The sequence below is a fragment of the Hominimerdicola alba 8 genome, from assembly GCF_000178155.2.
Classification (GTDB): Bacteria; Bacillota; Clostridia; order Oscillospirales; family Ruminococcaceae; genus Hominimerdicola; species Hominimerdicola alba_C.
Genome location: NZ_ADKM02000085.1, coordinates 57672 through 115342, shown reverse-complemented (window position 1 = coordinate 115342; position 57671 = coordinate 57672). Strand labels below are relative to the sequence as shown.

The following is a 57671-nucleotide window of genomic DNA, read 5'->3' as shown; positions in this document are numbered from 1 at the left end:
CCTTTTTCAACGCCGATACGCTTGAACTGTGACAAAGTTCTACAGGGAAATTCAGCTTTTCAGCCCTTGCGTTCAAGCTGTTCAGCATTTTGTGCGATACTGTGTCAGTGAACACCACTGCAAAATCCGGAGATCCTATTTTTTTGTCAAGATCGGTGGCATACTTTATAAACACCTTAGCCTTAACATCGAAAGACTTGCATATTTCCTTATATCTGGTACTCATTCGGTCGTTGCCGCCTATGATGACCACACTCATATTATACCTCATTTCTTTTAAACGATACGGTCTGGTTAGAACTAACTAACCATATGCTAATATATAAAGCGGCACAAAGTCCGCGCAAATCAGTTAGTATTTACTAACTATATATATTTTAACATAAGTTTTCCCCGATGTCAAGCCATATGTCGGCTGAAATAGTGAATTTTTTATAAACAAAACCGATATTTTGCCATGTGATATGTAAAATATAAGCTGATCTTATACCAAATATTATTTTGTTGTCACAAAAAACTCCCGTTCAAAAGAACGGGAGTAATGTGCTGTAGATCTATACGTTGGAATGCTTGTTATAGTATTCGCTCTGCTTATCGTAAACAGCCTGAGCGGTGTATCTCTTGATAGCATCGGAGTTTTCAGATATGCCTATCTCCTCTACCCAGCTGTCTATCTTAGTCTGGAATTCTTCACCCTTCATTGTCTGGAGAAGCGAGTCGTGGTTTGTTTCAGCATAATCTGCGCTGTTTTCGGTGATATCACCCTTGATAACGATATAATAGAAGCTGTCGTCATCATAAGCAGTTACCTTGTTGATATCCAGACCATTTATAAATTCGACCAGCTTGCCGTTCTCGGAAGCCTTTGACTCCTCGTCCATCTCGCCGTAATTGAACATTACCTCATTGCTGTTAGCAGCCTCGTCTTCGTCAGCTGTAGCCAGTTCGGAAACGTCAACGCTCTCCTCTTCTTCGTCCAGCACAGCCTCTTCTTCAAGACCGCTTTCGCTCTCAGCAGCAGACTCATTGCCCTCTTCTGCGGGGACTTCCTCTTCGGGAGCTTCTACCTCAGTATCAGTTTCTTCACCCATCACAGGACCTACGGTACCATCATCAGCAGCGTCTTCTTCAGCCGAAGTTTCTTCCTCCTGCTTAGCCTGTGCATAAGCGTTATATTCATCGATTATAGCATCGAACTCATCAAAGGTCATGCCCTCAGCCTTAGCAAGGAACTCATCTCTGACCGACTCGTTCTCTTTGTTTTCGTTATCCTTTTCAGTTGCGTCCTCAGCCGCAGACTTTGGTATCTTTACAGCCTTGTATCTGACATAGTTGTCTTCAACATACTGCTTCATCACATCATCACTGACACCCTCTACGCCGTCAGCAGCATAGTAGTAATCGAACAATCTTGTGCGCATTGTCTGCGCCTTGTACACCTGACGAACCGACTCCTTTGAAACACCTTCCTCTTCCAGCAGTTCGCCGCTCTGTTCCCATACACTCTTCACACTGTCATTGACGGTGCTGAGTTCCTCATCGGTCAGTTCAAGACCCAGCTTATTGAACTCGTAAGTTATAGCCGCATACTCCTTAGTAGCCTTTCTTGCTTCTTCCACCAGATATTCACGCAGCTTCTTGCCGTCCTTATCACTGTCGAGGTCTATGGTAGCGGCACCTGTGGTATAGTATGCCATAGTAAGTTCATAAGACATCTCGGTGTACAGATTGTAGATGTACACGCCCGCATTCACCTTTTCACCGCCGTTATATGTCATAGCGTATCTTGTATCAGAGCAGCCTGCCATTGAAAACATCATAGCAGAAGCCGCAAGCGCAGCCAGCGCCTTTTTCAGATTTTTCATTATAATTCAGATCCTTTCCTGCTTTTATATCAAAACAGTCTTTAACCAAATCATTATACAACATTTTCCGCAATAAGTCAAGTGTTTGAAACACATTTTTCGCAAAGTTCGACGAAAACAGAATGACAGCTGTTTGAAATTACCTTGTATTATCAGATATCTTTGCAGGAATGTTCTTTTTTGCCGTCATCGGCTCTTGACTTATCATGAAAATAATGTTATTATATAATGGTAATTTGAATTTTACAGCAAAGGACGATGAAATATGAAGAAACCGTTTATCACCAAAGAAAAGGCACAGGAGATAATCAAGACATATCCCACGCCTTTCCATATCTATGACGAAAAGGGTATACGCGAAAATGCAAGGAACCTTTACAAAGCATTCAGCTGGAACAAGGGTTACAAGGAATATTTCGCGGTCAAGGCTACCCCTAACCCCTATATACTGAAAATTTTGCAGGAAGAGGGCTGCGGAGTTGACTGCTCTTCACTGACCGAACTCATGATGAGTGAGTGCTGCGGCTTCAAGGGCGATGACATCATGTTCTCCTCGAATGTCACTCCCGCAGAGGACTATCTGAAAGCCCGTGAACTAGGCGCATATATCAACCTTGATGACTTCACGCATATCGAGTATCTCGATCAGCTGTGCGGTATCCCCGAAACCATCTGCTGCCGCTACAATCCCGGCGGAAAGTTCTCCATCGCAACAAAGATAATGGATAATCCGGGTGATGCAAAGTATGGTTTCACCCACGAACAGATAATCGAAGGCTTCAAAGTGCTGAAAGAAAAGGGCGCTAAATACTTCGGTCTGCACGCTTTCCTCGCATCCAACACTGTTACCAACGAGTATTACCCTAAGCTGGCGCGCATACTCTTTGAACTGGCAGTAGAGATAAAGGAAAAGACAGGCGTTGAGTTCAAATTCATCAATCTGTCGGGCGGTGTCGGTATCGCATATGAGCCTGACAAGCCGCAGAATGATATCTTCGCCATCGGCGAGGGCGTTCACAAAGCATTCGATGAGATACTCGTTCCCGCAGGCATGGGCGATGTTGCTATATTCACCGAACTTGGCAGATACATGCTTGCTCCCTACGGTCATCTTATCACCACCGTTAAGCACTTCAAGCACACCCACAAGGAATATGCAGGTGTTGACGCATGCGCATGCAACCTGATGCGTCCTGCTATGTATGGTGCTTATCACCACATAACAGTTCTCGGCAAAGAAAATGCTCCCTGCGACCACAAATATGATGTCACAGGCGGTCTTTGTGAGAATAATGACAAGTTCGCCATCGACCGTATGCTGCCCGAACTTGAAAAGGGTGATATCCTTTGCATACACGATACAGGCGCACACGGTTTCTCGATGGGCTACAACTACAACGGCAAGCTGCGTTCGGCAGAACTTCTGCTGAAAGAGGACGGCGATGTACAGCTTATAAGACGCGCCGAAACTCCCGCAGACTATTTTGCGACATTCGATTTTACAGGTATAATGGACAAGTATCTGGAGAAATAAGCATACAAAAATCCCCTGCCGCGCGGCAGGGGATCTTTTTGCACAACAAAGAACTCCCGCACAAGCAAACTGCTTGTCGGGAGTTCTTTTTCATTTGTGGTTATCCCGCTGACACACCACAAAAACAGCGGCTATACAACACTCAATTATCCTTTTGTTTACCGCATTTTCAGTTGGTGTGATAAAGGGATAGTCATATTTTCACTTGTCGCTCACAGACCAGTCTATAGGCTGCTGACCTGTGTATTTCAGAAAATCATTGGCAGTAGAAAAGTGCCTGCATCCGAAAAATCCATTATAAGCCGAAAGCGGTGATGGGTGCGCCGCAGTCAGTACCAGATGGTGGCTGTTTGTTATAAGTGCCTGCTTTTCTTTGGCGTTCCTGCCCCAAAGCATGAAAACTATGGGCTTTTCGCGCTCGTTCAGTTTACGTATCACTGCATCAGTCAGTTTTTCCCAGCCTTTACCCCTGTGAGAATTCGCCTGCCCCGCACGAACTGTCAGCACCGCGTTCAGCAGAAGCACACCTTGCTTCGTCCAGTCAGTCAGTTCGCCGTTGTTCGGTATGCGGAATCCCACATCGTTCTGTAATTCCTTGAAGATATTCTGTAAACTTGGCGGAGGTGCTATGCCCCTCTTTACAGAAAAGCACAACCCGTGTGCCTGCCCCTCTCCATGATATGGGTCCTGCCCTATAATGACGGCTTTCACATCTTCGTAGGCGGTGTATTTCAGTGCATTGAATATATCATACATGTCGGGGTAGATCGTCTGTGTCGCATACTCACGCTTGAGAAATTCCCGAAGCTGTAAATAATAGGGACTTTTGAATTCATCTGCAAGTATGCTGTCCCAGCTGTTTCCTATATTGACCATCAGACACTGACCACCGCCCCGATGACTACGCCGAGTATCATAACAGCAACGATAGCCAGCACAATGATGCGCATAAACATCGGCTTGCTGTCAGTTGGTGTCCTCTGCTCGACAAGCGCCTTATCGACCTGTCTGGCTAACTTTGCAGCCTCAGCTTCTTTCAGGGCATCGATATTCTTCTGGGGATTGCCGTACTTGTTTTTCTTCTTATTTGCCATAGTGTTCAGTTCCTTTCATATTATTGTATGGTCAGATATCTCAATACAGACAGTATAAAAACTTCGCTGATAACATAGTCAGCGCATCAGCGCGCTTCGCCACGACTTCTTCTGATATGCACCTGAGTATCTCAGCAGCCTTTTCAGCATCTTCCTCGCTTATTCGTTCGGGCGACATATGTGCCTGCACCGCGATAGCTGTCAGTTCTGCCAGCTTGCTGTCCAGTTCATGAATGCGCTGCTCATGGCACTTGACCAGCAATTCATTACAAAGCTGCATATCCGAGATATTCTTCTTCACTTCAATGTTCAGCACCGAAAGATATTTCAGCGAATAGCTGTATATCGCCATCACACGCTTGTTCAGGTCTTTCTGGCTGCACCGGTCGTGCATCTTGTCAAGGTTTCTTCTGCGGTTTATCAGCACCGCCGCGATGCCTATTACAATAGCGCCCAGAGTCATCAGTACAGTCCTTGCCGCAGGCGATATTCCCGTGCTGACACCGCCGCCTTTTCCTCCGCTGTTAGTGCCGCCCTTGCCCGCCGGCTTGCCTGCCTGAGAACTATTGCTACCGCCTGACTTTCCGCCTGTCTTCTGTCCGCCGCCGCCCTGTGACTTGCGGCTGTCAGAGGAAGGCTTGCTGTTATTTCCGCCGCTCTTGCTGACATTAGACTTGCTGCTGTCGGACTTTGGCTTCTCGGGTGAAGAGCTTGACGATGTATCAGGCTTGCTGCTCTGTGAACTGCTGTCGTTTTTCTTGTCAGTTCCCTTTTCCTTAGGGGTAAGATTCGGGTTGTCGTTGTCATATCCGGGTGTGAACTCCGCAGGCACCCAGCCAACGCCGTCTATAAAGACCTCAGCCCACGCATGGGCGCATTTGTCTTTTACCTCCACATCGTAGATGCCATCGCTCTCTGTGCTGATATTCAGCTGTGAGGGAAGAATCATGTATCCCTCAACATATCTTGAGGGGTATCCGAACTTTCTCATAAGCTGAGCGCCCACCGAAGCAAAATAAGCACAGTAGCCTTTTTTCTGTTTGGTGAGGAAGTATTCGATGAAATCTTCGCCATCAGGTGTTTTTCCCGGATTTGTGTCGTATGTAAATCCCATATCGTGGAAATACAGCTTTATTGCCTGACACACCTGCTGATAGCCTGCATATTCAGGCGAACCGTCAAGATAGTTGGTGCAGATATAGTCATACATTTCATCCAGCGACTTCAGCTTTTCCGACTTAGTGTAATGTTTGGAGATATAGTCCTCGTACATCGCCATAGTGGGCGCGATGGACTTTTCGTAATCCAGCATGCAAGAGCCGAGCATTGCCGAACGTGAATACCAGTCGGGCGCACTGAAATTCTTGTAGATCATATTGTAGTCCGTATTTGACTGGCTTATACGCACATAAGCATCATTGTATGGTGTCATCTCATTTTCCGACATCACCGATGATGTGCTGTAATCAGTGCCGTAGGGTGCATATACGAATTTCGAGCATGCGCCCTTGACTTTTATCTCCATCTGAGCGGTGTGTGAACCTGTTGATTCATCATAGCCGTCCAGCAGCATGTAGTCCAGATCCTGAACGTAGTAGCCTTTTTGTGCCAGTTCATCACCAACTTCACGTATAGTGCTGTCACCATCGTGCGGCTGCCACTTGTTGTCTTTGTACTCCCCTGCCACATATCCGCGCAGGTACATGGTATAATTGAAAGCCTCAGTCTTTATTTGGAGTGCCTTTGAACCGTTGAAAGTTATGCCGTTGGTGGTACCAAGCACACCACCGTTGGTGCCGCCCACAGTAGTTACCCCGTAAAGGTTAGAGCCGCCGTTGACATCTATCAGAAAATCGTCTGCGTGGGTAAGGTCAAACCGCTCGACAGCATGGTGCAGATTATACCTCAGTTCATCAAAAGATGCAGGACGATAAAACCCGCTTATCTTAGAGAACAGCACCACCAGTATGAACACGCCTGCCGTAAGCAGTGCCACAAACCTTATATAAACAGTGTAGAATTCAGCCTTCGCCTGTGACGATGTGAAATAGAAAGTCTTCGTCCTTTCGTGGACGGCAAAAGTATTCTTCCTGCCTGCTTTGTTGGTGGTGTGGTTTATTATGTTCATCGAAAGCACTGTCACCCATGAAACTATCATAAGCAGCGCCGCAAATACAGGCACTTCAAATCCGAGATAAAGCCCCAGTTCTACCACAGGGAAAGTAACTATGAACAGCACAGGGAAATCTATCCTCATCACACAGGCGATGACCGCTCCCAGTGCTACAATGAATATCAGCCCTGTAAAGAAGTAATACAAACTTTGTGATACTTCGCTCTGTGTCGTGAGCAGATGTTTGAACTGTCCTGTCCCCTGTTCGGGCAGTTCACCTTTGGTCAGGTAGCCGTTGGCAGCTATCATGAAACCGTAAGCAGTCATTTTTATATGGAATATTATCGGAGCCGCATATATCCCCGCGACCAGTGCCGAGCATATCCTGACCACGCTGTGCTTTGAAAACATAAGGCTCAGCGAGAGCACAGCCACAGCACAATCATAGAATATCAACACAGGTCTTATTTTTGCATCAGTAAAGCTGACAGCCAGCAAAGCTGTCGAGAATGTGGCAAGAAACGCCAGCATTATCCTGAATGCAAAAAACATACTCGCTGAGTGGTAACTGCCGAACCGCATGGCGATATCGCCATCTATGCAGACCCCGCCGCTGCCGACGATACCTGTTTCTTTTATTTTATCGTTTCTCATTTTGTCACCTTGTTCTTTTTTACAGACAGAGTTCCTGTACCGACTCTGCCAGTCTGCTGCTGCATACAGGTATCAGTTCAGCGAATTCATCATACATTTCAACCGGCTCTTCCCTGTCATCTGTCATCAGCAGATATGTGTATTTGTTAGCGAGTTCAGCATCGCTCAAAAGTTCTGTAGCGAGGGGGCTGTAGACATCCGATAAATAAAGTATGTGCCCGCACCTTGCCCGATCATCAGCAGCGATAAAATACTTCACTGCCATATCCTGTTCATCATACAGCCTTGCCGACAGCAGCATGCTTATCATCTCAGCGTGGCTCTCATCATCGTTTATCTCAAGTTCATTCAGCCTGCCGCTGACAACATCATAGAATGCAACTCTATGCGGTACCGCATTCTCCAGCAGATAATTTGACACCGAAGCCGCAGTTTCGATAAGTGCATCGAACCGCGCCAGTTCATCACCATCACTTTTTGGTCTTACAAGTTCCAGCAGAAGTGTGATGGAATTAGATATGGGCAGTGAATAGTCCTTGACCATAGTCTTATCCTGCTTAGCCGAGAGTTTCCAGTGTATGCGGTTTAGCTTGTCACCGTCCACATAATCACGTATATCAAATATCTCAGACGGGTCATCGCCCTTTTGTGTCTTTGAGTACTCGTCTGTTTCAAGCCCCATATCAGCATAGTTGTCTATGGGGTTTTCAAGTGACACATACTCAGGCATTATAGTTATAGTACAATTCGAGCCGATACTTTCGGTGCTGTTCTTCCCCAGCCGCAGGCTGAACAGCCTCAGCATATCGCTGATCTTGCATCGCTTTATCCTGAAATCAACTGTGCCGCAGTGCATAGCCGAGACCGTAAGCGTCATAAGCTGGTCTTCATGGGGATAAACAGGTGTGTTTATTTTCAGCACCGTTTTTTTGCCGTCAAGAAGATTACAGTACTCTATCTCTATAAGGAGATTCGGGCATGGCAGCGGTGATTTGTTCACCACCCGCAATCTTACAGGCATCTTCGCAGACCTGCCGGCATTGCTCTGCCTGTCCACAAAACTCACACTTGTGCGCTTTGCAGTATATATTGTCAATATCAGCAGTATTATCGGCACAAGCAGCAAAAAAGCAAACAAATAGAAAGAAAATGCGTGCTCATAGAGTATATAAAAAAACACAGAGGCTATGAGCAGCACCATGTATAAAAAAGGCATAGTCCGCTCCTTATTTGCTTATTCTGGGTACATCTACAGTGTTGATTATCTCTTTGAGTACCTGTGCGCCTGTAACGCCGTTTATCTTCGCCTTTGAGTTGAAAATAACACGGTGCAGCACAACATCATTGAAGGAATACGCCACATCATCGGGTATGACATAGTCCCTGCCCTTAAGAAGTGCCGTTGCTTTTGTCATTCTAAGCAGTGCTATGGTGCCTCTTGGCGAAAGACCCAGCTTTATCATCGGGTGATTTCTTGTGGCAGCCGCAAGCCTTGCTATATAGTCAAAGACCTGGTCAGCCACATATATATTTTCGACCTCTCTGCGCGCAGCGATGATATCCTCAGCGGACACGACAGCATGAACATTATCCATCGGCACAAGACTCTGCTTTGCTTTGAGCATCATAACTTCGCTCTCGACCGACGGATAGCCCATTGTCAGCTTGACAATGAATCTGTCCATCTGCGATTCGGGCAGCATTTGCGTACCTATCGAACCTATAGGGTTCTGTGTGGCGATGACTATATAAGGATCGGGTGCTTTTCTGGTCACGCCGTCAACGGTGACCTTGCCCTCTTCCATTATCTCCAGCAGTGCCGACTGTGTCTTTGAAGAGGTACGGTTTATCTCGTCCGCCAGAAAAAGATTTGTCAGCGCAGCGCCCTGCTTGTACTCAAAGCGCTGGGTCTGCTTGTTGAGTATGTTGAAACCGGTAACATCAGTAGGCAAAACATCAGGCGTGAACTGCAAACGCTTATAATCCAGTGACAGCGCCTTAGACAGCGCCACTGCCAGCGTAGTCTTGCCCACTCCGGGAATATCCTCTATCAGCACATGACCGCCTGCCAGTATCGACAGCAGCACCTTGATGATTATCTCGTCCTTGCCTATAACTACTTTCTTTACTTCACCGATAACGTTTTGTGACATACTGAGGACAGCGCGCTGTCCTTCTGTAAGATTTGAACTCATTTCTATTCTCCTGTCTTTATTTATTTTTGACTACATATATTTTTATTATATCATATACCGATTTATTTTTCAAGACAAATCACATAATTTTCACCAAAATGCAGGACTATCCCGAACCGAAAAGCCATATTATGAAAATCTTAATTTTTCGCACAGCTATTGCCAAACCGACCGAAAAGTGTTATAATTTATAGGTATGCTGGTATATGACAGTAAAAATATCTACCGATGTATCGGCGGATAAGATCTTTACGGTCATACCGCAGCATTCATTTTTCTTAAGGAATATCTGTGAACATTTATGTGTTCTTATGGCATATATCGCAGGTATTGGAACATCATAGAGAGGACGGTGAAGCATATGGATATCATCAAGGGCGACAGGCTTGTTATGAAGAAAAAACACCCCTGCGGCAGCAACGAGATGCTTGTGCTGCGCTCGGGCATGGACTTCAAGCTTCGCTGTGTCGGCTGCGGACGTGAATTCATGATACCGCGCAGCAAAGCTGAAAAAAATGTGAAAACTGTTATCCGCGAGGCGGAGTCATAGCTACGCTCACATGTATCTCACAATATAATAAATTGAAATAAAAAGGAGTAATAGCTATGTTTGATAAATTAAGAGCACTTGAAGATAAATTCAACGAGATAAATGAAAGGCTCATGCAGCCCGAAGTCGTAAACGATTCAAAGCTATATACCGAGCTGATGATCGAATATAGAGATCTCCAGCCGATAGTTGAAAAGCTGAAAGAGTATGACAAGGCAAAGGCTGAGTTTGATGAAGCTGTCGAGATGATGAACGATGGCGGACTTGACAAGGATATGAAAGAAATGGTGCAGGAGCAGTATGACGAGTCTAAAACTGCTATGGCTCAGCTTGAAGATGACCTGAAGATACTTCTGCTGCCCAAAGACCCCAATGATGACCGCAATGTCATAATCGAGATACGCGGCGGTGCAGGCGGTGAAGAAGCGGCACTGTTCGCAAACTCACTATATAGAATGTACACGATGTATGCCGCACAGAAGGGCTGGCAGATAGATGTTATGAGCGCCAATGAAACAGAACTGGGTGGCTATAAGGAGATAACCTTTACCGTATCCGGTCAGGGCGCATACTCAAGACTGAAATACGAGAGCGGCGTACACAGAGTACAGCGTGTGCCCGAAACAGAAAGTCAGGGGCGTGTACACACATCGACTGTTACTGTTGCAGTATTGCCCGAAGCCGAAGAAGTTGAGCTTGACCTCAATGAAGAGAGAGATATCAAAATGGAAGTTTTCCGTTCTTCGGGCGCAGGCGGTCAGCATATAAACAAGACCTCTTCTGCGGTAAGACTGATACACATACCCACAGGTACAGTAGTTGAGTGCCAGAACGAGCGCTCGCAGTTCCAGAACAGGGACAAAGCCCTGAAAATGCTGAGAGCAAAGCTGCTTGATGAAAAGGTACGGGCGCAGGAGAATGAAATAGCTTCAAACAGGCGTTCACAGGTCGGCACAGGCGACCGCTCGGAGAAGATAAGGACTTACAATTTTCCTGAAAGCCGAATCTCCGACCACCGCATAAAACTGACACTCTACAAACTGGAACAGATACTCAACGGAAACCTCGATGAAGTTATAGATGCACTTGCCACTGCCGACCAGGCTGCAAAGCTGGCGGCACAGCAGGAAGAATAAGAAGGCGTAGATATGTTTGATACAATGCTGCTGGACAGCAGCGAGAATTCCATAAAAAAGGCGTCAGATCTGATACGCACGGGCGAAGTAGTGGGAATGCCCACCGAAACGGTCTATGGGCTGGCGGCAAATGCTTTCAATGAAAATGCAGTGCGAAAGATATTCGCTGCAAAGGGCAGACCGGCTGACAATCCGCTGATAGTACATGTCAGCAGTTTTGAGGAGATATCTCCCCTTGTGACCGAGATACCCGTACTTGCCCGAAAGTGCGCTGAACTCTTCTGGCCCGGACCGCTGACTATGATAATGCCAAAGTCTGACATGATACCTATGGTGACCAGCGGCGGATTGGACACAGTCGGAATACGCATGCCGTCAAACAATACCGCAAGGGCTTTTATCAAAGAATGCAGCTGCCCCATAGCCGCACCGTCGGCAAATCTTTCCGGCAGTCCATCACCAACCACTGCGAGCCATGTGTTAAATGACATGAAAGGCAGGATACCTGCAATAATCGACGGCGGTGCCTGCGGTGTCGGGGTGGAAAGTACAGTCATATCATTTGAGGGTGACGGGATAAGGCTTTTAAGACCGGGTTTCGTTTCAGCAGAAGACCTGCGTGAAGTGACTGAAAATGTACTGATAGACAAAGGCGTGCTGGAAATGCTTGATGAGAATGCCCGCGTAAGCAGTCCCGGCATGAAATACAAGCATTATGCGCCAAAGGCTGAGGTGAGCATAGTCTGCGGAAACAGCGGCGAATTCAATGGCTTTTGCATGAAGAACGCATCGGCTGATGATGTGCTGATGGTCTTTGATGAAAGCGATGCGGCGGGTCTTGAAAACCGTCTGCTGGTTCTCGGCAAAAGTGATGAAGAACAGGCACAGCGCCTTTTCGATGCGCTGAGAGAACTTGACGAGATGGGCGCAAAGAAAGTCTATGCAAGATGTCCCAATAAAACAGGTGTCGGACTTGCAGTATATAACCGCCTGCTGAGAGCGGCGGCTTTTCGGGTGATAGTACCATGAGTACGGTTGTGGGTCTTACGGGACAGAGCGGCGCAGGCAAGACGCTTATCTCGGCAGTATTTGAACGAGAGGGTTTCGGGATCATAAACTGCGACCATGTGGCGCGTGAAGTCACAGAAGCGGGCAGTGGATGCAACAAAGAACTTGCAGGATATTTCCCCGAGTGCTTTGATGAAGAGTTCGTGCTTGACAGGCGGGCGATGGGACGGATAGTCTTCGCTGACAGAGAAAAGCTCGACCTGCTGAACAGCATAATATTCAAATACATAAACGCGCTGATAGACGAAAAAATTAAAGAACTCAGCCTGTGCTGTGACTTCATACTGCTGGATGCGCCCACACTATTTGAAGCGGGGGCTGACAGCAAATGTGATGTGATAGTATCTGTAACAGCAGATGAAAAACTGCGGCTCAAAAGAGTCACTAAACGTGACGGGATCGATGAGGAAAGCGTTAAAAAGCGCTTTTCATCACAACACGACGAAGATTTCTTTGAAGCGCACAGCGACTATATAATAAGAAATAACGGGAGCAGTGCAGAATCGGAAGCGCAGGCTTTAAAAATAATAAACGAGATAAAGGAAGGTAAAATTGGCGGCAGCAAAAGGTAAAAAGAAAAAAAGCAGCAGTACCATCGGCAACTGGTTAGCGGTACTTTTCGGTATCGCAGTGGCTTTCGGCATACTTATTGCAACGGTCACGATACTGAAAAACGGTGTCAGCGACGGTCTGCGTGAGATGAAAGAGAAAACTCAGGAATATGTGCCGCAGGGCTTTACATACCCCACTGATTATGAAGAATATGTGCTTAAATACAGTGAGGAGTTCGAGGTCGATCCTGTGCTTATATTCTCGGTGATAAAGGTCGAGAGCAATTTTCAGCCGAGAGCAACTTCAAATGTCGGAGCACGCGGGCTCATGCAGCTTATGAGTGATGCCTACGACTGGGTAAAGTTCAGACTTGATGACGACAGCGAAAGCTTTGATGACATGTACGACCCTGAAATAAACATAAAATACGGCAGCTATTATCTCAGTTTTCTTATGGAGAGATATGACGGTTCGATAGACCTTACTGCGGCGGCTTATCACTGCGGCATGGGTCTGGTAGACAGCTGGCTGGAAGATGGTACCATCTCTGCGGAGAATTTCGATGTAAACGATATTCCCGAAGAGAACGACCAGACTTCACACTATGTAAACAAAATAAACGATGCTTATTCGGCTTACAAAGAACTGCTGGAGGAAAGAAACACCGAAAGCAGCATCTCAAAAGCCGATGAGTAATAAAATGATCTTTTAGAGGAGGTATCATAAATGGCAGACAAGAAGAAAACTGCTGCGGAGGAACTCAGCGAAAAGCTGCTTTCAAAGCCAAAGAACGGCATTCTTCGCGTAGATGACAAGGAACTTAAGGCTTGCGATGATTTCAACGAGGGCTACAAAGCATTCCTTAACACAGCAAAGACCGAACGCGAGGCAGTCGAGGAAATAACTGCACAGGCTGAGGCGGCAGGCTTCAAGGTCTTTGAGCGCGGCAAAAAATATAAGGCAGGCGACAAGTTCTATTTCGTAAACAGGAAAAAGGCTGTTATACTGACCGTTATGGGCAAAAAGAGCATCGCTGAGGGCATCAGGCTGGCAGCTGCACACATCGACTCGCCAAGACTCGACATGAAGCAGAACCCGCTATACGAGGATAAAGAGATAGCTTATTTCAAGACCCACTACTACGGCGGCATCAAGAAATATCAGTGGCCTACTGTTCCGCTATCTCTGCATGGTGTGATCATCAAGGCTGACGGCGAGAGCGTTAAGGTAAGGATCGGTGAAGACGAAGGCGACCCTGTATTCTGCATAAGCGATATACTGCCCCATCTGGCAGAGAGCCAGTACAAGCGCCCCGCTCCAAAGCTGATAACAGGTGAGGAACTGAATATCATCGTTGGTTCAAGACCTTTCAAGGACGACAAGATATCTCAGAAAGTCAAGCTGAACATAATGGCTATACTGAACGAGAAGTACGGCATCGTTGAAGATGACTTTATTTCTGCCGAACTTGAAGCTGTACCTGCATTCAAGGCATCTGATGTTGGCTTTGACAGAAGTCTGGTAGGCGCTTACGGTCAGGACGACAGAGTTTGCGCATACACTGCTCTTCAGGCTATACTCCAGCTTAAAAAGCCCGAATACACCTGCATGACCGTCCTCACCGACAAGGAGGAAACAGGCAGCGATGGAAATACAGGTCTTAACAGCAGCTATCTGCCTTATTTCATAAACGATCTGGCAGAAGTTTACGGCGTGAACGGCTACAATGTAATGAGCAGATCAGAATGCCTGTCAGCTGACGTTAATGCCGCTGTTGACCCAACTTTTATCGAGCCTTTTGAAATAAGGAACTGCTCACAGCTGAACTATGGCGTTGTAGCCACAAAGTTCACAGGTGCAAGGGGCAAGTCGGGCACATCTGACGCTTCGGCTGAATTTGTTGGCAGAGTAAGAAGACTGTTCGACAAGAACGGCATCATCTGGCAGACAGGCGAACTCGGCAAGGTAGACGCAGGCGGCGGCGGAACTGTTGCACAGTTCATCGCAAACCTCGATTTCGATGTGATAGATGTGGGCGTTTCGGTGCTTTCGATGCACGCACCTTTTGAGATAACTTCAAAGCTGGATAACTATATGGCTTACAAATCATTCAAGGTATTCTTCGAGGATAAATAAGTTTTTATCTATAAGAAGTCTGCTTCGGCAGGCTTCTTTTTTTGTGGTCGGGCGGTCTGCTTATACGACAAATTTCCGATACAGACAGGGGTATAATATTAACAGTAAGGGGGCGGTGCGATGAAGATATACGCCGATGTGCTGGTGGTGACAAACTGCATAGTCGAACTGATATATTTACAGACCACAGCGCTGTTTACCCACCGTAGGCTCAGCAAAGGGCGGCTTTGCGCGGCTTGTCTGTTCGGCGGGGCGATGTCGCTGCTGTTCTGTGCTGATGGCGGAACTTTTGCAGGTGCGCTTGCGATAACCATATCAAAAGCAGTCAGCTTACTGCTGACACTGCTTATCGGCGTAAAGTTCAGCCGCGTGGGAGATTTTTTCCGTACACTTATGATATATCTTGCTGTGCGGGCGGCATATACAGGGCTTATCATAATCTGGTGGGAATTTTCTCAAAGCAGGCGGATAATGGTGCGCAACTTCACCACCTATTTCGACATCTCACTGCTTAAACTGACAGCTGCGCTGATAACAGCCTACTGCCTGCTGACAGTCTGTGAGTTCCTTAAACGGCGTTTCAGAAACAGAGCCGTCTGCTATAGGGCAGTCTACCGCAGCGGAGATTATGAGGTACAGCTGCCCGCAGTGGCAGACACGGGAAATCGCCTTAATGACAGCTTCACAGGTCTGCCTGTAGTGGTATTCTGCTGTGACGAGATGTACAGCCATTACACGCTCTACGACCCTGAAGCTGCCGCACGCACAGGATTCCGCCTGACACCCTACAGTACCATCGACGGAAGCGGACTGATAGCTGTTACCTCAAAAGGCACTGTAACCATAACAGACGAACATGGTAATAATAAAGTACTGCGATGCTGTACAGGCGTTAAGCCATCATCAGGCAAACACAGCCGCGCGGTGTTTGACCCTGTGTTGTTGGAATGAAAGGAGAAAAAGCAATGAAAAGCATAAGAACAAGATTTGGCGAACTTATATCAAAATTACTCGGCAGCAGTGAAGAGATAGACTATATAAACGGTGCTGACAAGTTACCGCCCCCGCTGACAAAAGAAGAAGAACGGAAAGCCTTTGAACTGTTCGCCACCGATGAGAAAAAAGCAAAAGAACTGCTGATAGTACATAATCTCAGGCTGGTAGTCTACATCTCCAGAAAATTCGAGAACGCAGGCGTTGGTCTTGAAGACCTTATATCCATCGGTTCGATAGGGCTGATAAAGGCAGTAAACACTTTCCGCCCCGATAAGAACATAAAACTTGCCACTTACGCTTCGCGCTGCATCGAGAATGAGATACTGATGTTCCTGCGCAAAGCCTCTCAGCGGCGGACAGAAATATCCATAGATGAACCGCTCAACACTGACCACGACGGCAACGAACTTCTGCTGTCAGACATTCTGGGCACAGATGAAGATACCGTACACAAGGGCATTGAAAGCGAGGTGGAAAAGACTCTCCTGCGGCGCGAGATAGACAAGCTGGGCGAGCGCGAACGCATGATAATGGAGATGCGCTTCGGGCTGAACGGCAGGCATGAGATGACCCAGAAAGAAGTCGCGCAGACTGTGGGCATATCACAGTCATACATATCGCGCCTTGAAAAGAAAACGCTCAAAGCCATAAGAGCAAATCTCGAAAAGATATGCTGAGAACTAAATATCCCACCAAAAAGGACACTTCCGCATCGTGCAGAAGTGTCCTTGTTTTATCTGAGGTCGTCCAGTTCCAGCAGTCTTTCCTCAAGGCGCTTGCAGATCGTCTTGAGCGCTTTGATGCGGGCATACTTTTTGTCGTTGCCCTCAACTATCGTCCAGGGTGCGAAGTTTGTCGAGGTCAGTTCTACCATACGGTCAACTGCCTTTTCATACTCGTCCCACTTTTCACGGTTTCGCCAGTCCTCATCGGTTATTTTCCATTGCTTTGAGGGTGTGCTCTCACGCTCCTTGAAACGGCGGTACTGCTCGTCCTTATCAATGTTTATCCAGAATTTTATCACCACAGCACCCCATTCGGTCAGCTGGTGTTCAAACTCATTGATCTCCTGATAAGCCATGTCCGCACGTTCCTGCGGGGTTATCTTCTCTATCGGCTCTACCATCACCCTGCCATACCATGTGCGGTCGAAAATGGTGAAGTGACCATCATTTTCCAACCTTGTCCAGAAGCGCCAGAGGTAGTGCCTTGCCAGTTCTGACGGCTCAGGTGCGGCTATGGGCTTAACTTCGTACCCGCGCGGGTCAAGTGCAGCTGCCACACGCTTGATGTTGCCGCCCTTGCCGCCTGCGTCCCAGCCCTCATATGCTATTATAACAGGTATCTTCTTCTGATAGCAGCGGTTTTGCAGTTCAAAAAGACGGGTCTGGTACTTTTCCAGCTTGGCGGCATATTCTTCATCTGTCAGCGACTTGTCCATATCGACCTCAGACAGCTTCTTCGGCTTTGCCATCTTGAATTCGGGCTTAACATAGTCGATAACAGGAAATTCAGGCTTGTCAAAGAACTGCCTGCCCTCAGCTTTTGCTGCACATGCGCCCTTTATGGCATTGGTGACGGTCATCATTATCGAGAACTGCGCTGTTACCTTATCGTTGGCGGCGATTATGTGCCAGGGTGCGAACGCTGTGTTGGTGCGCATAAGTGTCTTGTCATAGCGCTTGAAAAATTTCTCGTAATTCTCATTGTTGATGATATCCTGCTCGTTGACGCGCCAGCGTGTTATCTCGGAAGCTGACAGCTTTTGCAGACGCTTAGCTTGTTCATCCTTTGTGATATGCAGGAAAAATTTTATGATAAGATAGCCGTCATCAGCCAGTTGGCGTTCAAAGGTGTTGATGTCCTCGATACGTGCCTTGTACTCCGACTTGCTTATCTCCTCAAACATATAGGCATTTACGGTATCTCTGTACCAGCTGCCGTCAAGTATCAGAAATTCGCCCTGCTTCGGGAGCCTTTGCCAGAAACGATGAAGCCAGGGTTTGCGCAGTTCCACAACATTCGGCGTGCGTATCGACTCAACATTGTAAAATCGAGGATCCATATACTTTATCAGCTTAGCTATCTGCGAACCCTTGCCCGCTGCTGACCAGCCGTCAATGGTTATTATAACAGGTATCTTGTTCGCCTTTGCAGCATTTGCGAGGTCTATAAGTTCGCTGCGCATAGCGGTCAGTTCGTCAATAGCATCGGCTTTTTTGGTCTTGCGTTGTTCTATCGTTTCAAGCATATTATTTGGCTCCTTTATCATATTATCAGTTGTTTTTTTGGTCTGTCATCGGGAAATTTCCAGCCGCCGCGCCTGCCGATAAAATCGTTTTGCATGCCCTCGAACTTCCCTGTCGGGAGTATCTCACCGTCAACGGATATTTTCATATCGCGGCAGCATGTGTACCATTCAAGCAGGTCAAGCACATCAAATATGCCGCTGACATATTCCTCTGCGACAAAAGCCGCCAGCACTTCCCTGTCAGCTGATGACAGCTTTGCCAGCACTCTGTTTATCTTCTCGCTGTCAGCGGCAGGCACTCTGCCTTTTCTGACATTATCAGCCCCTACACTGTGTTCCGATATCTTTACAAGTTCGTCTATCAAAGTCTTGTAAAGTTCTGCCGCTTTATCCATTGAAGATCCCCCATTTCATATACTTATATTATAAACAAATTTTTCGCCAAAGTATATTGACATTTTGTATAAAAATGACTGTTAAGATTTGTTAATATAGAGTTAATAAAACTCCTGCCGCCCTTTCCAAATTACCCTTGACAATCAGCCTAAAAAGCTGTATAATAATAGGGTATGTAAGAATAATGGGTCTATTCCCGAACGGAGGAAGTTAAATGAACAGAACATACATAAAGGACGTGAAAGCAAATCTTGGCGAAACCATCAAGGTTCAGGGCTTTGTGGAGAATTTCCGCAACAGCCGCGCTATGGCTTTCATCGTTGTAAAGGACATAACAGGCAAATTGCAAGTAACTGTTGAAAAGGAGAAGCACCCTGAGCTTAATGAAAAGCTGGATATGCTGACAGGCGATTCGGTAGTTACCATAATCGGTCAGGTAATGGAGAACGATTATGTAAAGCTGGGCGGTCTGGAAATGATACCTGAGGACATCATCTGTGAGAGCATTGCTGATGCCCTGCCCATCACCCGCAAGGAGATACCTGCCACCAAAAAGAAAAAGGCTGTTGAGCGTTCCAGTATCGACCAGCGTATAGACTACCGCTGGATAGACCTGAGAACTGACGAGAACCAGCTGATGTTTAAGGTACAGACTTGCTTTGTAAATGCGATGCGCAATTTCCTGCTTGGTCAGAATTTCATCGAGATACACACACCTAAGCTGATAGGCGCGGCAAGCGAGAGCGGTTCAAGCGTTTTTGAGGTAGAGTATTTTGACAGAAAGGCTTATCTGGCACAGTCACCTCAGTTCTACAAGCAGATGGCTATGGCGAGCGGCTTTGAGCGCATCTTCGAGGTAGGACCTGTTTTCAGAGCCGAGAAGAGCTATACCAGCAAGCACACCACCGAGTTCACAGGCTTTGACCTTGAATTCAGCTATATCGAGAGCTACAAAGACGTTATGGCTATGGAAGAGCAGCTGCTCAAAGTCGGTCTGACTGCTGTTAAGGAGCAGTACGGCGAACAGATCAAGGAGCTGTTCGGTCAGGAGGTCATCGTTCCCGAAACTCCTTTCCCTGTTGTAAAGCTGGCTGACCTGTACAAGGCTCTGGAAGAAGAGTACGGCTACACTGTTCCGGAAGAGGAAAAGGGCGACCTCACTACCGACGCTGAAAAACTCAGCTATGAGTGGGTCAAGAAGCACTATAACCACGAGTTCCTGTTCATCACAGACTACGATGCTGAAAAGAGAGCATTCTACCACATGCGCGACGAAAACGGCGTACCTATGGGTTACGACCTGATCTGGAGAGGTGTTGAGATCACCACAGGCGCACAGAGAGAGCACAGATATGAAATTCTGAAAAAGCAAGCGCAGGAGAAGGGGCTGGACGAAGATGTTAAGTTTTATCTTGAATTCTTCAAGTATGGCTGTCCTCCTCACGGCGGTTTCGGACTGGGTGTTGACAGACTTACAATGCTGCTGACAGGTCTGCACATCAAGGAAGCTATGTTCATATTCAGAGGTCCTAACAGACTCAATCCATAGTATTACAGATATAAAAAAGGCTCGGTCAAGTACCGAGCCTTTTGTTATTCGGTCATGTTCATCGTAACAGCCGCCTGAGGAAAATTCTCCAGCGCGAATTTTTGCATCTCACGCCTGCCCTCGATATGCGTGCTGTGGATATTTATGTGCTTAGGATTTTTTCCGTTGGCTTTGAGCCACTGCAATATCTCCAGACCTGTATGACCGTCACCAAGATCAAAATCAAGGCTGACAAAATCAAAATCACCGAAGATGCTGTAGTAAAGCAGACAGTCATCATAGTTTCTCACGCATTCAAAGCCCTTTTCGGGAAATGTACGCAGATCATCGACAAACAGCTTAAGTCCCATATCGATCCCCCTATCAGGGAAATTATATCATACAAGCAAGCTGTTTGTCAAGTTACTGCAAATCTTTAAAATCCGCCATCTCTCCAGCCGCCCATGCCGCCGTTTCCGTCGTGCATACCGCCGCCGAAACCGCCCATTCCTCCTGTGCTGTTGGAAGTTATCACGCTGTCAAGTGTGATAGTTTCGCTCTCGTCACCTGCACTGACAGTGTAACTCTCACCCTGAACAAATTCGGGACAGGAGAAGATAACACCCTGCCATGTCTTTTGGTTAGTGAAAGTCAGCAGGACGTTTCCGTCACTGTCGGTCACAGTGAACTCAGTGTCGGCAGGGAAAGACTGTGTGAAATCGTAGCAGACCGCGCACTGGGTAGTGCCATCTTCTTCAAACATCTCCTCCATGCCTATCGCGCCACTGGCAATTATGGTACCGCCTGTGATGCTTGCAGAACCGTTGTGGTCTACCGAACCGTTACCGCTGTTCTCAGGACCGCTCACATAGATCAGTCCGCCCTCAATAATGAGGTCACCGTTGGAATCAAGACCGTCACCGCCCGAATCAACATTGAGCGTACCACCTGTTATTTTCAGGAAAACTCCTTCCTGCGCTGCAAAAGCATCTCTGCCCATACGCATGTCGGAACCTGTGTCACTGCCGCCTGCGCAGTTGATACCGTCATCGCGTGAAGTAACGCTGATTTCACCGCCGCTGATAGTGACAGTCATTCCCTCTATGCCCTAATAGCTTTTGGAAATGTCTATCTTGCCGCCGTCAATGACAAGATCGCCGCCTACATGTATTCCATCATCGCCTGAACTAGCCGTGAAACTGCCGCCGCTTATGTGTGCCGCACCATCACAGTGCAGTGCATCATCAGCTGAATCAATTGTAAAAGTTCCGTCCTCAATGACGATATTTCCGCCTGCTTTCAGCGCTTTTGCCGATGTGCCTGTGCTTTCAGTGCTGACAGTTTCATCTGACAGAAAGGATACCTCAAAACCACCGTCACTGCTCACGGGTTTCATATCGCCCATGTCACCCATATCAGGGGGAGTTCCCATCTCACCGCCGCCGAAACCATCAGGTGGTGTACCCATATCTCCGCCGTCAAAGCCATCGGGAGGAGTACCCATATCTCCGTCAAAATTGCCGAAGTCATCGGGTCTGCCGCCAAAACCGCCGTTCTCATCGCGTCTGCCGCCTTTACCGAAGCCATTCTGCCAGTCGCCGTTAGGACTGCCGTCAGCTTTCACAGAAGCATTTTCGCTTCCGCCGCCTGTGGTTATATCAAAATCGCCGCCTGAAAATTGCAGGTCGGTCTTAGCGAAGAAAGCATCTCCGCCAGCGTTTACTTTGAAACTGCCGCCTGTTATGCTGACTATTCCCTTGCCATCTTCTTCGCTGTTTGTTGACTTTACAGCATCAGTGCCTGATGTCAGGTCAAATACGCCCGCACTTATCTTGACACTGTCTTTACCCACAAGCGCCGAACTTGCAGATGTGACAGTCACATTGCCGCCTGTTATGACAAGGTCATCTTTTGACACTATACCGTGTTTGTAATTTGCGTTGACAGTCAGCGAGCCGTCACCGTTTATAGTCAGATCTGACTTTGAGAATACTGCCCCATCAGTGTTCTCACCATCAGCAAGGGCATAACTTGCACCATCAGTCAGTGAATTTACAGTACCGCTCTCCAGCAGCATGAATACTTTGTCAGCCGACTTTACAAGCACAGGTGCATTGTCAGCGCAAGTCAGACTTAGTTCGTTCAGGACCAGCTTTATCTTGGCGGTGTCAGCTGCTTCAACTATTATCCTGCCGTTTGAACAGCTTCCGCTGAGCACGTAAGTGCCATCTTCTGTTATGGTGACTGTTGTACCATCTGCACTTACACCTGTTCCGGAAACATCTGCTCCGTCATCACTGAATATCACAGCCGCCGAATCAGACTCTTCGTATCCCACCTCGATGTCATCTGCTTCGATGCCTGCTTCTGCCGCAGTCACCACAGCTGCGCTCTCTGCATTGTTCTTGTCAGATACTTTGCTGCCTGTTTCAGCGCAGCCTGCCATGCTTATGACTGCTATCGCTGCTGCGAAAGCCGCAAACCTTTTCATACTATCCTTTTTCATGGAATTCCCTCCGTTCCATTAATTTATTAAATCATTTACCCTATATTTTTATACAGCAACACTCACCTGCGATAAAACTCTGTCAGGTGAGTGTTTAGTTACATATTTATGAATTAGAGCTGCTTTTCCATATCAGGCAATTTTCTTGCCACGAGTATCTCCAGATTGCCGTTGCGTACTCTCAGTTCATCAATGAACGCTTTCTCATTGACACCCTTTTTGAGAGTGATGTCATATCTCAGCTTGAAAAGGCTGCCCATATTAGTGGTCTTGACCTGTTCCAGCTTTGCCTTAGTTGTGAACTTATCGAATATATCGTCGAATACTTCGCTGTAATCAAGGCTCTCAGGAATGGTTATCATCAGTGACTTCTCATTCTCAGCGCTTTCACCGAGAGGAAGTATCATGTAAACTATATTGCCGGCAATAACTATCACTGTAAAGAGAGCTGCCAGCACCAGATGATTCGTGCCTGTTGCCAGACCTACTGCCATTGAAAGGAATATCGCAAGTATATCCTTTGCATTGCCCGGCATCGAACGGAAGCGTACTAAGCTGAACGCACCTGCCACAGCAACACCTGTTCCGAGATTGCCGTTGACCAGCATGATTATCACCTGTACTATCACAGGCAGAAGTGCCAGTGTAGTCGCAAAACTCTTGCTCTTGCCCTGCTTATAGCAGAAGCTGAATGCTATAGCCGCGCCAACCAGGAGTGAAACGACAGAGCAGATAAAAAACGTCGAATTATTGATAGTAGATGTTCCCACAGATGAAGTGAGATCGAGAGAAAATGTTTGAAAATTGTTAAGCACAGTCATTCACCTTTCCTTTACTGTTTAAGTTGTCAAGTTTAAGATATTCATTCTGGTCGAGGGCTTCGCTGAAAACCCGCTTATATGCTTCACCGTATTTTGAGAAGCTGGCGGGATAGATCTTAAGATCGTCTAACAGGTGACTCAGCCAAAGTGGCATAACACCGGGTATCTTGATCTCCATGATCCTTGTGTGTGGGTCGAGCAGTTTGTCGCCCCACACACCTTTCTCCAGTCGTACCTCTTCCTCACGGTAAGTAATGTTGCTGTCGAAGGTTATGCGAAGATCCGGGTTGCCGATACCTGCATAAGCTATCCTGTCATAGCTTAAGTACATCGCAGGCGCAATGTCTTTGTAGAAATGCAGGAAATAGTCTATCTCCTTTTCGATCTGCGGGTTCTTACCCGGCATCACGCCGAAATTAACGAACTCGTAGCTGTCTATCAGCGACATATCAACGCGCCTTTTGTAGACAACGCCTTTGTACTTCTTTTTAAGTTCAACAAAGACCTTACTGTCTTTATTAGGTACGCCGTAGCTTCTTATACGGAGTTTTTCCTTATATACGGGCTTTTCCATAGAAGTTCTTATCAATTGATGATCGGGTGTGTCGTAATAGATATTGCAGATGGTAGTCAGTCCGTAGTTATCTGCTGCGGCTTTGCCTGCCATGAACCTTACCAGTTCTTCCTGCTGCTCGTCAGTGACGATATATTTCTTCTCGACACGCTTGAAGATCTCTTGAATAGCTGCCATAAATATCAGTCCTTTCGTTTTGGTTTTTTTTCAGGTTCGCTTCCCTTCTATGATTATAAGTATAAGCCCTCGACCTTAAACTTAACTTAACATTGAGTGAAACTTTTGAAAAAATCATAATATAATTTTCGGACGTAAAAAAACCCGAATTTTAAGTCTTTTAGCTTACTGTCGTTACTTATGCGACAGTAGTTCTAAACGTTTTTCATACACAGGAAAGTGTCTTTCGGTTATTAATTTAAGTTTGGTTTTAGCTAGTGTTTAAACAAACATCAGCGCAGTCGCCTTATCATTTATAAAGCCACCGCGCCGATATCCGTTTTCTGCCGTCATACCATCTTAAGTTTTGCCCTGAAAATGATCCTGCCGTTCTCAGTTTTGCAATCTATCTTGCCCTTATGTGCATCAACAGTAGCTTTCGCTACCGAAAGCCCGATGCCGTAACCTGTCTTTTTCTCGCCGTCATCTCTCTTGCGTGAACTGTCTGCTCTGTAAAATCGGTCAAACAGGCGTTCAGGGTGTGATGGCGGTTCTTTGCAGTCGTTCTCTACCGATATCACTGCATGCCGTCCACTCCCCGACTTTGTAAGCACAGCCTTTATCGAACCGTCCTTGTCGCAGTATTTAACGGCATTCTCAGTGAGTATCGAAACCAGTTGTCTCAGTGCACCTTCATCACCGTTTACACGGATACCCTCCTGCGCCTCTATCTCAAGGCTCAGACCCTTGTTCGCCGCAAGAGTCTTGAAAGGCTCTGCGATATCGATGAAAGCGTCAGTAAGGCTGAACTCCTCAAAAGTCAGCTTGACCGCATCTTCGTCCATGCGTGCCAGCTTAAGGAGGTTGGCAATGAGTCCGTTCAGCCGTTCTATCTGGTTTTTGATGCTCTCAGTCCACTCACTGGGTTCGCTTATCATCTCAATGACTTCTGTGTTAGCCGATATGATCGCCAGCGGAGTTTTTATCTCATGTCCCGCATCTGTTATAAACATGCGCTGTTTCTCATAGTTATCGATGAACGGCTTGACAGCCATTTTCGATAATACCATTATCAGCACACATATCAGCATCCAGCCGCCCAGCGATATCGCCGCAGATACCAGTATGAAGTTCTGCTTGGTCTGTATACCGTCACGGCAATCAAGGAATATGTACAATACACCGCCGTCAGCGGTATCCTTGACTGCATATCTGTAATTGTCTGCAAAGCCCGAAGTCTTTTTCTCGGCATTTACCCGTTCTGCATATTCAAGCGCTTCATAACTGGATACAGCCGCTATATGACCGGTGTTGACCCTTACAGGCTTCAGGTCACGGTCATACCGCACATAGAAATATCTGGTCTGGTAGCGTGTTTCTTCGTTGAGTTTTAAACCAAAGCTGTCGTTACGCTTCATATCCTGATTCGGCGATGGCGGCGGTGCATTCTGACCAGCAGAATTATTCACATCACCGTATCGGTTATCAGGCTTGATGCTTTTCTGTTCTCTGCGCATAAAATCAGGAAAATCGCCGTCATTTTCGCAGAGTATCTGCATTATCTGCGTTTCACGCTTGTTTATCTGCCTTATATTTATGGCATTTATAGACCCTACGACTACCAGTTCAACTATCAGCACACTCAGCGCGGCTATCAGTATAAACCTTCGCTGAAGCCGCTTTATCATTCCCTGACCTCCAGCGTGTAGCCTACACCTCTGCTGGCTTTTATCTCGATATCAGCCTTGACCGCAGTCAGCTTTTTGCGTATATAGGATATATACACCCACACCACGCTTATTTCAGCCTCAGCATCAAAGCCCCATATCTTCTCCATAAGGCGTTCGGTAGATATCAGCACATTTCGGTTGAGCATAAGCATCTCCAGCACCTGGAATTCCTTGTTGCCCAGTTTCTGTTCACCGCCCTCAGGAGTCGATATGACGAACCTCTCCCTGTCAAGGGTGACATTCCCGACTTTAAGAGAGTTCGGTGCAAATTCAGTCTTGCGTCTTGTCATAGCCCTGATACGAGCCAGCAATTCGCCCATAGCAAAAGGCTTGGTCAGATAATCATCAGCGCCGCTGTCAAGACCTGTTATCCTGTCCTCCACCTGCGACTTTGCAGTCAGCAGTAATACAGGGGTCTGTATACCCTTGTCACGTATCCGCTTAAGAACAGTTATGCCGTCCATACCTGGCATCATTATGTCCAGTATTATTCCGTCATACTCAGCGCCGATGATGTAATCATAAGCGTCAAGCCCATCATACACGGCATCAACAGAATAGTTGTTATGTTTGAAAACAGCGACCAATGCGTTTGAAAGTTCCTTTTCGTCTTCTGCCAGCAATAATCTCATGTGGGTCCACTCCTTATTGATGTATTTTTCGCCACAGCAGATAATCTCCGCCGTAACACTGCTGTACCCTATCATATCGTATCAGATACAGCTTAAATATAGTTTAAATCACACGACACGACTTAGCTGACCACATCTGCTGCAAAAAAATAATTACGGTCATCCCCAATTAAATAAGTCTATGTCATTTACATAATTATATCATACTCAAACGCATTTTACAAGGCAGATATGATAATTATTTAAAACACATTCCATAAAATTACTGAACTATCCCCGCATCACCTCCTGAAATTATTTGCGCAACCTCCTCTATTATATTATAGCATATATCAAGTCTGCCAACAAGGATAATATAGCAATATATATTAAAATCGCGGCATAAAATTACCAAAAATTGCCGACCGTCTTCGCAGACGATCGGCAATCTATAGCAATCCAACTTTTTAAATTCACAAAATCCAGTCGCAAAAGCTGGGATTTATGGGTTTTGTGACTGGATTTTGTCTGAATTTTAAGGCGGATTGCTATATATTACTTTTTATCAAACTCTTTCGACCTTCATAAGGTTTGTGGTGCCGCTTATACCCAGAGGTACGCCGGCAGTGACAACTACAAGGTCGCCCTCTTTCAGGTAGCCCTTTTCAAGCGCAACTTTTATTGCGCGGGAGATAAGTTCATCAGTATTGTCCATCTCTTCTACAAGACCGGGAAGAACGCCCCATGACATATTCATCTGATGACAGGTCACCGTATCGGTGGTCAGACCGATTATCGGGCAGTCAGGTCTGTACTTTGAGAGTATGCGTGCAGTTGCACCGCTCTTGGTAACAGTCAGCACAGCCGCTGCCTTAAGGTCATGTGCAGTGGTGACAGTCGCGTGGCAGATAGCATCTGTTATGCTGGGATGATCCACATTGTCACGCTTCTGGAAGCGGCGCACATAGTCGATATCGCCCTCAGTAGTTTCAGCTATGAGACTCATGGTCTTTACAACATCAACAGGGTACTTGCCAGCAGCAGTTTCGCCCGAAAGCATTATAGCAGATGTGCCGTCATAGATAGCGTTTGCAACATCAGTGATCTCGGCTCTTGTGGGGCGTGGATTGGTTATCATAGACTCCAGCATCTGAGTCGCAGTGATGACCTGTTTGCCTGCATTATAAGCCTTATGTATCAGCTCTTTCTGTATGGCAGGTATCTTCTCGAAAGGTATCTCAACACCCATGTCGCCGCGCGCTACCATTATGCCGTCAGCAACTTCAAGTATCTCGTCTATATTCTCAACGCCCTCAGCATTCTCGATCTTTGCAATTATGCGCGGGTTGAACCAGCCAAGACTCTGAGTGAATTTCCTCAGATAGGTAACATCTGCACCTGTTCTTACAAAAGAAGCCGCAATGAAATCAAAGCCCATCTTAGCACCGAAAGCGAGGTCAGCCATATCTGCATCGGAGATGTAAGGCATTGACAGCTTGACACCGGGAACATTGATACCCTTATGGTCTGACACTACGCCGCCGTGTATAACTTCGCACTGGATATCTGTGGAGTCTATCTTGACAGCCTTAAGTTCGATGACACCATCGTTTATAAGGATACGTGTACCTGTGGAGATATCCTTAGGCAGTCTTGGAAAAGTGATGGAGCAGATGCTCTCATCGCCCTCAACATCTCTTGTGGTCAATGTGAAAGTGTCGCCGTCCTTTATGGTGACAGGCTTGTGATCCTTGAAATTTTTCAGTCTTATCTCAGGACCCTTTGTATCCATCAGTGTCGCAATGTTCAGACCCATCTCATCACGCAGACGTGTGATGGTTTCAAAGCGCTTCTGATGTGTTTCATGTTCGGAATGGGAGAAATTGAAGCGTGCAACATCCATTCCGTTTTTCATCATGTCACGCAGTACGTTCTCATCATCGGTAGCAGGACCAATGGTGCAGACGATTTTTGTTTTACGCATATAAAACAACTCCTAATATAAACAATTCAGTCAGCAGATATACACGCCATGTATAAAACGGAGTTCCATCAGACAAGGTCAGGTCATCGCGAAAGTAAGCCTCAGCTTACATACAAAAACTGAAAAGCCCGAAAAAACAGCAAGTCGGCGTCAAAATAGTTGACCGTAAAAAAACAATATTTGTTTTTATTATACTACTATGACAAATATTTGTCAAGCACATTTCGGACAAAATATCATTTACATGACATTTAATGGATAGTTCATAACATTTCATAAAAAGGGCTTGACAAATAAAACAAAAAATGACATAATATAAATTAGAAAAATGGAAATTGACACAAATTTTCTAATAGGGGGTTTTTTATGGATATGAAAAAAATCGGCAGACAGATGAGTTTGATGATGGGGGTCACGCTAAGTCTTGTGCTGTCATTCGTTGGGGTATTTACATCGGGTCAGTTCACTTTGCCCGCATTTATAATGAGTTTTCTTGAAAGCCTTGTGATAAGTCTTATAATAGGCATGTTCGTGCCGATGAAAAAGGTCGGTGATGCGGTATGTGACAAAGCAGGTGTCACGGGCAAGCCTCTGGCATGCCGCGCACTTGAAAGTCTTGTATCAGACCTTATCTACACACCGATAATAACTGTCGTAATGGTATTCATGGCATACAAGCAGGCAACAAAACACGGCGCGCCGCTGAAATTCGCTCCAATGCTGGGCAAATCTATGGTGGTAAGCCTTGTGGTCGCATACCTTTTTATATTTCTTGTAACACCCAATTACATGAAATTCATAATGAAGAAAAACGGCGGCAAGCCGCAGTGATAAGCTGACAGATCCCGAAGCGTCCAAACTCGCTTCGGGATCTTTTTTCGCGCAATAGAAACGACACTGTTGCAGATACGCAGTAAAAAAGTTCTGCCTTTGTGTAAAAGCATATCGACCTGCTTTTTATCCGTCAGATGCTCTCAAAAGCAGTATTTGCCGCATTACGGAATAAAGTGCAGTACAAGTTGTGTAAAATGCACAATTTTTACTTGAATAATTTTATAACTTTGGCGGGAAAATTAGTCTAAAGGACTTGACAAAAAGTGAAAAAAGGTTTAAACTATACTTAGCACTCAGAGAGAGTGAGTGCTAACACCCGAAAGTCGTGAGTGCTAAACTACCAGCTTTACGGAGTACAGGAAGGTGAGCATATGGACGACAGAAAGCTAAAAATTTTATCGGCGGTCGTTGATGAATATATCGTCACGGGTGAACCTGTCGGTTCAAAGGCTATCATGGCACATGTCAAAGCATCGTCGGCAACGATACGCAACGAGATGGCTGAGTTGGAAAAACAAGGCTTTCTCGAACAGCCTCACACTTCGGCGGGCAGAGTACCCACTTATAAAGGTTACAGGCTGTATGTCGATAAGCTGATGGAGCAGGATCCTCTGAGCGAGGAAGAGAAAAAACAGCTGGATTCGATGCTTCCCGATGATTTCATCACCGAGAAAGATCTTGTTGAGAGCGCTTCGCTGGCACTTGCCGATCTTACAAAATGCGCTACGGTAGTCGCAAATTCAACGCCTAAATTCTCGCTGATATCAAAGGTCGAGGTAATACCTACAGGCAAACGCATGTATGTGATACTTATGATAACCTCCAGCGGCGAGATAAAAAACAAGGTGTGCAGACTTGAATTTGACCTGACACATGAACAGCTTGAGTTCTTTGATAATTTTGTCAAGCAGAACCTTAGCGGTATACCGCTAAGTGAATTGACAGATGCAAACATCGAAAAGCTGACAGAAGCGATGGGCACGTATATGATGACCCTTTCACCGCTTGTCAGTGAACTGCTGAAAATGACCAAAGAACTTGACAGAGATGTGATGGTCAAGGGTCAGAAAAATCTGCTGACCTGCAAGGATTTCGACCAGACCGAGATAATCACGTTCATGGAGAATGAAAAAGAACTGATGGATTTCATCGACAGCACATTCTCAGGGCTGAATGTGAAATTCTCACCCGAAACCGATGGCTTTGTGATACACAATTCCTCGATAATCACAGCACCGTTCTCAAAGGGCGGCAAAACAGCGGGTACACTGGGTCTGATCGGTCCGATGAGAATAGATTATGCGAAGTTTATCCCGTATCTCGAATATTTCACATCGCGTATAACCGATATGATAACCGAGCGGGACGAAACTGATGATGATAAATAATGACAGAAAGGCAGGCGCATATGATGTCTGAAAAGGATATAGAGAAACAGGACGAACTGGAAGAGGAACTGAATGACTCGGCTGAGGAAACAGCCGAAGAAACAGAGGAGAAAGAGGAAAAAGAAAACGCCGAAGAAACTGCCGAAGAGATCAGCGAGGAAGACAAGCTGAAAGCTGAACTTGCCGAAAGCAAGGACAAGTACCTCAGACTTATGGCAGAGTACGATAACTTCCGCAAGCGTTCGGCTAAAGAAAGACTTGAACTTTCGGCTGCGGTAAAGGGCGATACGGTGTCGGATATACTTCCCGTTCTCGATAATTTCGAGAGAGCGCTGAACACCGAAACAGAGGACGAGGCTTACAAACAGGGCATCGAGATGATCTTCAAGCAGTTCACCGATGCACTGACTAAGCTGGGTATCGAGCCCATCGACCCTGTAGGCGAAGTATTTGACCCGAACATCGCTAATGCAGTAAACCAGATAGAAGACCCCGAACTTGGAGAAAACGTAGTTGCACAGGTCTTCCAGAAAGGCTACAGGATAGGCGATAAGGTCATCAGATATGCGATGGTCGTTGTGGCAAATCCATAGTAAATTAAGTATATAGAACGCGGTAAGTTCCGCATTATATATTATCACTTAAACCATTTTAAAAGAGAAAGATCGAAAGGATGATATTTTATGGCAAAGATAATAGGTATTGACCTCGGTACAACAAACTCCTGCGTAGCAGTTATGGAAGGCGGCGAAGCAGTAGTTATCCCCAACAGCGAGGGCGCTAGAACAACTCCTTCGGTAGTTGGTCTTTCAAAGACAGGCGACAGACTTGTAGGTCAGGTCGCTAAGAGACAGGCTGTTACCAACTACGAGAACACTGTTATTTCTATAAAGAGACACATGGGTTCAGACTATAAGGCTACTATGGGCGGCAAGGAATACACCCCTCAGGAGATCTCCGCTATGATACTCCAGAAGCTGAAAGCTGACGCTGAGGCTTATCTGGGCGAAAAGGTAACAGAAGCTGTCATCACTGTTCCTGCTTACTTCACCGATGCTCAGAGACAGGCTACTAAGGACGCAGGTCAGATCGCAGGTCTGACTGTTAAGAGAATAATCAACGAGCCTACCGCTGCTGCTCTTTCCTACGGTATCGACAAGGAAGAGGATCAGAAGGTAATGGTATACGATCTGGGCGGCGGTACATTCGATGTTTCCATCATCGAGATGGGTGACGGCGTTACCGAAGTTCTGGCTACCGCAGGTAACAACAAGCTGGGCGGCGATGACTTCGACCAGAGGATCATCGACTGGATGGTAAATGAGTTCAAGGCTGCTGAGGGTGTTGACCTGACCGCTGACAAGCTGGCTATGCAGAGATTGAAGGAAGCTGCTGAAAAGGCTAAGATAGAACTGTCAAGCACTCCTTCTTCGACTATCTCACTGCCGTTCATCACTGCTGACTCCACAGGTCCTAAGCACCTGGAGATGACACTGACACAGGCTAAGTTCAACGAGATGACTGCTGATCTGGTAGAATCCACAATGGGTCCTGTAAGACAGGCATTGAGCGACTCAGGTCTGTCCGCAGGCGATCTCAAGAAGGTACTGATGGTCGGCGGTTCTTCCAGAATACCCGCTGTTCAGGAAGCTGTTAAGAGATTCATCGGCAAAGAGCCATTCAAGGGCATCAACCCCGATGAGTGCGTTGCTCTCGGTGCTGCATATCAGGGCGGCGTTCTTGGCGGCGATGTTAAGGACGGTCTGCTGCTGCTGGACGTAACTCCTCTGTCACTCGGTCTGGAAACTATGGGCGGCGTCTGCACTAAGATCATCGAGAGAAACACCACTATCCCTACCAAGAAGAGCCAGATATTCTCCACCGCTGCTGATAACCAGAGCGCTGTTGACATCAACGTTCTGCAGGGCGAAAGAGAATTTGCAAAAGATAACAAGCAGCTGGGTATGTTCAGACTGGACGGCATCGCACCTGCTCCCAGAGGTATACCTCAGATCGAAGTTACTTTCGATATAGATGCAAACGGCATCGTTCACGTATCCGCTAAGGATCTGGGCACAGGCAAGGAACAGAACATCACTATCACTTCTTCCACCAACATGTCTAAGGAAGACATAGACAAGGCTGTAAAGGAAGCTGAGGCTTTCGCAGCTGAGGACGCTAAGAAGAAGGAAGAGGTTGACACCAGAAACAACGCAGATCAGCTGGCATTCCAGGCTGAAAAGTCCCTCAAGGACTTCGGCGACAAGGTAGACGCTGCTGACAAGGCAAACTGCGAAAGCAAGATCGAAGCTCTTAAGGAGGCACTCAAGGGTACTGATTTGGAGGCTATCAAGGCTAAGCACAAGGATCTGGAGGAAACATTCCAGCAGGTAGCTACTAAGATCTACCAGCAGGCCGGTGCACAGGGCGGCGCTCAGGGCTTTGACCCCAACAACATGAACATGGGCGGCGCAGCTGCAGGTGCAGCTGACAACAGCAACAAGGGCGGCGATGATGTTATCGACGCTGAGTTCACTGACGCAGACTAATTCGATAAGATGACGGCAGCCTCCGTTCCATATGCGGGACGGAGGCTATGCTGATATAGGAGCGATATATATGGCAGATAAAAGAGATTACTACGAAGTGCTCGGCGTGCAGAAAGGTGCGTCGGAGGACGAACTGAAAAAGGCTTTCCGTAAGCTCGCCAAGCAGTATCACCCCGATCTGCACCCGGGCGACAAGGAGGCAGAGGAAAAATTCAAAGAGGTCAACGAAGCATATGAGGTGCTTTCTGACCCCGAAAAGCGGTCGAGATACGATCAGTTCGGTCATGCAGGCGTTGACCCCAACTATGGCGGCGGCGCAGGTGCAGGCGGTTTCGGCGGCTTTGGCGACATGGGCGATATCTTCGACTCGATCTTCAGCGGATTCGGATTTGGTTCCGGCGGCGGACGCGCGGCTAACCCCAACGCCCCCAGACGCGGCGCAGATATACGTGCAAACCTGACCATAGACTTTATGGAAGCATGCACAGGCAAAAAAGTCAAGATGAAGTATCCACGCAGCGAATCCTGTCCAGATTGTAACGGTACAGGTGCAGCAGCAGGCACTTCACCAAAGACCTGCCCGGACTGTCACGGTACCGGCACTGTAAGGATAAGCCAGCGCACACCTTTTGGCAACATCTCACAGACTGCCACTTGTTCACGCTGCGGCGGCAAGGGCAGGATAGTTGATAACCCATGCCGTACATGCAGCGGTCAGGGTATGGTAAAGAAGACGATCGAGCGCGATATCGACATTCCCGCAGGTATCGACGACGGTCAGACACTCAGAGTCGCAGGCGAGGGCAATCGCGGCACAAACGGTGGTCCCAGCGGCGATCTGCATATCAATATCACGGTCAGACCCGACCCGATATTTGAGCGCGACGGCTACGACGTCTGGACAGACATACCGATAACCTATGCACAGGCAACACTGGGCGATGAGATAACTGTTCCCACAGTCGGCGGCAAGGTCAAGTACACAGTGCCCGAAGGCACACAGAACAACACCGTTTTCAGGCTTAAGGGCAAGGGTATCAAGCGCCTTAACCGCAGTGATTACGGTGACCATTATGTGCGCATAAATGTAGAAGTCCCCCGCAACCTCACCCGCGACCAGAAAGAAAAGCTGCGCGAATTTGAGGCTTCCCTCAACGAAAAGAACTACGCTAAGCGCAACACTTTCAAAGATAAGCTGGAAAAGATAAAAGATATTTTCAAGTAAGATCCTTATTCTATCATTCACGTTTGATCTGATATCGCAAAGCATTTTCTCGCAAGGTCGGCACTCTTAAAAATTTTTTTAAAACTAATAATAAAGACATATTCAATACGTAAAAAAAGGAAGAAACTTCATTCTGAGGTTTCTTCCTTTTTTAGTAAGCACATATTTTGTTACTTCATATCTATATAATTATAACTAATTATATTTTAACGCGGTAGTTTGACTTCAACTTTAATACCGTTGTTTTCCAAAAGCTGAATGTCTTTTTCGGATATCCGCTCACTGATAGGATCGTCAATATCCGGGGATTTTTTTGGACATTAATGCTTATCTACGAAAAAAAGTCTTTTATACATCGCACGAAAGTACGTGCTGTAATTGAAGCAGAAGGTAAAAGCAACATATAAAAAAACCTACTTTTTCTTTGTCAAAATTTCACAAAAGCAATTTGAGAGTTACTTTCATTTTATCGGAGATTTAGAAGTTAATGGTAACGTATTGACAAAAGCCGGTCAAACAGTTATAATATAAAAACGAAAATGATAGTTACTTTCAAATCTCAGATGATCGAAGGTGATATAATGGCAACTTACAATACAATGCAGAGGACTGTCATACTATCTTTTCTTAAAACAAATATGGGTCAGGCATTTACCGTTAAAGAGATGATAGCGGGTATACGTGCTGACAGCAGCACAGGTATATCTCTGCCTGAGAGCACCGTCTACCGTATCATGGGCAACCTTGTGAAAAGCGGTATCGCAAAGCGTGATATCAACCGCAATCGCGAATATCAATACCGCTTGTCAGATGACAAAAAAGGCAGGGTGATCGTGCGGTGCAGGATATGCGGCAAAGTACAGCAGATAGATGAAGAAGTCTGTCGTGAGATGATCAACGAGCTGAATGATCACGGCTCTATGGGGACTGACGGAGATATCGAGATACTTGTGATATGTGATGACTGTAAGTAAAGTGAGGTGAGCAGACATGTCAGAAAGCAGAAAGAAAATCGTATCGTGGATAGTGCTTGCGGCACTGTGGTTCGTGATACTGGGTTCATCTGCATTTATCATCGCCCATGCCGAACACGACTGTACGGGCGGAGAATGTGTTGTCTGCACAGCACTGTCTGAGTGCCACAAAACACTGCGAACTTTCGGGACGGCTTCTGCCGGGACGATACAGCCTGTGATGATATCCTGCTTACTTGCAGTGATATGCAGTGCTGTCAGCAGAAGAGGTCGGGTACACACCACCCTTATCTCCCTCAAAGTCGAACTTCTGGATTGAGCATAAAAGAACGACCATGTATGCTATATAATGAAAGAATATATTTCCTCCTTGAAATATCAGTGCTGTAATACATGGCGAGAACGGCGTTTTATACGCAACGAAAAATTCTTTCTTATGGCGTGTCACCGCAATGGACGGTAACACAGCCACCGCGTTTAATTATTCTATCCGGAGGTCATTAATTTATGTTAAAGAAAAAAATAGGCATTTATGCCCTGATATTAGCAATGGCAGCAGCGGGACTTGCAGGCTGCGGTACCGCTGAAAAAGCAAATTCTTCCGAAAAGCCTTTGTCAAAATCGGGCGGCAAGGAAGGTAACAAGTCATTCAGCGTGGTATGCACCATCTTCCCTGAATATGACTGGACAAAGGAAATTCTCGGTGAGCATGCTGACGATGCAGAGATCACTTATCTGCTGGACAACGGCGTTGACCTGCACAACTATCAGCCCACCGCTGACGATATACTGAAAATATCCTCCTGCGACCTGTTCGTGTATGTTGGCGGAGAGTCTGATGAATGGGTCGAAAATGCCCTTGCAGAAGCAAATAACGAAGATATGAAAGTTGTGGAGCTGATGGACGTTCTGGGTGACTCCGCAAAAGTCGAAGAACTCAAAGAAGGCATGCAGGAAGATGAACACGAGCATGACCACGATCACAGCAAGGAAGTTTCCACCTTTGAGGACGATGAAGTTAAGGACAGAAGCCTTTCAGACTGGGCAGGCGAATGGCAGTCTGCATATCCGCTGGTGCTGGACGGTTCACTTGATGAAGCGTGGGAGCATAAGTCAGAGGACGGCAGTATGACCGCAGAAGAGTACAAGGATTACTATACGATCGGTTATAAGACTGACATCAGTTCTGTAAAAATAGATGGTGACAACATAACATTTACCTACGATGACGGAAAGACAGTAAATTCGGATTATGAATACACAGGCTATTTCATTCAGAACTGGTCAACAGGCACAAAGGCAGCCATGTACCGTTTTGAAGCAGTTGACAAAGAGTCAGGCGCACCTGTGTATATCGAGTTCAACGACCATATGATCGAGCCTGAAAAGGCAGAACATTTCCATCTCAGAATGAGCAATGAAAGCTACGATGCCATAGTTGACCCGGAAGGCAACTGGCCTACTTTCTTTGATGCCGCACTGACTCCCGATGAGGTTTGTGATGAAGTCATCGGTCACGGTCACAGTGATGAGGATGAAGATGAAGAAGAACATGAGCACGAAGAAGAACACGAAGAAGAGCATGAAGATGAACACGAACACCATCATGAAGAGGGTGAAGAAGAGTACGATGAGCATGTTTGGCTCTCGGTGAAAAATGCAAAAACCATCTGCGGGGCGATAGAGAAAGAACTTGAAGCCATAGACCCCGACAATGCCGCCGACTATAAGGCGAACCTCGAAAGCTACACCGCAAAGCTGGACGAACTTGACAACAGCTTCAAGACACTTGTTGACAGTGCTTCCTCAAAGACACTTGTTTTTGGTGACAGATTCCCGTTCAGATATTTTGTTGATGATTACGGTCTGGACTATTACGCTGCATTCATCGGCTGTTCTGCCGAAACAGAAGCCAGTTTTGAAACGATAGCTTTCCTCGCTGACAAGGTAAATGAACTTGACTGCGGCACCATATTCACTCTTGAAAATTCTTCTAAAGATATAGCGAATTCCATCATATCAGCATCGGGCAAAAGTGCAGAGATCGCAGAACTCAACTCACTCCAGTCGATATCAGCGGACGACATAGCAAACGGCACAAGCTATCTTTCCATAATGCAGAAGAACTATGATGTTCTCGCAGGCGTGCTGAAATGAGGTGCAGTATGAACAATAAAAAAATACCGGTCATACTTATAACAGGCTATCTCGGTTCGGGCAAGACTACCCTCATGCAGAACCTTTTGAAACAGGAACAGCGCAAGATAGCGCTTATAGTCAATGACATGGGCAGTGTCAACATAGATGCTGCACTGCTCAACAAAAATCGTGACCGCATAGCTTCTGTTGAAATGGTGGAACTCCAGAACGGCTGTATCTGCTGTACTTTGCGTGATGAATTTATCGCTGAGATAGAGCGCATATCACAGCTGCCCGACATCGAAGCTGTTTTCGTTGAAGCATCGGGCATAAGTGAACCGTCGAATATTGCGGCATCGTTTGTGATATACACAGAGGACACCCCCGATACCAACGTTTATCTCAGTTCTGTCGTATCGGTGGTAGATGCTGACCGCATATACAACGAATTCCTGCGGGAGATAACTATGGAGAACGACACAGAAGAGGGCGACATCATAAACCTTATAATCGACCAGATAGAATTCTGTGACCTTGTAATACTCAACAAGACCGACCTTTTGTGCGAAAGACAGATAGAAGAGGTCACAAAAGCGATACGCGATATACAGTCGGAAGCCGAGATAATACCCGCTGTCAACAGCGTTGTAGATACCGACAAGATACTTCACGGCAGAGAATTCGACTATCATTCGGTAAAGGCTTCATCATCGATACAGCGTGCGCTGAACACCAATGAACCTAATGACAAGGAAGCCTGCATGGACGAATACGGAATAACCTCTTTCGTGTATGAGGAAGTGCGTCCCTTTGACAGAGAAAAGTTCATGGCACTGGTGGACGAGTACCCCGCAGAACTTATCCGCACAAAAGGCTATATGTGGTTCGCTGATGACGATGTGCATATACAGCTTTTCGAGCAGGCGGGGCGCAACGCAAGTGTCACCGAACTGAATGAGTGGCTGGCTTCCTGCCCGCAGGAAGAAGTTGAAGCCATACTTGAAAGCTATCCCGACCTGAAAGAAGACTGGGACGACAAGTACGGCGACCGAATAAACCAGCTGGTATTCATCGGCAAGGGCTATAAAAAGGCAGATATTCTTGCAAAGCTGGAAAGCTGTCTGACGATATAAATACTACACAAGTGCAGAAGGACGGCAGTTTTTCTGCACTTTGTTTTTGAATGAGGAACGAATGATGAAAAAAATACCTGTTTACCTTTTTCTCGGCTTTCTTGAAAGCGGCAAAACTACTCTTATACAGAAAACGCTTGCAAACAAACGCTTTGGTAACGGCGAGAACATTTTACTGCTTGTATGTGAAGAAGGTCTTGAAGAATACGACCTTTCAAAGCTGAAACAAAACAATATCACCCTGCATGTGATGGAAGAAAGCACAGAACTTGAAGAAAGTTCGCTGTTAAAACTTTCTGACGAATGCGGCGCTGACAGAGTGGTCATCGAGTACAACGGCATGTGGCATCTCAACGACCTGCTTATGAACAAGCCCGAAAATCCGGCTGATCTTCCGGACGGTCTTTGCAGCCGATGCTTCAACGATAGCCATGTATTTACAAAGCTGCCGCAGTCTTGTGGTGGATAAGGTGAATATCTGCGACCTGGCGATATTTGACCGCTGTCACAGACAGGATAAAGGCGCTGTTCTGATAAACGATAATGCTGTGCGGTCATCGGTGCCGCACAGCATTTTTATGTTATTATCTATTCTTTCGCAGGCATATCGAATGTACTGCGTCTGCCTAACTTCTTTGCTGACCACACAGATCCCGACAGCACAGGCACAGAGAATGCCGAGCAAACCGACAATATAAGACAGCGCAGATCGGGCACAGCAGTGCTGAATATCTTACCGAGCACAGGTATATAAATTCCCGCAAACAGCGCCGCCGCAGAAGCCGTCACCGCGAATAGGAGAAATCCGTTGTTAAAATGCGGAACCGTGAACAGAGTTTTCTCTTCGGACTTGCACTCGAAAACATGTATAAGCTGACTCAGCACAAGGGTGATAAGCGCACCTGTACGTGCCGCAGAAAGAGGTTCGCCCGCTTTCAGGAGCACAGTGAATGTCGCAAGGGTGCATATACCGATAAGAATGCCCCTCAGAAGCATTCGCCAGAGAAGTCCCCCGCTGAAAAAGCTGTCGCTCTCTTTACGCGGTTTTCTTTCCATCACAGATTTTTCGGGCGGTTCAAGCCCCAGCGCCACCGCAGGCAGACTGTCTGTCACAAGGTTGACCAGCAATATCTGCGCAGGCAGCATCACCATCGGCAGACCCATCATTATCCCTCCGAACATCGTCACCACTTCACCGATATTGCTTGAGATCATATAACGCACGAACTTGCGTATATTCGCATATATCGTCCTGCCGTCCTCCACTGCACTGACAAGCGTTGCAAAATTGTCATCTAGCAGTATTATGTCTGCCGCCTGCTTTGTTACCTCAGTACCCTGAATGCCCATCGAAACGCCGATATCAGCTTCCTTTACGGCAGGCGCATCATTGACACCGTCGCCTGTCATGGCACAGATATGACCCTTAGCCTTGAAAGCCTTGACTATCCTCAGCTTGTGCGCAGGTGTCACTCGCGCGAAAACAGCGCAGTTGTCGATTATCTCAGTCAGACGTTCATCAGTGATCGCATCAAGTTCGGCACCTGTAAGAACAAGGCTCCCCTGCTTCATGATACCCACCTGCCTTGCGATGGCGGCGGCAGTCAGCTTGTGGTCGCCTGTTATCATCACAGTCCTTATACCCGCCCGCTGACATTGACGGACTGCCGCCGCCGCTTCGGGTCGAGGCGGGTCTTGCATGCCCATCAGCCCAAGAAAGACAGTTCTTCCCCCCTCTATCTTGCAGAAAGCCAGCACCCGCAGACCCTCAGCCGCAAGGGTATCGCCCTGACGCAGAACAGCCAGCTTTTCAGCACTAACGAAAGGCTTTACGCCAGCGGAAGACAGTGCGGCAGTGCATTCATTTATTATAACATCAGCGCTCCCCTTTTTGTAGGAAATGACCTGTCCCGCCCTGTCACGGCATATCACTGTCATTGAACGGCTCTCGCTGTCAAAGGGTATCTCGTCCTGTCTTGTGAGTTCTAAGGTGTCAGCGCGAATGCCCGCCTCAGCCGCCGCAGTAACTATGGCGCATTCGGTCGGGTCGCCGTTGGCGGTAAATCGCGGCAGAGAGTTCTTGCCTTTTAACAGTGACGGCGAATTTTCCACCAGTTCAGCATTTGAGCATACAGCCCCGCAGGTCAGCAGTTCACGGATAGCATCGGGCAATTCGGCAGGCAGTTCATCTGCCGAGATCGGCGTACCCTCTGCATCGGTCAGGGTGGTGACTTTCATCTTGTTCTGAGTGACTGTACCTGTTTTATCGGTGCAGATAACTGATGCACAGCCCAGCGTTTCCACAGAATGAAGTCTGTGAACAAGTGCGTTTCTCTTAAGCATTTTGCGCACCGCCAGCGAAAGTGCTATCGTCACAGCCGCAGGCAGACCCTCAGGTATGGCGGCGATGGCGATAGTTATGCCTGTCATAGCCATATCAAGCAGAGGTTCGCCCCGCAGAAGTCCCGCTATGAAAACGATAAAGCATATGACTATGCAGATGACTGCCAGTGTTCTGCCCAGTTCAGCCAGCTTTTTTTGCAAAGGTGTAAGTTCTTCCCCGATGCTGTCAAGCATCACCGAAACGCGCCCCATCTGTGTACGCTTGCCTGTGGCAGTTGTTTCGATAATGGCAGTGCCTTTAGTGACAACAGTACCCATATAAGCCATATATTCCTTATTCAGCGATGAAAAATCCACTTCATCACGGCGGGGCTGTTTGCGGGCAGGTTCAGCTTCACCTGTGAGTATAGCTTCGTCACAGCAGAGGGCTTTACAACTGATTATGTAGCCGTCAGCGGGTATCTTGTCGCCAGCTTCAACGGCAAAAACATCACCGCAGACCAACTTTTCGGCAGGCAGTTTTTTCAGTACGCCATCACGGTAGACTCGTGCAGTGGGGGCAGTCATAGCTTCCAGCTTTTCGAGGGTCTTCTCACAGCGGTACTCCTGGATAAATCCTAAAAAGGCGTTTATGACCACAACCGCAATGATGGGTACAGCATCGGTGTACTGCCCCAGCAGTACCGAAACAACCATCGCTCCGAGAAGTATCATCACCATAACATCATGGAACTGCCCCACAAATATTTTCAGCGGACCTTTCTTCTTTTTGCCGCCAAGCAGATTTGCACCGTCCTCCGACAAGCGATGTTCTGCCTCAGCTGAGGTCAGTCCGCGCCGCTCAGACTGCGACATCTTCGGCGCGGCGTGTTCAAGGCTTTGTTCTAAGATCCCAAGCATTATCATCTTTCCTTTCTGTAAGACAAGTCGTATATCTAATACTATGCAGTCGGAAAATTTAAAATGACAAGCTGATATTTAGTAAAAACAAATATGACTATCCCTTTAGCACACCAACTAAAAATGCGGTGAACAAAAGGATAATTGAGCGTTGTATATCTTTCCCCCGCCTGCGGCGGGGGAAAGATATACGCCAAGAACCTTAAGTTCTGTATAGCCGCTGTTTTTGTGGTGTGTCAGCGGGATAACCACAAAAACAAATCCAGATCCCGCTGTATATTTCTTTCCTTGCCTTCGGCGGATAAAGCAATACGAACAACAGACATTTCATGTTGCCGGCAATACACATAAGAATTGGCAGAAAAACAAAAACGCACCCCAGACAGCAAACTTCGGTAATCTTCGCTATTGACATTTCGGCTGATTTGTTATATTATAGAATAGTATGCCGATGAGGGAGCGTACAGATATGTTCCATCGGCATTAAAAGACGGCGATGCTTTCAGCTGTATGATGGAGATAGTATAGGAGGTTTGTGCTGTGAGCGGATATATTTCCGAGATGCGCAAGCTGGTCGGACATAAAACGATAATACAGTGTGCGGGCAGTGTGATATGCGTTGACGAACATGGCAGACTTCTGCTGGGCAAACGCACTGACAACCACCTGTGGGGCTACGCAGGCGGTTCTGTCGAGATAGATGAAAAGGTCGAGGACTGCGCCAAGCGCGAACTTTTCGAGGAAACAGGTCTTACCGCAGAAGAGCTGGAGTTTTTCTGCGTAAACTCAGGCAGTGACGCCCATTACATCTACCCAAACGGCGATGAAGTTTCTAATGTTGAGATAATATACATCTGCCGCAAGTTCAGCGGTGAACCAAGACCTCAGCCCGAAGAGATAGAAGAACTTCGTTTTTTCACACCGCAGGAGATAGAAATTAATATGATATCACCGCCAATAAGACCCGTTTTCAGACGATATTTCGAGGTATTCGGCAAAAATGAAAACAAGTAGTGCCGAGCACAAAGATCACGTATATCCGCAGAAACATACATATATTTCATGATGCCCCCAAAAGAAAGGTCTGGCAGACATTTTTGTTTTTTCGGACAAGCCGTTCTCAGGCGGCATGGGATACACATAAATCCCAATTTGGTTGTGTATTGTTCCCCCGCCGTAGGCGGGGGAACAATACGAAAGAGCAGCCATTTTGTATCATCAGCAATACACATCAAAATTGGGAGACACATAATAAAGAAAATTGTGATTATCCCGCTGATACACCAAAATAAACGATGTTATATCGGGAATTGAATACAGTTGGCGGTTATCTTTCCCCCGCCTGCGGCGGGGGAAAGATAACATCAACTCAGTTTTTCCTCATTGATAGAGGTATTTTGCAGTGGTGTGTTAAGGGGATAGTCATAAAGAAAATTATTGATTTATTCGGAGATTTGATATGAGCATAAAAAATACGCTGACCATCTGGTTCGGCAAATTTATGGTAAAGGCACTGCATCTGCTGGGCAGAGATGCAGGCAACGCTCCCGGACTGATACTCTGGGAGATGAACAAGGACTGCCTTAAGGCTTTCAAGGTGGACTGCCCGATCATCGCAGTCACAGGCACAAACGGCAAAACATCTGTGACAAATTACCTGAACCACATATTTGAAAGCACAGGCAAAAAGATAATCACCAATAAACAGGGCAATAACCTCGATACAGGCATAACCTCACTGCTTTTGCAGAACTGCGATATGAAAGGCAGGGTCAAGGCAGATTATCTGGTGCTGGAGATAGACGAGAGCCATGTGCCTGTCATCTTCTCGAAAATGAAGCTGGAAACGCTGGTGCTTTTAAACTTCTTCCGCGACCAGCTCGACCGCAACGGTGAGGTCGAAACGCTTATCCTCAAAGTCAAGAAATTCCTTGAAACATTTGAGGGCAACGTTGTGCTGAATGCCGATGACCCAAACGTTTCAAGACTGGGGCTTGCAAATCCCAAAAACAAGAACATTTTCTATTTCAGCGTTGAGAAATACGCAGGTGCTACGGAAAAGCCTTATGAAGTCGGTGAAGGCAAGTTCTGCCCGCGCTGTGGTGAAGAACTTAAATATGACTACTACCAGTACTCCCATGTGGGAAAATTCCGCTGTCCGAAATGCGGTTTCGGTGATGTAAAGCCGTATGTCACCGCCAAAAATGTAAAGCTGGATGTTCCCTCCATCGAATTTGAGGGCGAAGAATACAAGATAAGCCACAACAGCATCTACTACGTGTACAACCTTTCAGCGGTATATGCGGCGGCAAGCCTCTATAATTTTGACAAAAAAGTGCTGCACGAAACTTTTGAGAAATTCGAGGTCAACAATGGCAGACTTGAAAAGTTCAATGTAGACGGCAGCAGCTTACTGGTAAATCTGGCTAAGAACCCTGTGGGTGCAAACATGACCTTACGTGTCATGAACGAACACAAGGGCGAAAAGGAACTGCTTTTCGTGCTTAACGACAACCTTGCTGACGGTCACGATGTTTCGTGGATATGGGATATCAATTTCTCGGTGTTCAACGATGTCACAAGGGTCGTCACCAGCGGCACAAGAGCGTATGACATAGCGATAAGGATAAAATGTTCGGGATATGACCCTGATAAAATAGTCGTAAAGCCCGAACTTGACGATGCTATGGCGGAATTTTTCAAAAACAAGGGCGACAAATACGCCATCGCCAACTATACAGCTATACAGCCGACACGCGCCGCAATAAAGCGCTACAAAGCAAAGGTCAAGGAGGGCAGGGAAAATGGATAAACTGAGGATATTACACATGTACCCCGCCATGCTGGATCTATACGGCGACAGCGGCAATGTTGAGATACTTTCATACAGATGCAGGATGCGCGGCATCGAAACTGAGGTAATAAAACACGATCTCGGCGATAAGGATACCGATTTCAGCGGCGTTGATATAGTTTATCTGGGCGGCGGTGCTGACTTTGAACAACAGCTGCTTGCAGATGACCTGCTGGGTCTGAAAGACAATATACGCAAGGCTTATGAGAACGGCGTATACTTCCTGATGATATGCGGCGGCTACCAGCTGATGGGGCAGTATTACAAGGATTCCAACGGCAAGAAGATACCGGGTCTGGGACTTTTTGACTACTACACAGTGGCTTCTACCAACAAGCGCGAAAGGTGTATCGGCAACATCGTGGTAGAAACAACTTTAGGCGACAAGAAATACAAAGTCATCGGCTTTGAAAATCACGGCGGTCAGACCACCAACGTAAAAACGCCTTTCGGCAAAGTTCTGGCAGGCAACGGCAATGAGTTTGCAAGTTCGGTAGAGGGTTATACCGAAAAAAATGTAACTGCCACATATCTTCACGGTCCGCTGCTTTCAAAGAACCCTCGACTTGCAGACCACATAATCTCCTACTGCATGACGCGCAAGACAGGTCAGCCGTACAAACCTGAACAGATAAACGACAAACTTGAAGCCGAATGCCGCAAGGTGCTGCTGGAAAGGCTTCTGAAAAAGTGAGGGTAAAAGCCCATGTTCCCGTTTTTCAAAAAGAAAACAGCGGAGGCTGGATCTCCGCTGAAAAAGCGCGTGCAGAACATGAAGTGCCGCAAGATAAATTTTGTTGACGATGACTTTGATGGTCTGTGCCGCGATATGAAGCAGGACTGAAAAGCACTGATGCGCCTTAAGCCCGTCAACTACTATGCGATCAAAAACAGCTATATCATGGGCATGCTGTATTCAGAAGAAGACTTTTCCGAGAATTTCATACAGTTGCTTCATTTTGATGGCGAGCGTCAGACAGGCAGGAGCGATATTTTCCCTGTTGACATCGAAACTGCGGTAAAAGCCCTCGCTAAGGTCGGCATAATGATCGACCTGAAAAAGATACATGAAGAAAAAGCATAATAAAAGCGGACTGATTTACAGTCCGCTTTTTTGTATAGTTCAGTCGCCTGTTGACTGCCTCAGGATAACACGATGGTCAACAGTGTAATATTTATTATCTTTTTCGGTGGAATGGATATTCTCTATCAGCTTTGCTATGACAAGTTCACCCATCTTCTCGCAAGGCTGTTCAACGGTGGAAACAGTTGGAAGCATCATCTCGCACATGGTTATGTTGTCAAAGCCCATTATCGAGATATCCTTGCCCACCTCGATACCCAGTTCATACGCGCGGTGTATAGCCGCTATCGCCAACAGGTCGGAAACAGCAAATATAGCAGTCGGGCGCTTTTCAAGGCTGTTGAAATAGTTCATAGCGTCAAAGCCGCAGGCATACTCGTAACTGTCCTTATAGACCAGTTCCTCACGATATGGTATGCCGCATTCTTCCAGCGCCATCTTGTAGCCGTTCTCGCGGGCTGTGGAAGATATAGCCTCCGACTTAGTACCGATAAACGCGATATCACTGTGCCCCTTTTTGACCAGTGCCTTTACTGCATCGATAGCCGCACCCTCATCGTCCACCGCAACAGTCAGCACATTTGCACCTGTAACACCCTCACAGCAAAGAGCGATATCATAATTCTCAGCCAGTCGGTTAAGCGACTGCGCATCGAACAGCGTACCAAGCAGTACCACACCGTCAACAGTGCGGTTATAAAGCATGTTCATCTGACGCGCCTCAACGGTCGAAACGCCGTCAGATACCGCAGTTATCACATCATATCCTATCTTCGAGGCATAGCGCTGCATGCCGCCAACTATCTTTGAATACAGTGAATGCTCAGAAGACGGCATTATGCAGAGAATTACATTCGTTTCGCGCTTTCTAAGATTTCTGCCCAGATAATTTGGCGAATAGTTCAGCTTTTTTATGGCATCATTGACCCGCGCCGCAGAATCCTCAGACACATTGCAGCTGCCGTTCAGCACCCTTGAAACAGTTGCTACGGAAACGCCGGCTTCCCTTGCAACTTCCTTTATAGTAACACTCATTCTATATCCTCCCATACGTATAAAACGCAAGTCCTTTCTCATATCAATTATAACACATCGCGCTCTTCAAGTCAACTTCCACATATGAAAAAATTGACAGAATAAGTGTGAAAAGTCTGCATAAAAAGCAAAAGACCCTTCCGAAGAAAGGTCAGCTGCTGCGCCGCCCGCGGGTAAACAGGCGGCAGGATATATGGATATGGTTGGGTAAATGTGGAATGCGTAAGTTATTCAGCGGCGGTGAAGCGGGCAAACTGATACTCAGCAGTCAGCGGCGTGGTGCCGTCATATTTGCCGAGCCAGCTGTCAACGCCCTTACCGTTCCATACATTCATCATTATCTTGCTTGGTGTCGAGGGTATGTTCTCCTCAGCAGTGTGAACAGCTTCGCCGTCAACGTACCAAGTTATGCTGTCAGGCTTCCACTCAAAACCGTAAGTATGAAATTCCTCAGCCGCATCAAAGCCCAGATCATAAACGAACTCATGGTTGCCCTGCCCATCGGTAAAATAATTGAACTGTACGATGGTGGTGTCCTTGCCCAGAAATTCGATGTCTATCTCGTCCCACGGGTTGCCGTCGGACGGACCTGTGTATGTAAAGAACGATGAAACCACGCCAACATTCTTGATGGGCTTCATACTGACCTCGTACAGACCGTAGCCGTAGAAGTCATTGGTGCGGTGTTCAGCCGCCGTGTATTCATCGGGTATGATACTGTCTATTTTCAGCTTCATCACACCGTCTTCAAAACTTGTGTTGTCCTTTTTCCATGTGCAGTTGAACATGTTGCCGTTAGACCAGCCGTCAGAGCACATGAATTTGTCTGAGTCACCCTTAGTGAAATCTCCCAGCAGAGTGTAGGGGCTGTTTTCTTCCTCAGCAGGTGCTTCAGCCTCAGAAGCAGCTTCAGCAACAGAAGCGACCTCATCTTTGCTGTCATTCTTTTCGGCATTATCACCGCAGGCGCTCAGTGAAAATACGGTCATAAATGCAAGAGTAAGTGCTGTAATTTTTTTCATGTGTATCCTCCATTCGTCTGCGGCTTTACTATAGCAATCCAACTTTTTAAATTCACAAAATCCAGTCGCAAAAGCTGGGATTTATGGGTTTTGTGACTGGATTTTGTCTGAATTTTAAGGCGGATCGCTATAAGCCGCCGTCGCTTCATTTTCCGTGATTATATAGTATCACTTTTTGCAGAATAATTATATCAATAAGTTAAGTTTTGTATCATTTCCATAATGCAAAGATTTTGATATTTTTTCAAAGATCTATAAACAAACAATGTAAACGGCAGATCATTTTGGTGATATAAAGATCAGCCAACGTATGCCTGTACAGAAATTCCGCCTGCAAAAGAATTGCAGACGGAATTTTCAATACTATTTACTTTTACAGACTGTCAGAAATATCGGCTGTCACTACTGCTTTTTCCTGCGCATCAGGAAATATCCCCCACCGAGAACAGCCGCGCCGATACCTGCAAACGCTGCCGCTGTCCCGCTTGAAGAACTCTTTTTATCAGATTTGCTATCCTCTTTTTTGGACGCATCTTCTTTTGCAGACTGACCATCTGCGGCAGGCACCGAGTCTTTATCCTTTGCTATGACCAGCATCGATACCGTTTCAGGCTCCATCTCATATGTGATGGTATCACCGCTGACAGTCACCGCAGGATTGCTGTCAGTCATATCAAATACCTGCGGCGCAAGATTGTTCATTCCATATAAATGAACATAACTGTAATCGCCGCCTTTTATCTTTATGTTTGCAGTTGTCTTGTCCTTGAAAGCCTTGTTGGTCAGTACAAGTGTAACAACATCGGTGTTGTCACCGTGAATAGCCGCGTAGCCGGTCGAACGCTCAAAATCGGAACTTTCACAGCTGAGCAGATTATCACCGAAATGACCGCCGTTCCCGTCATAATTGGTATACAGGTCGATGGCGGCACACTGATAGTCAGCCTCCATCGCAAAAAGCGTTGCAAGGTAGACTTCATTCTTTGCAAACACGCCCAGTGCTTCCGCCTCAGCTATGCCGCCGCAGATATCGTAGCTTCCGCCGAAATCATATTCGGTTATAGCTATCTTAGTACCTGGATAAAATTGGTCGATGGACTGCTTTAGATTAGGGAGCAGCGGCAGGAACTCTCCGCCTGTATCGGTTATCCAGCTATCCTCTTTATAGGACTCGTCCCACAGACTGCGCACCGAATCGAACCGCGCCTTTACACAGTTTTCGTTGGTATAGTGCTTGCATGAACGCTCTCCGCACTCGCCTTTTGCCTCAGTGTAATAGTGTATATCAAGGGCATCTATCAGCCGCACACCGTTTTCGTCCTCAGCCTCTTTCATCTTTTCCAGATAATAGTCAATGAACCAGCGGTAATCAGGACGCCACGATTTTATCTCGTTCCAGTCGGGCGCATTCACAAAACTCTGAAAAGCACTGTACCCGAAAAGCGCAGGTCCGAATACCTCAGCATCGGGGTCAAGTTCCTTGACAGCTTTCGCCATAGTTATGTTTTTCTCCACTATCTCCTCACAGGTACACTGTTCGGGGTGCATGCGTGCGTGAGTCATGTGCCACAGTCCCGGCTCATTATCCATCGAATAGCCCTGAATGCCGCCGTTTTTGGCAGTGCCGAGAGTATTTATCAGATAGTTTACATATTCGTCCATGTAAACAGTCCCATCGTTAAGATCGGGTGTCATGGTAAGATCACTGCCCTTGACGAGTTCCACTTTGTTCCAGCGGTCAGAGGGCGCTTTTTGCGCCTGCGTGACCTCCCCGTCCATATCTGCCGAAACATATCCCGCCAGCTGCAAAGTGGTCATGGCATAAGCATTCCGTTTCTCGTCACAGCGTTTGCGCAGGTTGATGGACATAGCACCGGGTGTATCCCAGAGATCCTGCGACATAGTCTGCTGGAAGTAATTATCCGACATATGCGACCTGTCAGACCCGGCGTTTGAAGCGTTGGTTTCCCAGTTGTAAGCAGAAGAACGGTTGCCGCCCGCGCGGATAGCCGTCGGCATCACATCACCGCCCATAAGTTCCTCGTTTATGCCGAAAATATAGGGCGATATCGGTGTTTTTTCAGCGCTGAGGTCTATCATGATATCTACCGAACCGCCGTCAGCATGGGCAGCAGTAGCCACAATGCAAAGCGCCGCAGCTGCCGCCGCCAGCGCAGAGATCTTACGAAGTTTTCTCATATACCCTCCCAATAATTGTTATTTTACAAAAGTATATCATTTGTATTATATCACTTTTATGACTTATCGTCAAGTTTTCGGGCGCATTTGCGCACTTTTATATAATTACAGCAATAATCGGTCATGAACTGTTGCCATATAGGGCGAAGAAGCGATATTATCGGCATTCCGATCTATTTTATACGGCCGCAATATTTGATAATTCTTATCATAAAAAGAACAGCGCATATCTGTTAACACAGACATGCACCGTTTCTATCTCTATACAGTCTAAACTGTTTTATCCATAGCTCTATGTCTTGTTTCCTGCAAACTGCGTCTGATAAAGGTCATAATAGCAGCCCTTTTTCGCGATGAGTTCTTCATGTCTGCCGCTTTCGGCAACACGCCCGCCATCGATGACAACAATGGTGTCAGCATCACGTATGGTAGAAAGCCTGTGTGCGATTATCAGCGAAGTCCTGTTCTTCATAAGCGCCACCATTGCAGACTGAATGTGCATTTCAGTTCTGGTATCGACACTTGAAGTTGCTTCATCAAGAATGAGTATTTTAGGGTCAGCAAGCACCGCGCGCGCTATCGTCAACAGCTGACGCTGTCCCTGTGAAAGATTCGTACCGCCTTCTGCCAGCTGTGTCTTATAACCATCGGGCAGTCGGCGTATAAACTCATCAGCATTTGCATGGCGTGCCGCGCGGATAACATCTTCTTCGGGTGCATCTTCCCTGCCATAGCGGATGTTTTCCTCGATCGTACCGCGAAACAGCACAGTATCCTGCAAAACTATGCCTATCGATCGTCTTAGTTCGTCTTTTGGTATATCCGTAATGTCCATGCCATCGACTGTTATCCTGCCACCGTCAGGTTCATAAAAACGTGTCAGCAGATTGACTATCGTAGTCTTGCCCGAACCTGTAGCGCCGACTATCGCTATCTTGCGTCCTTGCTCGATCTCCAGCGAAAAACCCTTTAGCACAGGCTTGTCAGCATCATAGCCGAAGCGAATATCCTCAAAATCAATGTCACCGCGAACATTCTCTGCTTTCATTTCAGACTTCCCGTCATCGGGTTCAGGTTTGGTTTCCATCACCTCAAATATGCGTTCCGCACCCGCGATAGCTGTCTGTATATTCGCATACTGGTTCGCTATCTCGTTGATAGGTCGCGAAAACTGTTTCGAGTACAAAATAAATGCCTGTATAGTACCGACAGTGATCCAGCCTTTAAAACTGAACCACCCGCCGAAAGCCGCGATCAGCACAAACCCGAAATTCGATATGCAGTTCATCAGCGGACCCATAACGCCGCCGCAGATCTGCGCACGAATGCCTGTTTTGCGAAGTTCATCGCTCATTTCATTGAACTGCTGTGCCGCCGCTTTCTCCTTAGAATATGAAGCCACAGTTCGGCAGCCCGTCACCATTTCCTCCACATGACCGTTCAGCCGACCGAGTATTATCTGCTGTTCAAGGAAATATTTGCGCATGAATTTTGTCATCTTGCCTGACACAAATATTGTCAGTACCACTGTTGAAAGCGATATGAGCGTCAACAGCGGCGAATATATCAGCATTATAACTATCGACCCGATGACTGTCAGCACACCAGATATAAGCGACCCTATCGACTGCGAGATAGTATTCGAGATGTTTTCGACATCGTTGGTCATTCGGCTCATTATATCGCCGTGTTTGTGAGTGTCGAAGTATTTTATCGGCAGCCTTACCAAGTCACCGAACAAGTCGCGCCTCATGGTGCTGACAGTACGTTGTGAAAGCCTTGCAGAGAATATCCCCTGCATGTAAGAAAACGCAGAGTTAAGCAGATAAACTCCGCCCAGCGCTATCAGTGACTTCATCAGCTTGTCAGTGTTTACGGACAGTTTGTCTTTATCAAGAGTTATGCAGTCAATTGCTATCTGCTGAATGTAAGGTGCTGCAAGACCAAGCAATGTCATGATCAGCATGACCGCCATAAGCCCGAAAAAGATGTATCTGCTCCTGCCGATGTAACTCAGCAGTTTGCCGAGAGTTTCTTTCGCGTTGCGCGGTTTCTCCGCATTTACCAGAGCCGCGTGCCGTCCGCCAGGACCCTGTTGTTTATTGTTTGGATTTGGTGGCATGGGGGGCATCAGACCTCACCTCCGTTCGTTTTCACCTGTGAATCATAGATATCGCGGTAGACCTCGCAGTCTGCCAACAGTCTTTCATGTGTGTCACAGCCTACAACAGCGCCGTGATCCAGCACTACTATCCTGTCGCAGTTTTTGACACTTGCGATGCGCTGTGCTATCATTATGACCGTAGTCCCTCTAAGACTCTCCTTCAGCGCCGCCTGCAGCCTTGCTTCCGTACCTAAGTCAAGGGCAGAAGTCGAGTCATCAAATATAAGTATCTCAGGCTTTTTCAGGACTGCTCTTGCTATGGACATTCTCTGTTTCTGTCCACCCGAAAGTGATGCGCCTTTCTCGGCTATCATACTGTCATAACCATCAGGCATGCGCGAGATGAATTCATCTGCCTGCGCTATCTTAGCGGCATTCATTATGTTCTCCATATCGGCAGACTCGTCGCCCCAGCGGATATTTTCAGCCACCGAAGCAGAGAACAGTTCACTCTTCTGCAAAACTATGCCAACGCGCCTGCGCAGTTCCTCCAGCTTGTATTCTCTGACATTCACGCCGTCCACCAGCACTTCGCCCGCATCGGCATCGTAAAAGCGCGGTATAAGGTTTACCAGCGAAGATTTGCCCGAACCCGTCGCACCGAGTATCGCCACAGTTTCGCCCGATTTTATTTCAAGATCTATGGCGGTCAGCACAGGTTCACCGCTGGACTCAGGGTATGCGAAAGTCACATTTCTAAATGTAACAGTACCTTTTTCTGTACCGCTTACATTACCATCACCGTCATTTATGACCGGCTCGGTATCAAGCACTTCAAGGACTCTTTTGCCCGATGCGCTCGCCCTCGCCATCGTCTGGAACATCATCGAGATCATCATAATGCCGTGAAGCACCTGCGTCAGATAGGTGATAGCCGCCATTACCTCGCCAACCTGCATTTCCTTCGCCTGCACCTGCCAGCCGCCAATATATATGACTGCAATTACCGAGAAATTCATGATTACCATAAGCAGCGGCGAAAGGAGTGCCATAAGCTGCTGAACTTTCAGGTTCGCCTCTGTCAGCCCCATATTCGCATCATTAAAACGCGCTTCTTCATGCTTTTCGCGAACATACGCCTTTACGACTCTTGCACCGCTGACATTTTCCTGCATGACCGAATTCACGCTGTCAAGACGCTTTGCAACTATCCCGTAAAGTGGATTTGCCCGCCGCATTATCAGCACCACGATGACCGCTTCAACAGGCAGTGCAACCGCGATTATAATGCCGAAACTCTTTGCAAGGCTCAGCATCATGATGATACCGCCCACAAACATGATGATGTTACGCACAAATCCGCGTATAAGGAAATCAACCATCTGCTGTAACGCTGTGATATCTGCGGTTATCCTCGTCACCAGCGAACCTGTGGTGAACTTGTCTGTCTGCTGAAATGACAGTCCCATCACGCGCGAGAACAGGTCATTTCTCACATCTCTTGAAAAACCCTGCGAAGCGCAGCCCGCAAAAAATGCCGAACCAGCACCGCAAAATCCGCCAAAGATAACGGTTATAAGCATAAGTATGCCCGTCTTTATGATGACATCCATACTGCTGCCCAGCACGCCCTCGTCCACGATTTTAGACATCAGTTTTGGCTGTAACAAGTCCATCATTACTTCTCCCACCATGCTGACAGGCGCAAGCAGCACGAACAGCATGTATGGTCTGATATATTTTACCAGCTTCACTTATCTTCCTCCTCCAGCAAATTTACAAGCATTTTCCGAAGAACTTTCATCGCAATGTCAAGTTCCTCCTGCGGTATGCCTTTGACCAGTGCATCATCAGCCCTGTGGAATATCTCCCTGACACCTGCTACTTTCCCGCGCCCCTTTTCAGTCAGGCAAACTTTCATCACCCTCATATCCGCAGTGTCAGCCTGTCGGGTGACCAGACCCTCGCTTTCCATCTTGCCCAGCGCGACCGAAACAGTCGGCGCTGTCAGGTGCGTCAGATTGACCAATTGAAGCTGAGTAGCACCATCATTGTGTGATAATTCCATAAGTATCCTGTGGTAACCGTTCGGCACACCGTTTTGCTCACACTCACGCCTTACGCGGTGCATGAACATGCGTGATACATCGTTCACAAACATCGATGGCTTGGCATCTTTCCTCTCCAGCAGAAGTCTTGGCATTCTGGTGTGGTCGTTTTTCATTTTAATGACACTTCCCCCCTCATATTAGTTAGTTTTCTAACTAATTATAACATCATAATGCACAGATGTCAATTGAATTTTTTGTAAATATCGCCATCTTATTGTAACCAAAAATTGGTTATTGAAAGTATGTTTTTCCCGCCGAAAACGACACGCATCTGCCGAATGGTGTATTATCTCTGCAAATGTCATTGACTTTTTTACTGTAATATGCTATAATATTTTATACTAATTTAGGAGGTTATAAAATTATGGCTAATACTGATTTTTCTGACAATATTATCTATATCGGCGCCGATGACAAGGACCTCGATCTTTTCGAGAACCAGTACATCGTCCCGAACGGCATGGCTTACAATTCATACGTTATACTGGACAACAAGGTATGCGTTATGGATACAGCTGACCGCCGTGTACGTGATCAGTGGTTCGCAAACCTGAAAAAAGCACTTAACGGCAGGGCTGTTGATTATCTCGTTGTTCAGCATGTCGAGCCTGACCATTCTGCAAACGTAGCCGCACTCATGGCTGAATATCCCGACATGAAAGTTGTAGGCAACGCCAAGACCCTTACTCTGCTGGGTCAGTTCTTCCACATTCCTGGTCTGAGTTTCAACTTTATTACCGTTAAAGAGGGCGATACACTTGAACTTGGCAGCCATACACTTAAGTTCTTTATGACCCCTATGGTACACTGGCCTGAGGTAATGATGACTTACGAAGAGAGTGAAAAGGCATTCTTCTCAGCTGATGCTTTCGGCAAATTCGGCACACTGGATACCGATGAAGACTGGGCTTGCGAGGCAAGAAGATACTATTTCAACATTGTCGGCAAGTACGGCGCACAGGTGCAGGCAGTCCTCAAGAAGGCTTCCGCACTGGATATCAAGATGATACTCCCTCTGCATGGTCCTATGCTGACCGAGAACCTCAGCTATTATCTTGACCTTTATAACACATGGTCGAGTTACCAGCCCGAAGAAAAGGGCATCTTCGTTGCATGTGCATCTATTCACGGCAACACCCTGACTGCCGCAGAGAAATTCTGCACCATGCTTGAAGAACGCGGCGCAGAAAAGGTCGTTCTTGCAGACCTTGCCCGTGAAGACTGGGCTGAGAGCGTTGAGGACGCATTCCGCTATGACAGACTGGTACTGATGGCATCAAGCTATGACGGCGGTGTGTTCCCCGTTATGGAAGAGTTCCTCATGCACCTGCGTGACAAGACCTACCGCAACCGCACTATAGCAATGGTGGAGAACGGTTCATGGGCACCCAGCGCAGCCCGCGTAATGAAAAGCTATGTCGAGAAGTTCAAGGATATCAACCTTGTTGAGCCTGTGGTGACCATCAAGTCTTCCCTTGACATAGAAAGCGAAGCCAAACTCAACGAACTTGCAGACGCTCTCTGCAAATGATAAAACAAACTCAGCCCCTCGTCATGTGACAAGGGGCTGTATTTCTGCCATTCCGCCCGACTGCACCTCATTTCGGGCATCATTGAGCATAAAAGCCTCCTGCTATTGACTTGATAAGGTCGTTTATAGCAGGAGGCTTTTTCATTTTAATATTCCGTAGGAATTTGGTCTATGCGATAATATCATTGATATCCATATAGTTCAGTGTATTAAAATTCGCTACTATTGTTCTGAGTTCAGTCACATTACCGCTGTCATCTGCCAGTTGTACGCTCAGCAGTTTATGACCATAACCTTTAACAGCGATATTCCAATATCCATTTAAAGCCTCTTCTTCTGTTATTTTCCTTTCGGCAAGCACATCATCGCCATGCACGACCCTGATGGTGTCACCATGCACATCGGCTAAAACATCTTTATCCATACCGGCAAAAATATTAATTTCATTTCCTTCTTCTCCTGAAAACTCAGCGTCTTCCGGAGAAGAATACGATGGAAGATCTCTCACAAAAAAGTCTTCGGTGCTTCCGTCTTGGCTGATAAGTCTTAATGTAAATGTTTTTCCGTCACATCTATTAAGATCAGTACCTATCATTATTGTAAACACTCCTCGTTTGATATCACCGTATGAAACAGTCATCTCGCCATTTACCTCATCATCTATAAGACAGCGTATGATGTCACCTTCTTCAGCGTTTTCAGGCAGCCCCGTCGAGTAAGCTGATATATTACCTTCTTCACCTGCTACGACTTCTCCGGCATCCAAAGTCACTGTATGATCGGTCTTTTCCATATTTGCTTGATATACGATATCTTCGGGGGAATTGTTGTAACGTTTCATGATCACTGTGTAACCAAACTTCTCGGCAAGCGCAGTCGCATCTTCAACATCCAGACCGATCATATTATTATCCAGATCAGATGCACTGAACGGCATATCACCGTTGGAATAGTATAACGTTATCTCATGATCCTTAGGTAACTTCTCACCTTCTGCAAAACTGGTGTAAAGCACCTCACCGTAAATGTGCTCGTCGTACTTCTCAACACACCTGACATTGATGAAACCTGCAAGTTTCACAGCTTGTTCCGCCTCAGTGATATCCATGCCTGCTACATCAGGGACAACCGCCGTACCGACATTATCCGCCGATCCATCTTCAGCAGAAGTCGTGTCTTTATCTGCAACATTTTCAGTTTTCATACCTGAATTCGGAGCGCTTGTCTTAAACGCATTATGTGCAAAGCCTATCCCCGCAACCATAACTATTGCAGCTGCCGCAGCAACTCCGCCTGTTAACCACCTGCTGCGCACCCTTGCCTGTCCGCTTCTGCTCGTTATTTCCTTGTTTTCCATAGTGATGACCTCCGTTTCGCCGCTTATGTTATCGGCATACTGCGGAAAGTTCTTTTTAAGCATAGCCTTAAGTTCAGATTTCTTGGCATCACTAAGCGAGATCCTGTCGTACATATTATTTATGTCGCCCATACTTAAAACTCCTCTCCATAGTCTGCCAGCAACACCCTCAGGCGTTTACGCGCCCTGTCCAGCCGTGACACAACAGTGCCTTTCGGCAGACTGAGGATCTTTGCTATCTCATCTGTTTTGTACTCCTCGTAGTAGTAAAGGCAAACGACCGCGCGATACTTTTCGTCAAGACTGTCAAGGGCTTCTTTCACATCAAGTTCCTTTTCAGACCAACAAAACTCAGCCCTGTGAGTATCTGTCAATTCGGCAGATCTTTTCCATCTCGCTGAACGGACGATGTCTTTGCATCTGTTGATAGCAGTACGCA

Annotated in this window: 52 protein-coding genes (2 of these 52 cut by a window edge); 26 read left to right on the top strand and 26 right to left on the bottom strand. The window is 46.8% G+C overall.

Annotation, left to right across the window (positions count from 1 at the left end; genetic code table 11):
- Positions 1-259, bottom strand: the 5' portion of a protein-coding gene (locus CUS_RS09555; RefSeq protein WP_002849937.1) for a DUF2325 domain-containing protein. Its footprint begins 53 nt before the window's first position; 259 of the gene's 312 nt are visible here — the first part of the coding sequence; the start codon lies at positions 257-259; its stop codon lies off the left edge, out of view.
- A 295-nt stretch (positions 260-554) separates the two neighbouring features.
- Positions 555-1865, bottom strand: a complete 1311-nt coding sequence (locus CUS_RS09550) for a hypothetical protein (RefSeq protein ID WP_002849932.1) — start codon at positions 1863-1865, stop codon at positions 555-557.
- Positions 1866-2130: 265 nt separating this feature from the next.
- Here CUS_RS09550 and CUS_RS09545 point away from each other — a divergent pair, with 265 nt between their 5' ends.
- The gene (locus CUS_RS09545) at positions 2131-3399 is read left to right on the top strand and encodes a diaminopimelate decarboxylase (RefSeq protein WP_002849899.1); all 1269 of its coding nucleotides are present in this window, start codon (positions 2131-2133) and stop codon (positions 3397-3399) included.
- Positions 3400-3600: 201 nt separating this feature from the next.
- Here the strand turns inward: CUS_RS09545 and CUS_RS09540 are convergent, their stop codons facing one another.
- The 5 genes from CUS_RS09540 to CUS_RS09520 are packed head-to-tail and all read right to left on the bottom strand — an operon-like array spanning position 3601 to position 9455.
- Positions 3601-4275: a uracil-DNA glycosylase gene (locus CUS_RS09540; RefSeq protein WP_002849871.1), complete on the bottom strand. Its 675-nt coding sequence runs from the start codon at positions 4273-4275 to the stop codon at positions 3601-3603.
- On the bottom strand, positions 4275-4493 hold the full coding sequence (locus tag CUS_RS09535; RefSeq protein ID WP_002850046.1) for a hypothetical protein: 219 nt from the start codon (positions 4491-4493) through the stop codon (positions 4275-4277). The genes CUS_RS09540 and CUS_RS09535 overlap by 1 nt, the downstream gene beginning before the upstream one ends.
- A gap of 40 nt (positions 4494-4533) precedes the next feature.
- Positions 4534-7260: a transglutaminase-like domain-containing protein gene (locus tag CUS_RS09530; RefSeq protein ID WP_002850026.1), complete on the bottom strand. Its 2727-nt coding sequence runs from the start codon at positions 7258-7260 to the stop codon at positions 4534-4536.
- A 19-nt stretch (positions 7261-7279) separates the two neighbouring features.
- A complete protein-coding gene (locus CUS_RS09525) occupies positions 7280-8476 on the bottom strand; it encodes a DUF58 domain-containing protein (RefSeq protein WP_002850008.1) in 1197 nt (398 codons plus the stop codon).
- Positions 8477-8486: 10 nt separating this feature from the next.
- Complete coding sequence (locus CUS_RS09520) at positions 8487-9455, bottom strand: AAA family ATPase (protein WP_002849904.1); 969 nt, start codon at positions 9453-9455, stop codon at positions 8487-8489.
- A 361-nt stretch (positions 9456-9816) separates the two neighbouring features.
- On the opposite strand from CUS_RS09520, the gene CUS_RS09515 reads away from it, so the two are divergent.
- The 8 genes from CUS_RS09515 (at position 9817) to sigE (ending at position 16570) form a co-directional block, all read left to right on the top strand.
- Positions 9817-10005 carry a DUF951 domain-containing protein gene (locus CUS_RS09515; protein WP_002849903.1) on the top strand — a complete coding sequence of 63 codons (189 nt, stop codon included), beginning with the start codon at positions 9817-9819 and terminating at the stop codon, positions 10003-10005.
- A 56-nt stretch (positions 10006-10061) separates the two neighbouring features.
- Positions 10062-11141, top strand: coding sequence for a peptide chain release factor 1 (gene prfA, locus CUS_RS09510; RefSeq protein WP_002849873.1), 1080 nt, complete (start codon positions 10062-10064; stop codon positions 11139-11141).
- A 12-nt stretch (positions 11142-11153) separates the two neighbouring features.
- The gene (locus tag CUS_RS09505) at positions 11154-12170 is read left to right on the top strand and encodes an L-threonylcarbamoyladenylate synthase (protein ID WP_002849891.1); all 1017 of its coding nucleotides are present in this window, start codon (positions 11154-11156) and stop codon (positions 12168-12170) included.
- Complete coding sequence (gene coaE / locus CUS_RS09500; protein WP_002849940.1) at positions 12167-12781, top strand: dephospho-CoA kinase; 615 nt, start codon at positions 12167-12169, stop codon at positions 12779-12781. The genes CUS_RS09505 and coaE overlap by 4 nt, the downstream gene beginning before the upstream one ends.
- The gene (locus tag CUS_RS09495) at positions 12762-13457 is read left to right on the top strand and encodes a lytic transglycosylase domain-containing protein (RefSeq protein WP_002849981.1); all 696 of its coding nucleotides are present in this window, start codon (positions 12762-12764) and stop codon (positions 13455-13457) included. Before coaE ends, CUS_RS09495 begins: the two co-directional genes overlap by 20 nt.
- A gap of 30 nt (positions 13458-13487) precedes the next feature.
- The gene (locus tag CUS_RS09490) at positions 13488-14897 is read left to right on the top strand and encodes an aminopeptidase (RefSeq protein ID WP_002849985.1); all 1410 of its coding nucleotides are present in this window, start codon (positions 13488-13490) and stop codon (positions 14895-14897) included.
- A 120-nt stretch (positions 14898-15017) separates the two neighbouring features.
- On the top strand, positions 15018-15848 hold the full coding sequence (locus CUS_RS09485) for a sigma-E processing peptidase SpoIIGA (protein WP_002849968.1): 831 nt from the start codon (positions 15018-15020) through the stop codon (positions 15846-15848).
- Positions 15849-15862: 14 nt separating this feature from the next.
- Positions 15863-16570 carry an RNA polymerase sporulation sigma factor SigE gene (sigE, locus tag CUS_RS09480; protein WP_002849964.1) on the top strand — a complete coding sequence of 236 codons (708 nt, stop codon included), beginning with the start codon at positions 15863-15865 and terminating at the stop codon, positions 16568-16570.
- Between the two features lie 56 nt (positions 16571-16626).
- Here the strand turns inward: sigE and pap are convergent, their stop codons facing one another.
- Both pap and CUS_RS09470 read right to left on the bottom strand, forming a co-directional pair.
- Complete coding sequence (gene pap / locus CUS_RS09475; RefSeq protein WP_002849979.1) at positions 16627-18144, bottom strand: polyphosphate:AMP phosphotransferase; 1518 nt, start codon at positions 18142-18144, stop codon at positions 16627-16629.
- Between the two features lie 17 nt (positions 18145-18161).
- Complete coding sequence (locus CUS_RS09470) at positions 18162-18539, bottom strand: DUF6547 family protein (protein ID WP_002849897.1); 378 nt, start codon at positions 18537-18539, stop codon at positions 18162-18164.
- A gap of 215 nt (positions 18540-18754) precedes the next feature.
- Between CUS_RS09470 and aspS the strand changes: the two genes are divergently transcribed.
- Positions 18755-20089: an aspartate--tRNA(Asn) ligase gene (gene aspS, locus CUS_RS09465; protein ID WP_002849992.1), complete on the top strand. Its 1335-nt coding sequence runs from the start codon at positions 18755-18757 to the stop codon at positions 20087-20089.
- Positions 20090-20133: 44 nt separating this feature from the next.
- Here the strand turns inward: aspS and CUS_RS09460 are convergent, their stop codons facing one another.
- The 8 genes from CUS_RS09460 to pyk all read right to left on the bottom strand — a co-directional run bounded on the left by CUS_RS09460 (position 20134) and on the right by pyk (position 28450).
- Positions 20134-20439 (bottom strand): cyclic-phosphate processing receiver domain-containing protein, encoded by a 306-nt coding sequence (locus tag CUS_RS09460; protein ID WP_002849907.1) that lies wholly within the window; start codon positions 20437-20439, stop codon positions 20134-20136.
- A 65-nt stretch (positions 20440-20504) separates the two neighbouring features.
- Positions 20505-21164, bottom strand: coding sequence for a hypothetical protein (locus tag CUS_RS09455; protein WP_002849920.1), 660 nt, complete (start codon positions 21162-21164; stop codon positions 20505-20507).
- Between the two features lie 12 nt (positions 21165-21176).
- Positions 21177-22574 carry a carbohydrate-binding domain-containing protein gene (locus tag CUS_RS18610; protein ID WP_002850057.1) on the bottom strand — a complete coding sequence of 466 codons (1398 nt, stop codon included), beginning with the start codon at positions 22572-22574 and terminating at the stop codon, positions 21177-21179.
- Between the two features lie 113 nt (positions 22575-22687).
- A complete protein-coding gene (locus tag CUS_RS09445) occupies positions 22688-23395 on the bottom strand; it encodes a DUF4956 domain-containing protein (protein ID WP_037276983.1) in 708 nt (235 codons plus the stop codon).
- Positions 23382-24146 (bottom strand): polyphosphate polymerase domain-containing protein, encoded by a 765-nt coding sequence (locus tag CUS_RS09440; protein WP_002850052.1) that lies wholly within the window; start codon positions 24144-24146, stop codon positions 23382-23384. Before CUS_RS09440 ends, CUS_RS09445 begins: the two co-directional genes overlap by 14 nt.
- 329 nt (positions 24147-24475) lie before the next feature.
- Positions 24476-25813 (bottom strand): sensor histidine kinase, encoded by a 1338-nt coding sequence (locus tag CUS_RS09435; RefSeq protein ID WP_002849900.1) that lies wholly within the window; start codon positions 25811-25813, stop codon positions 24476-24478.
- The gene (locus CUS_RS09430) at positions 25810-26487 is read right to left on the bottom strand and encodes a response regulator transcription factor (RefSeq protein ID WP_002849892.1); all 678 of its coding nucleotides are present in this window, start codon (positions 26485-26487) and stop codon (positions 25810-25812) included. The genes CUS_RS09435 and CUS_RS09430 overlap by 4 nt, the downstream gene beginning before the upstream one ends.
- A 544-nt stretch (positions 26488-27031) precedes the next feature.
- On the bottom strand, positions 27032-28450 hold the full coding sequence (gene pyk, locus CUS_RS09425; RefSeq protein ID WP_002850065.1) for a pyruvate kinase: 1419 nt from the start codon (positions 28448-28450) through the stop codon (positions 27032-27034).
- Between the two features lie 366 nt (positions 28451-28816).
- Here pyk and CUS_RS09420 point away from each other — a divergent pair, with 366 nt between their 5' ends.
- From CUS_RS09420 to CUS_RS09375, 10 genes are all read left to right on the top strand, one after another.
- Positions 28817-29281, top strand: coding sequence for a hypothetical protein (locus tag CUS_RS09420; protein WP_002849898.1), 465 nt, complete (start codon positions 28817-28819; stop codon positions 29279-29281).
- A 374-nt stretch (positions 29282-29655) separates the two neighbouring features.
- Entirely contained in the window at positions 29656-30672 is a 1017-nt protein-coding gene (gene hrcA, locus CUS_RS09415) for a heat-inducible transcriptional repressor HrcA (RefSeq protein ID WP_002849926.1), read from the top strand.
- Positions 30672-31265, top strand: a complete 594-nt coding sequence (gene grpE, locus CUS_RS09410; RefSeq protein WP_002849994.1) for a nucleotide exchange factor GrpE — start codon at positions 30672-30674, stop codon at positions 31263-31265. The genes hrcA and grpE overlap by 1 nt, the downstream gene beginning before the upstream one ends.
- A gap of 90 nt (positions 31266-31355) precedes the next feature.
- Complete coding sequence (gene dnaK / locus CUS_RS09405; RefSeq protein ID WP_002849943.1) at positions 31356-33221, top strand: molecular chaperone DnaK; 1866 nt, start codon at positions 31356-31358, stop codon at positions 33219-33221.
- 70 nt (positions 33222-33291) lie between these two features.
- Positions 33292-34446 carry a molecular chaperone DnaJ gene (dnaJ, locus tag CUS_RS09400; protein WP_002850015.1) on the top strand — a complete coding sequence of 385 codons (1155 nt, stop codon included), beginning with the start codon at positions 33292-33294 and terminating at the stop codon, positions 34444-34446.
- 581 nt (positions 34447-35027) lie between these two features.
- Entirely contained in the window at positions 35028-35420 is a 393-nt protein-coding gene (locus CUS_RS09395; RefSeq protein WP_037276982.1) for a transcriptional repressor, read from the top strand.
- A 16-nt stretch (positions 35421-35436) separates the two neighbouring features.
- Positions 35437-35739 (top strand): hypothetical protein, encoded by a 303-nt coding sequence (locus tag CUS_RS09390; protein WP_002849884.1) that lies wholly within the window; start codon positions 35437-35439, stop codon positions 35737-35739.
- Between the two features lie 188 nt (positions 35740-35927).
- Positions 35928-37577: a metal ABC transporter solute-binding protein, Zn/Mn family gene (locus CUS_RS09385; protein ID WP_002849988.1), complete on the top strand. Its 1650-nt coding sequence runs from the start codon at positions 35928-35930 to the stop codon at positions 37575-37577.
- An 8-nt stretch (positions 37578-37585) separates the two neighbouring features.
- Positions 37586-38692, top strand: a complete 1107-nt coding sequence (locus CUS_RS09380) for a CobW family GTP-binding protein (RefSeq protein WP_037276981.1) — start codon at positions 37586-37588, stop codon at positions 38690-38692.
- 61 nt (positions 38693-38753) lie between these two features.
- Positions 38754-39161 carry a GTP-binding protein gene (locus CUS_RS09375; RefSeq protein WP_002849877.1) on the top strand — a complete coding sequence of 136 codons (408 nt, stop codon included), beginning with the start codon at positions 38754-38756 and terminating at the stop codon, positions 39159-39161.
- 119 nt (positions 39162-39280) lie between these two features.
- Here CUS_RS09375 and CUS_RS09370 read toward each other — a convergent pair whose 3' ends face one another.
- Positions 39281-41935 (bottom strand): cation-translocating P-type ATPase, encoded by a 2655-nt coding sequence (locus tag CUS_RS09370; RefSeq protein ID WP_002849905.1) that lies wholly within the window; start codon positions 41933-41935, stop codon positions 39281-39283.
- Between the two features lie 540 nt (positions 41936-42475).
- Here CUS_RS09370 and CUS_RS09365 point away from each other — a divergent pair.
- The 5 genes from CUS_RS09365 to CUS_RS09350 all read left to right on the top strand — a co-directional run bounded on the left by CUS_RS09365 (position 42476) and on the right by CUS_RS09350 (position 45873).
- Entirely contained in the window at positions 42476-42949 is a 474-nt protein-coding gene (locus CUS_RS09365; protein WP_002849990.1) for an NUDIX hydrolase, read from the top strand.
- A gap of 445 nt (positions 42950-43394) precedes the next feature.
- Positions 43395-44747 carry a MurT ligase domain-containing protein gene (locus tag CUS_RS09360; RefSeq protein WP_002849887.1) on the top strand — a complete coding sequence of 451 codons (1353 nt, stop codon included), beginning with the start codon at positions 43395-43397 and terminating at the stop codon, positions 44745-44747.
- Complete coding sequence (locus CUS_RS09355) at positions 44740-45483, top strand: type 1 glutamine amidotransferase (RefSeq protein WP_002849893.1); 744 nt, start codon at positions 44740-44742, stop codon at positions 45481-45483. Before CUS_RS09360 ends, CUS_RS09355 begins: the two co-directional genes overlap by 8 nt.
- A gap of 12 nt (positions 45484-45495) precedes the next feature.
- Positions 45496-45633, top strand: coding sequence for a hypothetical protein (locus tag CUS_RS20050; protein ID WP_002850039.1), 138 nt, complete (start codon positions 45496-45498; stop codon positions 45631-45633).
- 9 nt (positions 45634-45642) lie between these two features.
- Complete coding sequence (locus CUS_RS09350; RefSeq protein WP_002850073.1) at positions 45643-45873, top strand: hypothetical protein; 231 nt, start codon at positions 45643-45645, stop codon at positions 45871-45873.
- A 39-nt stretch (positions 45874-45912) separates the two neighbouring features.
- Here the strand turns inward: CUS_RS09350 and CUS_RS09345 are convergent, their stop codons facing one another.
- From CUS_RS09345 to CUS_RS09320, 6 genes are all read right to left on the bottom strand, one after another.
- Positions 45913-46908 (bottom strand): LacI family DNA-binding transcriptional regulator, encoded by a 996-nt coding sequence (locus tag CUS_RS09345; protein WP_002850077.1) that lies wholly within the window; start codon positions 46906-46908, stop codon positions 45913-45915.
- 227 nt (positions 46909-47135) lie between these two features.
- Positions 47136-47930, bottom strand: coding sequence for a beta-glucanase (gene bglS / locus CUS_RS09340; RefSeq protein ID WP_002849875.1), 795 nt, complete (start codon positions 47928-47930; stop codon positions 47136-47138).
- Between the two features lie 402 nt (positions 47931-48332).
- Positions 48333-50129 carry a glycoside hydrolase family 44 protein gene (locus CUS_RS09335; protein WP_002849950.1) on the bottom strand — a complete coding sequence of 599 codons (1797 nt, stop codon included), beginning with the start codon at positions 50127-50129 and terminating at the stop codon, positions 48333-48335.
- Between the two features lie 292 nt (positions 50130-50421).
- Positions 50422-52260 (bottom strand): ABC transporter ATP-binding protein, encoded by a 1839-nt coding sequence (locus CUS_RS09330; protein WP_002849948.1) that lies wholly within the window; start codon positions 52258-52260, stop codon positions 50422-50424.
- On the bottom strand, positions 52260-53987 hold the full coding sequence (locus CUS_RS09325; RefSeq protein ID WP_002849939.1) for an ABC transporter ATP-binding protein: 1728 nt from the start codon (positions 53985-53987) through the stop codon (positions 52260-52262). The genes CUS_RS09330 and CUS_RS09325 overlap by 1 nt, the downstream gene beginning before the upstream one ends.
- Complete coding sequence (locus CUS_RS09320; protein WP_002849888.1) at positions 53984-54457, bottom strand: MarR family winged helix-turn-helix transcriptional regulator; 474 nt, start codon at positions 54455-54457, stop codon at positions 53984-53986. Before CUS_RS09320 ends, CUS_RS09325 begins: the two co-directional genes overlap by 4 nt.
- Positions 54458-54708: 251 nt before the next feature.
- On the opposite strand from CUS_RS09320, the gene CUS_RS09315 reads away from it, so the two are divergent.
- A complete protein-coding gene (locus CUS_RS09315) occupies positions 54709-55875 on the top strand; it encodes an FprA family A-type flavoprotein (protein ID WP_002850010.1) in 1167 nt (388 codons plus the stop codon).
- Positions 55876-56044: 169 nt separating this feature from the next.
- On the opposite strand, the gene CUS_RS09310 is transcribed toward CUS_RS09315, so the two are convergent.
- Both CUS_RS09310 and CUS_RS09305 read right to left on the bottom strand, forming a co-directional pair.
- Positions 56045-57364, bottom strand: coding sequence for a PASTA domain-containing protein (locus CUS_RS09310; RefSeq protein WP_002850059.1), 1320 nt, complete (start codon positions 57362-57364; stop codon positions 56045-56047).
- 2 nt (positions 57365-57366) lie between these two features.
- A protein-coding gene (locus tag CUS_RS09305; protein WP_002849908.1) for an RNA polymerase sigma factor crosses the window boundary here: on the bottom strand, positions 57367-57671 show its 3' portion. Its footprint extends 181 nt past the window's final position; 305 of the gene's 486 nt are visible here — the last part of the coding sequence; its start codon lies beyond the right edge, outside the window; it ends in the stop codon at positions 57367-57369.

What these genes read in the sequence shown, in the direction of transcription:
- pyk (WP_002850065.1), bottom strand. Translation starts at nt 28,450, where the DNA reads ATGCGTAAAACAAAAATCGTCTGCACCATTGGTCCTGCTACCGATGAT.
- sigE (WP_002849964.1), top strand. Translation starts at nt 15,863, where the DNA reads ATGAAAAGCATAAGAACAAGATTTGGCGAACTTATATCAAAATTACTC.
- CUS_RS09530 (WP_002850026.1), bottom strand. Translation starts at nt 7,260, where the DNA reads ATGAGAAACGATAAAATAAAAGAAACAGGTATCGTCGGCAGCGGCGGG.
- grpE (WP_002849994.1), top strand. Translation starts at nt 30,672, where the DNA reads ATGACAGAAAGGCAGGCGCATATGATGTCTGAAAAGGATATAGAGAAA.
- coaE (WP_002849940.1), top strand. Translation starts at nt 12,167, where the DNA reads ATGAGTACGGTTGTGGGTCTTACGGGACAGAGCGGCGCAGGCAAGACG.
- CUS_RS09310 (WP_002850059.1), bottom strand. Translation starts at nt 57,364, where the DNA reads ATGGGCGACATAAATAATATGTACGACAGGATCTCGCTTAGTGATGCC.
- aspS (WP_002849992.1), top strand. Translation starts at nt 18,755, where the DNA reads ATGAACAGAACATACATAAAGGACGTGAAAGCAAATCTTGGCGAAACC.
- CUS_RS09420 (WP_002849898.1), top strand. Translation starts at nt 28,817, where the DNA reads ATGGATATGAAAAAAATCGGCAGACAGATGAGTTTGATGATGGGGGTC.
- CUS_RS09460 (WP_002849907.1), bottom strand. Translation starts at nt 20,439, where the DNA reads ATGGGACTTAAGCTGTTTGTCGATGATCTGCGTACATTTCCCGAAAAG.
- CUS_RS09430 (WP_002849892.1), bottom strand. Translation starts at nt 26,487, where the DNA reads ATGAGATTATTGCTGGCAGAAGACGAAAAGGAACTTTCAAACGCATTG.
- CUS_RS09380 (WP_037276981.1), top strand. Translation starts at nt 37,586, where the DNA reads ATGAACAATAAAAAAATACCGGTCATACTTATAACAGGCTATCTCGGT.
- CUS_RS09370 (WP_002849905.1), bottom strand. Translation starts at nt 41,935, where the DNA reads ATGCTTGGGATCTTAGAACAAAGCCTTGAACACGCCGCGCCGAAGATG.
- CUS_RS09490 (WP_002849985.1), top strand. Translation starts at nt 13,488, where the DNA reads ATGGCAGACAAGAAGAAAACTGCTGCGGAGGAACTCAGCGAAAAGCTG.
- CUS_RS09385 (WP_002849988.1), top strand. Translation starts at nt 35,928, where the DNA reads ATGTTAAAGAAAAAAATAGGCATTTATGCCCTGATATTAGCAATGGCA.
- CUS_RS18610 (WP_002850057.1), bottom strand. Translation starts at nt 22,574, where the DNA reads ATGAAAAAGGATAGTATGAAAAGGTTTGCGGCTTTCGCAGCAGCGATA.
- dnaK (WP_002849943.1), top strand. Translation starts at nt 31,356, where the DNA reads ATGGCAAAGATAATAGGTATTGACCTCGGTACAACAAACTCCTGCGTA.
- CUS_RS09355 (WP_002849893.1), top strand. Translation starts at nt 44,740, where the DNA reads ATGGATAAACTGAGGATATTACACATGTACCCCGCCATGCTGGATCTA.
- dnaJ (WP_002850015.1), top strand. Translation starts at nt 33,292, where the DNA reads ATGGCAGATAAAAGAGATTACTACGAAGTGCTCGGCGTGCAGAAAGGT.
- prfA (WP_002849873.1), top strand. Translation starts at nt 10,062, where the DNA reads ATGTTTGATAAATTAAGAGCACTTGAAGATAAATTCAACGAGATAAAT.
- CUS_RS09375 (WP_002849877.1), top strand. Translation starts at nt 38,754, where the DNA reads ATGATGAAAAAAATACCTGTTTACCTTTTTCTCGGCTTTCTTGAAAGC.
- CUS_RS09435 (WP_002849900.1), bottom strand. Translation starts at nt 25,813, where the DNA reads ATGATAAAGCGGCTTCAGCGAAGGTTTATACTGATAGCCGCGCTGAGT.
- CUS_RS09505 (WP_002849891.1), top strand. Translation starts at nt 11,154, where the DNA reads ATGTTTGATACAATGCTGCTGGACAGCAGCGAGAATTCCATAAAAAAG.
- CUS_RS09525 (WP_002850008.1), bottom strand. Translation starts at nt 8,476, where the DNA reads ATGCCTTTTTTATACATGGTGCTGCTCATAGCCTCTGTGTTTTTTTAT.
- CUS_RS20050 (WP_002850039.1), top strand. Translation starts at nt 45,496, where the DNA reads ATGTTCCCGTTTTTCAAAAAGAAAACAGCGGAGGCTGGATCTCCGCTG.
- CUS_RS09350 (WP_002850073.1), top strand. Translation starts at nt 45,643, where the DNA reads ATGCGCCTTAAGCCCGTCAACTACTATGCGATCAAAAACAGCTATATC.
- CUS_RS09485 (WP_002849968.1), top strand. Translation starts at nt 15,018, where the DNA reads ATGAAGATATACGCCGATGTGCTGGTGGTGACAAACTGCATAGTCGAA.
- CUS_RS09360 (WP_002849887.1), top strand. Translation starts at nt 43,395, where the DNA reads ATGAGCATAAAAAATACGCTGACCATCTGGTTCGGCAAATTTATGGTA.
- CUS_RS09320 (WP_002849888.1), bottom strand. Translation starts at nt 54,457, where the DNA reads ATGAAAAACGACCACACCAGAATGCCAAGACTTCTGCTGGAGAGGAAA.
- CUS_RS09455 (WP_002849920.1), bottom strand. Translation starts at nt 21,164, where the DNA reads ATGACTGTCACTATCAGCGGCGGTGAAATCAGCGTTACTTCACGCGAT.
- CUS_RS09390 (WP_002849884.1), top strand. Translation starts at nt 35,437, where the DNA reads ATGTCAGAAAGCAGAAAGAAAATCGTATCGTGGATAGTGCTTGCGGCA.
- CUS_RS09515 (WP_002849903.1), top strand. Translation starts at nt 9,817, where the DNA reads ATGGATATCATCAAGGGCGACAGGCTTGTTATGAAGAAAAAACACCCC.
- CUS_RS09315 (WP_002850010.1), top strand. Translation starts at nt 54,709, where the DNA reads ATGGCTAATACTGATTTTTCTGACAATATTATCTATATCGGCGCCGAT.
- pap (WP_002849979.1), bottom strand. Translation starts at nt 18,144, where the DNA reads ATGCTTGAAACGATAGAACAACGCAAGACCAAAAAAGCCGATGCTATT.
- CUS_RS09520 (WP_002849904.1), bottom strand. Translation starts at nt 9,455, where the DNA reads ATGAGTTCAAATCTTACAGAAGGACAGCGCGCTGTCCTCAGTATGTCA.
- CUS_RS09545 (WP_002849899.1), top strand. Translation starts at nt 2,131, where the DNA reads ATGAAGAAACCGTTTATCACCAAAGAAAAGGCACAGGAGATAATCAAG.
- hrcA (WP_002849926.1), top strand. Translation starts at nt 29,656, where the DNA reads ATGGACGACAGAAAGCTAAAAATTTTATCGGCGGTCGTTGATGAATAT.
- CUS_RS09335 (WP_002849950.1), bottom strand. Translation starts at nt 50,129, where the DNA reads ATGAGAAAACTTCGTAAGATCTCTGCGCTGGCGGCGGCAGCTGCGGCG.
- bglS (WP_002849875.1), bottom strand. Translation starts at nt 47,930, where the DNA reads ATGAAAAAAATTACAGCACTTACTCTTGCATTTATGACCGTATTTTCA.
- CUS_RS09330 (WP_002849948.1), bottom strand. Translation starts at nt 52,260, where the DNA reads ATGCCCCCCATGCCACCAAATCCAAACAATAAACAACAGGGTCCTGGC.
- CUS_RS09345 (WP_002850077.1), bottom strand. Translation starts at nt 46,908, where the DNA reads ATGAGTGTTACTATAAAGGAAGTTGCAAGGGAAGCCGGCGTTTCCGTA.
- CUS_RS09550 (WP_002849932.1), bottom strand. Translation starts at nt 1,865, where the DNA reads ATGAAAAATCTGAAAAAGGCGCTGGCTGCGCTTGCGGCTTCTGCTATG.
- CUS_RS09535 (WP_002850046.1), bottom strand. Translation starts at nt 4,493, where the DNA reads ATGGCAAATAAGAAGAAAAACAAGTACGGCAATCCCCAGAAGAATATC.
- CUS_RS09445 (WP_037276983.1), bottom strand. Translation starts at nt 23,395, where the DNA reads ATGACTGTGCTTAACAATTTTCAAACATTTTCTCTCGATCTCACTTCA.
- CUS_RS09395 (WP_037276982.1), top strand. Translation starts at nt 35,028, where the DNA reads ATGGCAACTTACAATACAATGCAGAGGACTGTCATACTATCTTTTCTT.
- CUS_RS09540 (WP_002849871.1), bottom strand. Translation starts at nt 4,275, where the DNA reads ATGGTCAATATAGGAAACAGCTGGGACAGCATACTTGCAGATGAATTC.
- CUS_RS09440 (WP_002850052.1), bottom strand. Translation starts at nt 24,146, where the DNA reads ATGGCAGCTATTCAAGAGATCTTCAAGCGTGTCGAGAAGAAATATATC.
- CUS_RS09470 (WP_002849897.1), bottom strand. Translation starts at nt 18,539, where the DNA reads ATGGATAAAGCGGCAGAACTTTACAAGACTTTGATAGACGAACTTGTA.